The following is a 56,593-nucleotide window of genomic DNA, read 5'->3' on the forward strand; positions in this document are numbered from 1 at the left end:
CGTCACCATCGAACGGGTCCTGTCCGACAACGGGAGCTGCTACCGATCCGCCTTGTGGAAGCAGACCTGCACCGAACTGGACATCAAACCCAAATACACCCGTCCCTACCGGCCACAGACAAACGGCAAGATCGAACGCTTCCACCGCACGATGGCCGCTGAAGGGGCGTTCGCACGCCACTATCAGTCAGAACAAGCCCGACGGACCGCGCTGCCGGGGTGGCTGCACACCTACAATCACCACCGGCAACACTCAGCCATCGGCAGGCACGTTCCCTTCAGCCGCTTGACCAACGTCCCTGGGCAGTACAGCTAGACCCGCCCCAGATCCGCACCATGCGGGAGGTGCTGATCAACTACGCGCGCACCGGACGCACCGTCCTCGTCTCCAGCCACCTGCTGGCCGAGGTCGAGCAGACCTGCACCGACGTGGTGGTGATGAACCACGGCCGGGTGATCAGTTCCGGCACCGTCGAGGAGCTCACCTCCGCCGAGGGCGCCACCGAGCTCCGCGTCGACGACCCGGCCGGGGCGGCCGCCGTCCTCGAGGCGGTCGACGGGCTCGGGCCCGTGCGCCTGATCGAGGGCGAGAATCCAAGGCTGCGAGTCGATCTCGGCGGGTCCGACCCGGCAGTGCTGGTGCGGGCCCTCGTCGGCGCTGGCATCGGCGTACAGGGCCTGTCGAAGACGACTCGCCTGGAGGACGTGTTCCTCCGGCTCGTGGACATCTCGGACCACCGCGAGAACGACAGGGAGGACGCATGACCGGCAAGCACGTCACGTCCGATGCCGACGGCGGCACCGTCGCATCCCATGCCGACGGCAGGGCGGCCGGTTACCGGGCGACGCACACCCTGCCGCTGCGCACCGAGCTCAAGCGCCAGTTCAAGCGCAGGCGAACCCGTCTGGCGCTCGGATTCCTGGCCTTGCTGCCGGTGATCCTCGCGGTCGCGTTCGCCATCGGCGGGTCGGACTCCGGGTCCGGCGCGGTCGACCTGATCGAACTCGGCACGAGGGGCGGGGTGAACTTCACCGTGTTCTGCCTGTTCATGTCGGTCGGTTTCCTGCTGATCGTGGTGGTGGCGCTGTTCTTCGGCGATTCCGTCGCGAGCGAGGCGTCCTGGTCCTCGCTGCGGTACCTGCTGGCCATCCCGGTCCCCCGCAGCCGGCTGTTGCAGCAGAAGGCGATCGTGTCCGCTGCGCTGTCCGCGCTGGCGATCCTGATCCTCTTCGGGGTGGCGCTCACGCTCGGCACCGCCCTGTACGGGACGGGGCCGCTGGTGACCCCGTTCGGCGATTCGCTCGGGTACGGCGAGGCGGTGGGACGACTGCTGGCCGCGCTCGCGTTCATCGCGGTGAACCTCACCTGGGTGGCGGGCCTGGCCCTGCTGCTCTCGGTTCTCACCGACGCCCCACTCGGCGCGGTGGGCGGCACGGTGATGGTGTCCATCCTCGTGCAGATCCTCGACCAGATCACCGCCCTCGGGCACTGGCGGGACTACCTGCCCGGGCACTTCTCCTTCGCCTGGACCCGGCTCCTGGCACCGACGGTCGACTGGCACGACATCGTGGTCGGGTCGTTCTCGGCGCTGGCGTATGCGGCGGCATTCGGTCTGCTGGCCTGGCAGCGATTCGCGGTCAAGGACATCACCAGCTGACCGCGCCCGGCCACGGTCAGCGCGAGACCGCGGACTCGTAGACCCCGTCCGGGAACACACCCTGCTCCACCAGGACCGCCCGCAGGTCGGTACCGAGTTCGAGCAGGCGCGCCACGCCGTCCTCGCCGAGCACCGCCCACGGCGCCACCGCCATCTCGTCGGTCAGCTCCTCGACGCACTCGCGCAACTCCCAGCCTGCGCCGGTGAGCTCGCCACCGCCGCCGAGCAGACCACGATCGGTCAGCGAGTCGACCGCCGCGCGCCACTGCTCGTCGGACCACCCGCGGCGGGACCTGGCGAACTGCTCCTGGAACCCGTTGCCGGTGGCCGTGTGCGAGACCAGCGCCTCGATCCCGGAGAGTCCCGCGGTCTGCAGGGCGGCAATGTGGCCGTCGCCTCGGTACTCACGCAGCAGCGTCAGCGCGTGCCACAGCACCAGGTGCGGCTCGGACGGCCACTCGATCTCGGCGTGCCCGGCGTACAGGGGCCGACCGGCCGCATCGGGGATCGAGCGCGCCGCGGCGGCGGCCAGGGCCGCGGCCTCCTCGAACTCCGGTGAGCCGATCGACTCCGCGCCGAAGATCCGTCGCATCGCCGCGTCCACCCCGCGGTACCTGGCCGCCACGACGTCCGCGGGCGGTGCCTGCGTCCAGGCGATCGGGATCACCGGTGTGATCGCCTCGGGGTTGAAGTTGTAGAAGGTCGCGGCGACGACCCCGGCCCCGACAGCGCCCATCGCCGCGGACCGCCCCGCGAAATAGCACATCCGGCCGGGGCTCAGGCCCGCCGCGACGAGGCTCTCGTTCACCTCCGGCGCGAAGTACGACATGCCGTGGATCAGATCAAGGGTCCGGGCTGTCTGCCCCGCGGTCCGTGCGTCCATGGGCTCGACCGTAGCGGGCGCCGACCGTAGCGTCCCCGTCCGGTCGGTGCGCGACCCGGGCCAAACCTGCCTACGAGAGGCCGGCGGCGTCCATACCCCGAAGCTCCTTCTTCAGGTCCTGGATCTCGTCGCGCAGCCGCCCGGCCAGCTCGAACTGCAGCTCGCGCGCCGCGTTCATCATCTGGTCCGTCAGTTCCTTGACCAGATCCGCCAGCTCCGCCCGCGGCATCGACTTCACGTCGCGGCCCTCGTACACGCCCGCGCTGACCGCCCGGCCCGCCTCGCCCTGGGCACGGCGCCCGCGGCTGGCGTTGCGCCCCGAACCGCCGACGTCCACGCCCGCGGCCGTGTCATCGGCCTCCTCGTACACCTGGTCGAGGATGTCGGCGATCTTCTTGCGCAGCGGCTGGGGGTCGACGCCCATCTCCCGGTTGTAGGCGATCTGCTTCTCGCGGCGGCGATCGGTCTCCTCGATGGCGTGGGCCATCGAGTCGGTGATCTTGTCCGCGTACATGTGCACCTGGCCCGAGACGTTGCGGGCCGCGCGGCCGATGGTCTGGATAAGGCTGGTGGAGCTGCGCAGGAAGCCCTCCTTGTCGGCGTCCAGGATCGCGACCAGCGACACCTCGGGCAGGTCGAGGCCCTCGCGCAGCAGGTTGATGCCGACGAGCACGTCGTACTCCCCCAGCCGCAGCTGCCGGAGCAGCTCGACCCGGCGCAGGGTGTCGATGTCCGAGTGCAGGTAGCGCACCCGGATCCCCAGCTCGAGCAGGTAGTCGGTCAGGTCCTCGGCCATCTTCTTGGTCAGGGTGGTCACCAGGACCCGCTCGTCCTTGTCGGTGCGCTCCCTGATCTCGTGCACCAGGTCGTCGATCTGGCCCTTGGTTGGCTTGACCACCACCTCCGGATCCACCAGACCGGTGGGCCGGATGACCTGCTCGACGAACTCGCCGCCCGCCTGGCCGAGCTCGTACTTGCCAGGGGTTGCCGACAGGTACACGGTCTGCCCGATCCGCTGGGTGAACTCCTCCCAGGTGAGGGGGCGGTTGTCGGTTGCCGAGGGCAGCCGGAACCCGAACTCGACGAGGTTGCGCTTGCGGGACATGTCGCCCTCGTACATCGCGCCGATCTGCGGAACGGTGACGTGCGACTCGTCGATGACCAGCAGGAAGTCCTCGGGAAAGTAGTCGATGAGGGTGGCCGGCGCGGTGCCGGCACCGCGGCCGTCGATGTGCCGCGAGTAGTTCTCGATCCCGGAGCAGAACCCGACCTGCTTGATCATCTCGATGTCGTAGTTGGTCCGCATCCGCAGCCGCTGCGCCTCGAGCAGCTTGCCCCGCCCCTCCAGGTCGGCGAGCCGCTCCTCCAGCTCGGCCTCGATGTCCTTGACCGCCCGTTCCATCCGCTCCGGGCCCGCGACATAGTGGGTGGCCGGGAAGATCCGCAGCGAGTCGACCTGGCGGACCACGTCGCCGGTCAGCGGGTGCAGGTAGTACAGCGCCTCGATCTCGTCGCCGAAGAACTCGATGCGGATCGCGAGCTCCTCGTACGAGGGGATGATCTCGACCGTGTCCCCGCGCACCCGGAACGAGCCGCGGGTGAAGGCCAGGTCGTTGCGGTTGTACTGCACGTCGACCAGCAGGCGCAGCAGCGCGTCGCGGGGCACCTCGACGCCGACGTCGAGCTGGATCGACCGGTCCAGGTAGGACTGCGGGGTGCCGAGACCGTAGATGCACGACACCGACGCGACCACCACCACGTCACGACGCGAGAGCAGGCTGGAGGTGGCGGAGTGCCGTAGCCGCTCGACGTCGTCGTTGATCGACGAGTCCTTCTCGATGTAGGTGTCCGTCTGCGCGATGTACGCCTCGGGCTGGTAGTAGTCGTAGTACGAGACGAAGTACTCGACTGCGTTGTTCGGCAACATCTCTCGCAGCTCGTTCGCGAGCTGCGCGGCGAGGGTCTTGTTCGGTGCCATCACCAGGGTCGGACGCTGCAGCTTCTCGATCAGCCAGGCCGTCGTCGCCGACTTTCCCGTGCCGGTGGCACCGAGCAGCACCACGTTCTTCTCGTCCGCCCGGATCCGTCGCTCGAGTTCCGCGATCGCCGCGGGCTGGTCGCCTGCCGGCTGGTGCGGGCTCACCACCTCGAACCGGGCCTCGGACCGTTCGATGTCGCCGACCGGCCGGAACTCGGAGTGCGCCACCACGGGATGCTCGGATGCGAAAGCCATGGAACCAGGGTAAGCCGGGGCACCGACATCCTCCCGGCACCGTCGTCGGGAGGATGGCCCGCCCGGTAGGTTCAACAGCCATGGACGGCGAAGTGCACGCCCCGAAGATCGAGTCCTTCTCGCTCGCGGACAAGACCAACACCGATCCGAAGGGGTTCGTGCGACCGGTGGACCACTACCGGCTCGAACCGTGGGGCCTGTACATGGCAAGGACCTCGGACCATGCCCACTTCCACTACCTGGAGTCGTGGCTGCTGCCTGCCCTCGGCCTGCGCGCGTCGATCTTCCACTACCACCCGTATCACGCACGGGATCAGAACCACTACGTCGACATCGGCGAGTTCACCGCGGGAGCAGGGGTCTGGCGGTCCGAGGACCACTACCTGGACCTGGTGGTGCGCACCGGGCGCGACACCGAACTACTGGACGTGGACGAACTGATCGCCGCGCATTCGGCAGGCCTGCTCGACGCCGCGACGACCGAGCTGGCGATCCACAGGGCGGTGACCGCGGCGGACGGGATCGCCGCACACGGACACGACCTGGACGCCTGGCTCGCCTCGGTCGGGATGCCGATCAGCTGGCGCTGAGCGAGTCGGGACGCCGATCAGCAGGCGCCGACCGCGCTCTTCATGAGGGCGACCAGCCGGTCCGCTCGGCCCATTCCATCGACCGTCGGTACGCGGCGTCGAACCACGGGTCGAGCGCCGCGGCGTAGGTGGCCGTGGCGGCGGGCTCGCGCGTGTCGGCGGCCGCCCAGCGCACCGCGACCTGCTTGACCTCGAGGAACTCGGCCCGGGCGGTGGCGTCGGCCCGCAGCCAGTCGCGAAGCAGGAGCGCGAAGCGCTGGCCCGGCCAGCCGTCGACGCGCAGGCTGATCTCCACGGGCCTGCCGGGATCGGCGCCGCCGTGGGTGCGCTTGTCCCACAGCGCCGGATCGGACTCACCACCGATGGCGTAGTCCGGCTTCGGATCGTCGCGGGTGATCGACTCGATCAGCGGGAACCCGGCCGCGGCCAGCGGGCCCGCGAGCGCGTCCGCGGCGGCGATGCTCGAGACGGTGATCTGTACGTCGATCACGTCCCTGGCCTCGAGACCAGGCACCGAGGTCGAACCGATGTGGTCGATACGAAGGGCACCCGCGCCGCAGGCCAGCCACAGGCGCTCGATCAGCCGCCGTGCCTGATCCGGCCAGGACGGATCGGCCGGCGCGAGAACGGGCCGGACCCGGACCACCGCTCCGGTCCGCAGGTTCTCCTCGAAGGGCACCAGCCGCTGCTCCCACAACGCCTTCACCTCGGCGTCCAGGCCGCCCTGTGGACCGCTGTTGTCCAGCCAAACGTCCGCCGCGGCTCGTCGCTGGTCGTCGGTGGCCTGCGCCGCCAGGCGGGCCCTCGCATCGTGCTCCGGCATACCGCGCAGCTCGACCAGACGTCGCACCCGCTCCTCCGCGTCCACGTAGACGACGAGGACGAGATTGAACAGCGCACCCATCCTGCCCTCGACGAGGAGCGGAATGTCCTGCACCACCACGGCATCCGCCGCGGCGGACTCGACGAGCTCGGTCGTGCGCCTGCCCACCAGCGGATGGACCACCGCGTTCAGACGGGCCCTCGACTCGTCGTCGCCGAATGCCACGGCCGCAAGGGCGGGCCGATCCAGCCGGCCGTCGGGTTGCAGGATCGAGTCACCGAACTCCGCGACCAGCGCGGCAAGGCCCTCGGTTCCCGGTTCCACCACCTCGCGGGCCACCACGTCGCTGTCGACAACCACGGCACCGAGATCCGCGAGGATCCTCGACACCGTGGACTTACCCGCTCCAATACCTCCGGTGAGGCCGATTCTCAGCACGCATACCAGTCTGACATCTGAACACGCCGAAGCACACCAGCCCCAAATGCACCAGGTTTACCCGGAAATCGGTATCCTACGTGCAGACGCGCCAGGCCACCCATCTCGAGACAAAGGGAATTCCATGCAAAGCCACTACATCCTTCAGGGTCGGCACCGTCTGGGCATCGTCAACGGGGTGCACTGCATCCTGATTCCCGAGGTCGCCACCGCTCTGGCCGAGCACCGTCGCAACTGGTTCACGCAGATGATCAGCCCCGCGCGCCACAGCTTCGCGACGATGCGCAAGCGCACCGCCGTCATGCAGAGCGCCTGGGCTCCTGCCGCAGTGAGCTGATCGGGCTCCCCGGCTCCCACACCATCACGAGTGACCCCGCCCGAATCCGGGCGGGGTCACTCGTCTGTTATGCGTACGCGGATTCGAATGCGTCCGCCGCGACGGCGTCCTACCGTTGGTGACATGACTGTCAAAGCCGATGATCTGCGACTGCTGTTGGCCAGCTCCCTCTCACAACCCGCGCTGGTGCTGGAGGAGGGCTCGATCAAGGTTCTCTCGGGAGACGAGGTGGCCGAGCGTTCCTCCTGGGTGCTCGTCACCCTCGAGGACCTCCGCCGGGAACTACCGGACGGCGACAACCCCACCGAGCACGATCTGGTGGAGAAGGCCGCCATGATCGACGAACTCGCTTCCAGCCCGGGGGCCTGACCGGAGAGACAAAACAACCCCGGCCCTGTACGGACCGGGGTTGTTCTGTGAGACCCGGCTAGCGGGTCATCGTGTCACGCGTTGCCGGACAGCTTCTCGCGGAGAGCGGCGAGCTGCGCGTCGCTGGCGAGCGAGCCACCAGCGGATTCCTGAGCGGCACCGGCGGACTCGCCGGCGTCGGAGGAACCGGTCTCGGAGGAGTAGCCTGCGGCGGCGTTGGCAGCCTCGGCGGCCTCGTCCGCAGCGGTCTTCTCCATCTGAGCGGTGTGCATCTTGTGGCGACGCTCGGCCTCGGCGTAGCGGCCTTCCCACTCTTCACGCTGCTTGTCGAAGCCCTCGAGCCACTCGTTGGTCTCGGGATCGAAGCCCTCGGGGAAGATGTAGTTGCCCTGCTCGTCGTACGAGTCGGCCATGCCGTACTTGGACGGGTCGAACTCGGCGTTGTAGTCCTCGTTGGCCTGCTTCAGCGACAGCGAGATACGACGACGCTCGAGGTCGATGTCGATGACCTTGACGAGGGCATCGTCGCCGACGCCGACAACCTGGTCCGGAACCTCCACGTGGCGCTCGGCCAGCTCGGAGATGTGCACCAGGCCCTCGATTCCCTCCTCGACGCGAACGAAGGCGCCGAACGGAACGAGCTTGGTGACCTTGCCGGGCACGATCTGGCCGATGGCGTGGGTGCGGGCGAACTGACGCCACGGGTCTTCCTGCGTCGCCTTGAGCGAGAGGGAGACGCGCTCGCGGTCCAGGTCGACGTCGAGAACCTCGACGGTGACCTCGTTGCCGACCTCGACGACCTCGGACGGGTGATCGATGTGCTTCCAGGACAGCTCGGAGACGTGCACCAGGCCGTCGACGCCACCCAGGTCCACGAAGGCACCGAAGTTGACGATGGAGGACACGACGCCCTTGCGGACCTGGCCCTTCTGGAGCTGGTGCAGGAACTCGCTGCGGACCTCGGACTGGGTCTGCTCAAGCCATGCACGACGCGACAGGACCACGTTGTTGCGGTTCTTGTCGAGCTCGATGATCTTGGCCTCGATCTCCTTGCCGACGTACGGCTGCAGATCGCGGACACGACGCATCTCGACCAGCGACGCGGGCAGGAAGCCACGGAGGCCGATGTCGAGGATCAGGCCGCCCTTGACGACCTCGATGACGGTGCCCTTGACGGCCTCGTCCTTCTCCTTGAGCTCCTCGATGGTGCCCCAGGCGCGCTCGTACTGTGCGCGCTTCTTCGACAGGATCAGTCGACCTTCCTTGTCCTCCTTGGTGAGAACAAGAGCCTCGACGGCGTCGCCGACGGAAACGACCTCATTGGGGTCGACGTCGTGCTTGATCGAGAGCTCGCGGGAAGGGATGACGCCTTCGGTCTTGTAACCGATGTCGAGCAGGACCTCGTCGCGATCGACCTTGACGATGGTTCCTTCGACGATGTCACCATCGTTGAAGTACTTGATCGTGGCGTCGATGGCGGCGAGGAAATCCTCGGCGGAGCCAATGTCGTTGATGGCTACCTGCGGCGAGGTGACGGTGGTGGAGGGCATGTGTTGAGTTGCTCCGGACGGTTGGGTAGTCGGTTGATGGTGTTCTGTCAGACTCACGAATCCCCACCGCAGCGCCGAATCCGGCACCGTACGGCAGACACTCGCGTGGATTAGGGTACGCGACCTGTAGCGAGCTGGGCAAACCCGGATGCACCGACGTCGACGGGGAACCCTACTGTGGAGCCCATGCCGGGGTCGACGAATGACGCAACTGACATCACACCGCAGGCCGATCCGGACGACCGTCACGGCGAGGCCAATTCGATCCTCGGGACCAGTGGCGTGAGCCGCGACCGCCTCGACTCCGCCGACAGCGAGCGCGCCAGCCGGGCCTGGTGGGATGCCGACGCCGCCGACTACCACCGCACGCACGGCGACTTCCTCGGCGTGGACTCCGCGGCCGGCGAGTTCATCTGGTGCCCGGAAGGACTGCACGAGGGCGATGTCCGCCTGCTCGGCGACGTGACGGGCCGCGACGTCCTCGAGGTCGGCTGCGGCTCGGCGCCCTGCGCGCGCTGGCTCGCGGGCCAGGGCGCGCGCGTGGTCGGGCTGGACCTGTCGATGGGCATGCTCACGCGCGGCGTCGAGGCGATGGCCAAGGGCGGGCCGCGGGTGCCGCTCGTCCAGGCGGGCGCGGAGTCGCTGCCGTTCGCGGACGAGAGCTTCGACATCGTCTGCTCCGCTTTCGGCGCGGTTCCGTTCGTCGCCGATTCCGCACTCGTGATGCGCGAGGTGGCCCGGGTGCTGCGCCCCGGCGGGCTGTGGGTGTTCGCGGTGAACCACCCGATCCGCTGGATCTTCCCCGACGACCCCGGCCCGAAGGGCCTCACGGCGACGATGCCGTACTTCGACCGGACGCCCTACGTCGAGGTCGACGACGAGGGCAGGCCGACCTACGTGGAGCACCACCGCACGATCGGCGACCGGGTGCGCGAACTCGTCGCGGCAGGCCTCGAGGTGCGCGACATCGTCGAACCCGACTGGCCGGAGTGGCTGGACCGCGAATGGGGCCAGTGGAGCCCGCTGCGCGGGCAGATCTTTCCCGGCACCGCGATCTTCGTCAGCCGCAAGCCCGACTGACCCCGCACGGGTCAGTCGGGGTCGCGGGGCCTGCGGCCTGCCTCGTCGAGCGCCCGCCGCAGGGCGTATTCCAGTTGCGCGTTGACGCTGCGCAGGTCGTCGGCCGCCCACTTGGCGATGGCGTCGTACACGGCCGGGTCCAGCCGCAGCAGCACCTTCTTCCGTTCGACCATGGGATCAGGAGTACAGCGAGCCCGCGTTGACGATGGGCTGGGTGGCCTTGTCCCCGCACAGGACCACCAGCAGGTTGGACACCATGTTCGCCTTGCGTTCCTCGTCGAGCTCGACGACGCCCTGCTCGCCGAGGCGATCGAGCGCGAGGCCGACCATCCCGACGGCGCCCTCGACGATCATCGTGCGGGCCGCGACCACCTGCGCCGCCTGCTGCCGCACCAGCATTGCCTGCGCGATCTCCGGCGCGTACGCGAGATGGGTGATGCGGGCCTCGATCACCTCGACGCCTGCCAGCTCGGTCCGATCCCTGAGCTCGGCGGTGAGCTCGGCGGCCACCTCGACGCCGTCGCGCAGGCTCGTGCCGTGCGTCTGGTCCGAGTCGTAGGGATGCGTGGTGGCCAGGTGCCGGACCGCGGCCTCGGACTGGATCGCGACGTATTCCTCGTAGTCGTCGACCGCGAAGGTCGCCTTGCCGCTGTCGACGACCTTGTAGACGACCACGGCGGCGATCTCGACCGGGTTGCCCGCCGCGTCGTTGACCTTCAGTTTCGAGGTCTCGAAGTTGCGCACCCGCAGCGTGACCCGGCGCTTGGTGGTCAGCGGGACCACCCACTGGAAGCCCGCGTCGGCAACGGAGCCGACGTAGCGGCCGAAGAACTGGACGACCTTGGCCTCGTTCGGGTTGATCACCGTGAAGCCGGTCGCCAGGAGCACGACGACCACCGCGAGCACGATCGCAGCCCCGAGTCCGACGGGACCCGCGACCGTTGCCGCCGCGGCCACCACCGCGAGCGCAACCAGTCCGAGCAACACCGCGAACCCGTTCAACCGAAACGCCTGACGCTCCATGTCCCCGCCTTTGCTATCGAAGTGATATCACCACGATAGCAAGCGCTCAGAGCAGCTTGGACAGGAACAGCTTGGTCCGGTCGTGCTGCGGGTTGGCGAGCATCTCCCTCGGGTCGCCGGACTCGACGACCACCCCGCCGTCCATGAACACCAGCTCGTCGGCGACCTCGCGGGCGAAACCCATCTCATGGGTCACCACGACCATGGTCATGCCTTCCTTGGCGAGGTTCTTCATCACCCCGAGCACCTCCCCCACCAGCTCCGGATCGAGCGCGGAGGTCGGCTCGTCGAACAGCATCAGCTTCGGGTCCATCGCCAGCGCCCTCGCGATCGCCACCCGCTGTTGCTGACCACCGGAGAGCTGCGCGGGATAGGCGTCCGCCTTCGCGCTGAGCCCGACCTGATCGAGCAGGTCGCGGGCGCGCTCGACGGCCTGCTTCTTGCGGACCTTCTTCACCTGCATCGGCGCCTCGATGATGTTCTCGAGGGCGGTGCGGTGCGGGAACAGGTTGAAATGCTGGAAAACCATGCCGATGTCCCGGCGCTGCCGGGCCGCCTGGCGCGGGTGCAGCTCGTACAGCTTGCCGCCGCGCTCGGAGTAGCCGACCAGCTCGCCGTCCACGTACAGCCGGCCAGCATTGACCTGCTCGAGGTGGTTGATGCAGCGCAGGAACGTCGACTTGCCCGAACCGGAGGGGCCGACCAGGCACAGCACCTGACCACGACCGACCTCGAGGGTGACGCCGTTGAGGACCTTGAGCGCGCCGAAGCTCTTGCAGACCCGGTCCGCCTTCACCATCGGCGGGACAGCAGTGCTCGTCTTGTCGGTCACTTGCGTTCGCCTCCTGGGGTGTCGGGCAGCTCGTCCGCCGCCGGGGTGGCCGTGGTGGTGCCGAGCACCACGGGCTTGCCCTGCGCGTCCGCGAGTGCCTGCAGCTGGCGGGCGGTGAGCGTGCGGGTGGCGCCCTTCGAGTAGTGCTTCTCCAGGTAGTACTGACCGACCATCAGGATGCTGGTGATCACCAGGTACCAGGTGGCGGCGACCAGCAGCAGCGGGATCGGCTCGAAGTTGACGCCCGCGATGTCGCGCTGGCGGCCGTACAGCTCCAAGCTGAACGGCACCGCCGAGACCAGTGAGGTGGTCTTGAGCATGCTGATCAGCTCATTGCCTGTGGGCGGGATGATCACCCGCATGGCCTGCGGGAGCACCGTGCGGCGCATGGTCTGCGACCACGACATGCCCAACGCGGTGGACGCCTCGCTCTGGCCCTCGTGCACCGAGTTCACGCCGGCCCGGACGATCTCGGCCATGTACGCGGCCTCGTTGAGACCGAGCCCGATGATCGCGAACAGGAACCCCGCCTCGATGCCCTGCAGCTCGATGCTCACGAACTGGTGCACGAACGGGATCCCGAGGTCGAGGGTCTTGTAGATCGACGGGAACAGACCCCAGAAGACCAGCTGGACGTAGACCGGGGTACCGCGGAAGATCCACAGGTACACCCACGCGAATGTCTTGAGGACCGGGTTCGGTGACAGCCGCATCACCGCCAGGATCACGCCGAGCACGACGCCGAGAACCATCGCGAGCACCGTCAGCTGCACGGTCACCCACGCGGCCTTGGTGATCCGTTCGTCGAACAGGTAGCGGCCGTACACGTCCCAGCCGAAGGCCTCGTTGGTCGCGGCGCCGTACACGAAGAGGCCGAGGAGGCCCAGTACGACCGCGGCGGCGACCCACCGCCCCGGCCGGCGCAGCGGCACGGCCTTGATCGGTGCCGGTTCCCCGGCCGCTGTCTCTGGCATCGGTGCCCGCCTTTCCGTCCCGCTCATCCGCCGGCTCCCTCGCTCGCTGCGCCGTTGATCACCGAGGTCTCGATCACGCCCGCCTCGACACCCCAGTTCGTAGCGATCTGCTGGTACGCCCCGCTGTCGATGAGATGCTGCATCGCCTGCTGCAACACCGGCCCGAGCGACGAGCCCTTGCGCACCGGCCACCCGTAGGGCGCCGAGTCGAACACCGGGCCTGCCGGTTCCAGCCGGCCGCTGCTGCGCGCGATCGCATACGCGGTCACCGGCGAATCTGCCGAGAGTGCATCGACGCGGCCGAGGATCAGCGCGTTCGTGGCCTCGTCCTGACTGTCGTACTTCACCTTGTTGATCGGCGGCTTGCCCGCGACCACGCACGCCTCACTCTTGGCGGGCACCTCATCGATGTCCTCGGTGGTGGTGGTCTGGACGGCGACCCGCAGCCCGCACGCGTCGTTCGGGTCCACCGAGTCGCCCTCACGCTGGGCCCACTGGATCCCGGCGCGGTAATAGGTGACGAAGTCGACCGATTCCTCGCGCTCCTTCGTGTCCGTGAACGAGGACATGCCCAGGTTGTAGGTGCCGGCCTGCACGGCGGGGATGATCTTGTCGAAGTCGGACTGCTTGTATTCGGCGCGCACCCCCAGCACCGACGCCACGGCATCCATCAGGTCGACGTCGAAACCGACGATGCGGCCCGACTCGTCCTTGAACTCGTTGGGGGCGTAGGGCACGTTGACGCCGACGATCAGCCGGCCCGAGGACGCGATCTCCTGCGGCAGCTGCGCGGCGATCGCGTCCACCTTGTCCACGGGCACGGGCGCGGCGACCGGGACCAGTCCCTCGGTGTTCTTGACGCAGGCCGACGCGGTTACCGCCAGCACCAGCCCGACGAGACCCGCCGCGAGGCGGACGCCACGTGCGCGTCGGGGCCGGGCGCCGACGGGCGTCCGGCCCGACGGAGATCGTGATGTCACCCGCAAAGACTACTGGGTATCGGGGGCTCCGGAGACCAACCCGGACGCCGTCAGCGCCGCAGGATCCGTGCCCCCACCGTCTCGGTGAACTCCGCGGTCGACGCCAGCCCGCCGAGGTCCGCGGTCGCAACCCCCGCCTTGAGGGTGTTCGCCACCGCCGACTGGATCCGCTCCGCGGCCTGACCGAGCGCCGGGTCATCGCCGCGGGCGCTCAACCAGTCGAAGAGCATGGCGGTAGAGAGGATCATCGCCGTCGGATTGGCACGGTTGCGGCCCGCGATGTCGGGGGCGGCCCCGTGCGCCGCCTGCGCCATCGCCTTGGTCTCGGACGCGTTGAGCGACGGCGCGGTGCCGAGCGAACCGGACAGCTCCCCGGCCAGATCCGAGAGGATGTCACCGAACATGTTCTCGGTGACCACCACGTCGAAGTCCTCGCCCCGCCGCACCAGGTGCGCCGCCATCGCGTCGACGTGCTCGTTTCGCACCTCGACGCCCTGATACTGCTGCCCGATCTCGTGACACACGTCGCGAAACAGTCCGGTGGTCAGCGCCAGCACATTCGCCTTGTGCACCACCGTGACCCTGCCGCGGCGCCGGGAGGCGAGCTCGAAGGCGGCGCGGGCGATCCGTTCGGAGGCCCGCCGGGTGACCACGCCGACTGCCATCGCCACATCCGGCGTCGGCATGAACTCGCCACTGCCGGTGAACATGTTGCGGTCCGCGTAGAAACCCTCGGTGTTCTCGCGGACGATCACCAGGTCCATCTCGGGCGACACGGCGCGCACCCCGGCAAAGGCGCGCGCTGGCCTGATGTTGGCGAACAGGTCGAATCGCTTGCGGATGGTTCCGCCGGGAGTCAACTGACCGCGGAACGGATCCGGGTAGGAGGCGCTGTCGTGCGGGCCGAGCACCCAGCCGTCGAGGTCGGCGAGCGCCACCAGGGTCGACTCCGGCATCGGCGTGCCGTGCTCGCCGATCGCGTCAAGGCCGACGTCGAGGGGCACCCACTCCACCGGTGTCCCGCCGACGGCCGCGACGGCGGCGTCCGCGATCCGCTGGGCCGCGGGCACGATCTCGTGGCCGATCCCGTCCCCCACCAGCAGGCCGAGCCGCGTCGGCTCCGATGTCGTTGCGCTCGTCGGGTTCACCCGACAATCATTGCTCACCATGGTGCAGTCCGTGGAGTTGTTGCTCGACGACCGCCTCGACGCCGCGGTGCGCCGCGAGTGGCGCCAGGTCTCCGGGACCGGGATCCGCGGGCAGGACGCGGTCCGGCAGATCTCGAATCGCCCGCACATCACCCTCGCGGTGGCCCAGCACATCGACCCCGAGACCGACCTCGAGCTCCAGCGGGGACTGCTCGCCCCCGCCCTCCAGGTCACGCTCGGCGGCCTGGTCGTCTTCGGCGGTCACCGAAAGACGCTGGCGCACCTCGTCGTCCCGACCGCAGGTCTGCTGTCGTTGCAGCGGACCGTCTTCCGGCTGGTGCGCCACAGTGAAGGCATTCCAGCGCACACCCACCCCGGCGACTGGACCCCGCACGTCACGCTCGCCAGGCGGGTGCTCCCCGAGCAGATCGGGACCGCGATCTGCGCCGTTGCGGCCACCCACCTGACCGGGCACGCGGTCTCGATCAGGCGGTGGGACGGCGAGGCCAAGCGGGAATGGCTCATCGCCTGAGCCGGGTTCCCCCACGCAGGCCCGCCCCTGGCGGGAAGAATCGGACACCCGGCCGCGTTGAACCCGGTCGATACGCTTTGACGAGAGGATTCAGATGCCAACGCAGACCCTGACCCAGCAGAACTTCGACGAGGTCATCGGCGGGAACGATGTCGTCCTCGTCGACTTCTGGGCGTCGTGGTGCGGACCGTGCCGCAGCTTCGCCCCGACCTTCGAGGCCTCCGCCGAGCAGCATCCCGACGTCGTGCACGCGAAGGTGGACACCGAGGCCGAGCAGGGACTCGCGGCCGCGGCCAACATCAGGTCGATCCCGACGATCATGGCCTTCCGTGAGGGCATCCTGGTCTTCTCCCAGCCAGGCGCACTCCCGCCCGCGGCGCTCGAGGATCTGGTGACCCAGGTGCAGGCGCTGGACATGGACAAGGTCCGCGAGCAGGTCGCGGCCGCTCAGGACTGAGCGCCCGCGGGCCGCGTCAGAGCGGTAGCGCCGTCTCCGCCAGCCCGGCGGGGGCGCCCCGGCGCCGGAACCATTCCTGACCGAACGCGGCCCGCAGCTGCTCCTCCGGCATCTGCAGGAACGGCCCGAAGTCGCCGACCTGGGTGGCGTGCGCGTGCATCGCGGCCCGCTTGGCGCCCATCGCAGCGCTGACGTCCACCACGGTGGTGATGTCCTCCTCCGGCAGGCCGAACGAGTCGAGATCCGGGGGCTGGGCATCCTCCGACCACTCCGGGTTTGCCGCCATCAGCCTGCGGATGTGATCACGGCTGACGGCGGCCTCGTAGACGTGCGGCACCCCGGCGATCTCCGCCGCCCGCACGCCGACGTGGTGCACCTGCACGTGGTCCGGGTGCCCGTAGCCGCCGTTGGGGTCGTACACGGTGACCACGTCCGCAGACTCCTCGACGAGGATCTCGGCCAGGCGCGCCGCGGCTTCCTCGACGTCGGCGTTGCAGAACGCCGCCGGGTTCGCGTTCTCCGGGGTCCCCGCCATCCCCGAGTCCGCGTAGTGCAGCAACACCACCCGATGCGCACCGAGCACGCTGGTGGACTCCTCCAGTTCCCTGCGCCTGCGATCGGCCAGCGACTCCCCCTCCGCGAGCAGTCCCTCGGGGAACTCACCGAGGGCGCCGTCGGTCGCGGTGACGACGACGACGCGATGGCCGGCGTCGGCAGCCTGACGCATGACTCCGCCGGTGATGAACACCTCGTCGTCGGGGTGGGCGTGGAAGCAGACCAGGACGCTCATCCCGCAATGGTTCCACAGGACCGCCGCTCGCCCCCGCCTGACCCGAGTATCTTGCCGATCATGGACCGGCCATGGGACACAGCGGAATCGGGGGTGCTGCGGCTTCCGTCGACACGGCTCGTGCGGGGACGCGCGCTTCGGAGGCCACTGCCGGACGGCGAACCTCCCGAATTCGGTCTCTACCTGCTCGGCAGTCCCCCACCCACCTTCGGATGGGAGTCGCGCTGGGTCCGGTGGCCGGATTTCCGGCTCCCGAGCGATCGGGCGGACGCCAGGGACGCCATGCGCGACGCGTGGGAGCGTGCCCGGACACAGCGGGTGGAAGTCGCGTGCGGCGGCGGCCGAGGCCGCACTGGCACGGCGCTGGCCTGCATCGCCGTGCTCGACGGCGTCCCCGCCGACGACGCGGTCGCCTTTGTGCGTCGGCACTTCGATCCCCACGCCGTCGAGACACCCTGGCAGCGGAGATACGTCGCACGATTCGCCGCCTGATGACCGGCGTCGACGACGAGCGACCACCTGCCGCTAGTGCGCGGCCGCGTCCCAGCTGCGCCCGGTTCCGACCGAGACCTCCAGCGGCACAGAGAGTTCGATGGCCGCCGCCATCTTCTCCCGGACCAGCGTCTCGACCTGCTCGCGCTCCGACTCGACCACCTCGAGCACCAGCTCGTCGTGGACCTGGAGCAGCATCCGCGAGCGCAGCCCCGATTCGGCGAGCGACTTCTGCACGTCGATCATCGCGACCTTGATGATGTCGGCGGCCGTGCCCTGGATCGGGGCGTTGAGCGCGGCCCGCTCGGCCACCTCGCGACGCTGGCGGTTGTCGCTGTTCAGGTCCGGCAGGTAACGGCGCCTGCCGAACAGGGTGGAGGTGTAGCCGTCCTTGCGGGCCTGCTCGACGACCTCGCGGAGATAGTCGCGGACCCCGCCGAACCGGGCGAAGTAGGCGTCCATCTGCCCCTTCGCCTCCTCCGTCGAGATCTTCAGCTGCGATGCCAGGCCGAACGCACTGAGGCCGTATGCCAATCCGTAGGACATTGCCTTCACGCGACGACGCAGCTCGGGCGTGACCTCCTCGATCGGCACCCCGAATGCACGCGAACCCACGAAGCTGTGCAGGTCCTCGCCGGTGTTGAACGCCTCGATCAGGCCTTCGTCCCCGGACAGGTGCGCCATGATCCGCATCTCGATCTGGCTGTAGTCGGCGGTCAGCAGGTAGTCGTAGCCATCCCCGACGACGAAGCCGTCCCTGATCTCGCGGCCTGCGTCGGTGCGCACCGGGATGTTCTGCAGGTTCGGCTCCGTGGACGAGAGCCGGCCGGTGGCGGCCACCGTCTGGTTGAAGGTGGTGTGGATCCGGCCGTCCTCGGCGACGGACTTGAGCAGCCCGTCGACGGTCACCTTCAGCCGGGTGGCGTCGCGGTGCGCGAGCAGGTGCTCCAGGAAGGGGTGCTCGGTCTTCTCGAACAGCGCCTCGAGGGCGGCGGCGTCGGTGGTGTACCCCGTCTTGGTCTTCTTCGTCTTCGGCATGTCGAGGTCCTCGAACAACACCACCTGCAGCTGCTTCGGCGAGCCCAGGTTTATCTGCTTGCCGATCACCTCGTACGCCGCGTTGGCGGCGACGTTGATGGCATCGGCGAAGCGGCTCTGCAGGTCGTGCAGGTGCGCGGTGTCGACGGCGATGCCGGTGTACTCGATGTCCGCGAGCACCCCGAGCAGCGGCAGCTCCATCTCCGTGAGCAGCTTGGCGGACTCGATGTCGGCGAGCTCGTCGTCGAGCGCGGCGGCCAGGTCCACCACCGCCCTGGCCCGCAGGATCTCGCTCTCGGCGACGGCCGCATCGGCCTGGTCTTCCTCGTCGAGGAGCGAGAGCTGTGCCTCACCCGAGTCCTCGACCCGCAGTTCGCGCTTGAGGTACCGCAGGGACAGGTCGTCGAGGTTGAAGCTGCGCTGACCCGGCCGGACCAGGTACGCCGCGAGCGCGGTGTCGCTGGTCAGCCCGCCCAGCACCCAGCCGCGACCACGGAGGGCGTGCATCGCCACCTTGGCCTCGTGCAGCGCCTTCGGCTCGCTCGGGTCGGAAAGCCAAGCGCCGAGCGCCTTCTCGTCCTCGGGGCTCGCGGTGGCGGTGACGATGTACGCACCCTCGCCGTCCGAGGCCGCGATCGCGACAGCGCTCGCGTCACCGCCGTACGGATGCTTCGAGCCGACCACCGACAGCCCGTGCCGCTGCCCGGTGCGGGCGTGCTCGGCCAGCCAGTCCGCCACCTCGCCCGGCGCCAGCGCCCCGCCGCGCACCTCGAAGCCCTCCTCGGCCTCGGGTTCGGCGGAGGAGAGCGTGTCGAACAACCGGTCCCGCAGCACCCGGAACTCGAGGTCGTCGAACAGCATGTGGATGCGGTCCCGGTCCCACGGCGCCAGCACCAGCTGGTCCGGGGTGTACGGCAGCGGCACGTCGCGGACCATCTCGGTGAGGCGACGGTTGAGGATCACGCTGCCCAGGTTCTCGCGCAGCGAGTCGCCCACCTTGCCGCGGACCTTGTCGACGTGCAGCACCAGCTCGCCGAACGAGCCGTACTCCCTGATCCACTTCGCCGCGGTCTTCTCGCCGACGCCGGGGATGCCGGGCAGGTTGTCGCTCGGGTCGCCGCGCAGGGCGGCGTAGTCCGGGTACTGGCTCGGGGTCAGGCCGTACTTGGCCTCGACCTCCTCGGGCGTGAACCGGGTGAGCTCGGAGACGCCCTTCTTCGGGTAGAGAACGGTGACGTCAGGGGTGACCAGCTGGAGGGCGTCCCGGTCGCCGGTGCACACCAGCACCCGATAGCCCAGCTCGGTGGCCTGTGTGGTCAGGGTGGCGATGATGTCGTCGGCCTCGAAACCGGCCTCGGCCATCACCGGGATGCCGAGCGCGCCGAGCACGTCCTTGGTGATCTCGACCTGCCCCTTGAACTCGTCAGGGGTCTTGCTGCGGTTCGCCTTGTACTCCGGGAACGCCTCCGCACGGAAGGTCTGCCGGGAGACGTCGAACGCGGCCGCCACGTGCGTCGGCTGCTCGTCGCGCAGCAGGTTGATCAGCATCGAGGTGAACCCGTACACCGCGTTGGTGGTCTGTCCGCTGTGCGTCTTGAAGTTCTCGGCGGGCAGCGCGAAGAACGCCCGATAGGCCAGGGAATGGCCGTCGAGCAGCAACAACGTCGGCTTGTCGGCGGTTGCGGCGCCGTCGGGGCGGGCGGAGGACCGTTGATCGGTTGCTGGGCTCACCGCACTGAGTCTAGGGACGTGGACCGACACACGAGAACCACTACCCCACCCCCAGGTAGGCGCGCTTGATCGCCGGATCGGCGAGCAGCTCCTTGCCGGTCCCGGTCTTGGTCACCTCGCCGGTCTCCAGGATGTACGCCCGATCGGTCCGGGTGAGCGCCTGCTGCGCGTTCTGCTCGACCAGCAGGATCGTGGTGCCCTGCGCATTGATCTCCGCGATGATCCGGAAGATCTGCTGGATCACCATGGGCGCCAACCCCATCGACGGCTCGTCCAGCATCAGCAGGCGCGGCCTCGACATGAGCGCCCGGCCGATGGCCAGCATCTGCTGCTCGCCCCCTGACATGGTCCCGCCGACCTGGGTGCGGCGCTCCTCGAGCCGGGGGAACAGCTCGAAGACCCACTCCAAGCGCTCGGAGTACGCGGCCTTCGTCTCGAATTTGCGTGCATAGCAACCCATGTCGAGGTTCTCCTGCACGGTCATCCCGGGAAACACGCCGCGTCCCTCGGGCGCCTGCACCATGCCCATCTTCACCCGCTCGTGCGCCTTCACGTGGGTGATGTCGCGGCCGTCGAACACGATGCGGCCGTGGGTGAGCGGCAGCAGCCCGGACAGCGCCCGCATGGTGGTCGACTTGCCTGCCCCGTTCGCGCCGAGCAGGGTCACCAGCTCGCCGCGGTCGACGCGCAGCGAGACCCCGTGCAGCGCCTGGATGCGTCCGTAGCTCACCGCGACGTCGGTCACCTCCAGCAGCGGCCCCTCGGCGGTCGCGACAGAACCGGACCGGCCGGCCTCGTCGGTCTCCCTATGCGATGGCATCGTCTGGCACCCCCAGGTAGGCAGCGATCACGGCCGGGTTCTCGCGGATCGCGGCAGGCAGGTCGTCGGCGATCTTCTTGCCGAACTCGAGCACCACGATGCGGTCGGTCACGCCCATCACCAGGCGCATGTCGTGCTCGATCAGCAGCACCGTGAAGCCGTCGTCCCGGATCTTGCGGATCAGATCCATCAACGCGGACTTCTCGCTCGGGTTGAATCCGGCGGCGGGCTCGTCGAGGCACAGCAGTTTCGGCTCGGTGGCCAGCGCCCGCGCGATCTCCAGGCGTCGCTGGTCGCCGTACGAGAGGTTCTTCGCCTTCTCGACCGCGCGGGGCGCGATGCCGACGAACTCCAGCAGCGCCATCCCGCGGGCCACGGCGTCGCGTTCCTCGCGGCGGTGGCGCCTGGTCCGGAAGATGGCGCCCGGGACCGAGGTCCGGTGCCTGGCATCGGTACCGACCACGACGTTCTCGAGCGCGGTCATCTCGCCGAAGAGCCGGATGTTCTGGAAGGTGCGCGCGATGCCGAGCCGCGTGATCTCGTTGCGCTTCGTCTTGGCCAGTGGCTCGCCGTCGAACATCACCCGTCCCGCCGACGGCTTGTAGACGCCGGTGATGGCGTTGAAACAGGTGGTCTTGCCTGCGCCGTTGGGCCCGATCAGGCCGAGGATCTCGCCGCGCCGGATCTCGAAGGACACGTCGTCGAGCGCGACGAGCCCGCCGAACCGCACGGTCAGGCCCTCCGTCTTCAGCAGCGCCTGACCCTCGGCGGTCTCGATCTCCCGCTGCGGGGCCACCGCCTCGGCGACCGCCTCGGGGTCGACGAGCGCCGGATCGAAGGCCGCGACGTCCACGACACCCGCGGTCGGCACATCCACCTCGGGCGCGAGGTTCGCGGCCATGTCCTCGTTGTCGAACATCGCGTCGCCCGCTCCAGGTCCCGCCGTCATCCGCCGACCTCCGTCGTCGCTGCGCTCGGCGCCGGACCATTGCCCGGCGCGTCGCTGGGTCTACGTACAGCCTGGTAGATCTGCCTGCCGTAGGCCAGTAGTTTCTGCCGCGCAGGGAACAGACCCTGCGGGCGGAAGATCATCAGCACCACCAGCGCGAGGCCGAAGAACAGGTACTTGTAGTCGCCGAGCGACTGCCCGCCGATCTCGATCGACATCGCCCGGTTGGGCAGGTACACGATGATGAACGCGCCGACGATGACGCCGAGCTTGTTGCCCTGACCGCCGATGACCACCGCGCACAGGAAGAGCATCGAGTTGATGACGTTGAACCCTGTCGGATTGATGAACTGCACCTGCCCGGCGTAGAGCGCGCCGGACAGGCCGCCGATCGAGGCGCCGATCGTGAAGGCCCACAGCTTGAACTTGAAGGTCGGCACGCCCATGATCTCGGCGGCGTCCTCGTCCTCCCGGATCGCGACCCAGGCTCGACCGACCCGGCTGCGCTCGAGGTTGCCGACCAGCAGCAGCGCGATGATCACCATCACCATGCCGACCCAGAACCACCACACGCCGGAGTTCAGGTTGCCGCCGGTGTTGCCCGCCGAGAACACCCCGTACGGCTTGTCCTCGGTCTCGCCGAGGTGCGGGTACGCGATCTGGGAGAGCCCCTGACCGCCGTTGGTGACGTCGGTGAGGTTGTCGGCCAGCAACCGGACGATCTCACCGAAGCCGAGGGTCACGATGGCCAGGTAGTCGCCCCGTAGCCGCAGCGTCGGGGTGCCGAGTATCAGCCCGGTGAACGCGGTGATGGCCACCGCGATCGGCAGGCAGGACAGCCACGCCCAGTCCTCGGAGAAGAAGCCGCTCTCGGTCATCTTGTTCCACGGACTGTTCGGGCTGGTGAGCAGCGCGACGGTGTACGCACCGACCGCGTAGAAGCCGACGTAGCCGAGGTCGAGCAGGCCGGCCTGACCGACGACGACGTTGAGGCCGATCGCGATCAGCGCGTACATCGCGAACTGGGCCATCACCCCGCCGAAGTCGGTGCCCGGCGTGTCCAGGATCGGCGGCCGCCAGACCGGCAGGATCGCGATCAGGGCGATCACCGGGACCCCGACGAGCCACTGCATCGGCCTTGCCAGGCCGTTCCACCAGCCCCGGATCGCGTCGCCGACGCCGTGCCTGTCGGGTTGCGGCCCCTTGAGCAGCTCGGTCGGGTCTGGCTGCGCCGCAGCCGGATTCTCGGTACTCATACCCGCGCCCTTCCCAGGCTCTCACCGAGGATCCCGGTCGGCCTGAACATCAGCACGACGACCAGCAGCACGAAGGCGACCACGTCTCGCCATTCGGTGCCGAACACCACCTGGCCGTAGTTCTCCATGACCCCGAGCAGCAGGCCGCCGAGCAAGGCCCCGCGGAGATTGCCGATACCGCCGAGCACCGCCGCGGAGAACGCCTTGATCCCGAGGATGAAGCCGCCGTTGAAGATGATCCCGGAGGGGATCTTGAGGGTGTACAGCAGCGCCGCGGCGCCGGCCAGGATGCCGCCGAGCAGGAAGGTCAGCATGATCACGCGTTCTCGGGAGATGCCCATCAGGGTCGCGGTGTCGGGGTCCTGGGCCACCGCCCGGATCCCCCGGCCGAACTTGGTTCGGTTGATGATCATGTCGGTGACCAGGGTGAGGAGCAACGCGGCCACGATGATCACGATCGTCACGTTGCTCACCGAGGCGCCGAAGATGCTGAACACCTCGACCGGCTGGACCAGCTTGATGGGCTGCTGCGCATTGGTGCCGCCGAGCCCCGGCCAGATCTCGGGGAGCACGTAGTGCACGAATTCCTGCAGCACGAACGACATTCCGATCGCGGTGATGAGGAAGGTGAGCGGTTTCGCCCCGCGCTTGCGCAGCGGTCGATAGGCCACCCGCTCGAGCCCGACAGCGGCGCCGCCCGAAACCGCCATGCCGAACAGCATTGCCAGACCGAGGAACACGACCGTCATGACGACGCCCTCGTTGTAGGCGTTGCCGCTCGGTGTGAAGCCGAGCAGTTCGAGCGCCACGTACTGCCCGAACATGCCGAGCATGAAGACCTCGGAGTGCGCGAAGTTGATCAGCCGCAGCACGCCGTAGACCAGCGTGTACCCGATCGCCACCAGCGCGTAGATGGCGCCGTAGCTGAGCCCGTCGATGGTCAGTTGCCAGAAGCTCGTGGTGAGCCCGTGGATGTTGAAGTCGATATTGCCCGCGTAGAGGGTTGCCGAGGCTGCGAGGGAGGTCGCGATCATCGAAGTCACTTTCAAGGCCGGGAGGCGCTACCGGCGCCCCGACGACGCAGCCGGGGCCTGCTACGAGCAGGCACCCGGCTGCGGGATGCGTTCTGTCAGTTGACCTTGTAGATCTGGATCAGGGCGTTGGACAGCTCACCCTTGTCGTTCCACTGGTACTTCTTGCCGACACCCTGCCCGTCGTAGTTCTTGACGAAGGCCAGCATTCCGGCGCGGTCCTTCACCCCGGAGTCGATGGCCTTGAGCATGATCGTGGTCAGGTCGTAGCCCTCGACCGAGTAGACGCCGGGCGCCTGGCCGTTGAGCGCCTCGTACTGCTCTGCAAGCGCGGTCGGCGCCGGGACGCAGGGGCAGGTGAGGATCGCGCCGTCCGCGGATTCGCCTGCCTGCTTGACGAACTCGGGATCGTTGGTGCCGTCACCGGAGGTGAAGGTGGCGGTCACCCCGCCCTCGCGGAGCTGGGTCACGAACGGCGCCGCCTCGGCGTAGTAGCCCGAGTACCAGACCGCGTCGGGCGACTCGCCCTTGATCTGGGACACGGTGGCCGAGAAGTCCTTCTGACCGGTCTTGACGCTGGCCGAACACGCGGGATCCGCTGCGGCGCCGAGGGTCTCGGTCACCACCCGCGCCAGGCCGACGCCGTAGTCGGAGTCGTCCTGCACGACGCACACCTTCTTCGCACCGAGCGTGCCGGTCAGGTACTTGGCGACGACCGAGCCCTGGCTGTTGTCGTTGCCGAGGCCCCGGAAGAAGGTGGTCCAGCCGTTCTCGGTCAGCGTGGGGTTGGTGGCCGAAGCGGTGAGGAAGGGCAGCCCGCTCTGGTTGAAGATCGGGCCGGTGGCCTTGGTCTCACCGGAGAAGGCCGGTCCCAGCAGGCCGACGATGGACTGGTTGCTCACGATGTTCGGCGCAACCTGGGTCGCCTTCTGCGGGTCGCCCTCGGTGTCGAAGGTCTCCATCTCGACCTGGCAGTTCGGGTTGGCCTTGTTGTGCTTGTCGAGGGCGAGCTTGGCCCCGTAGAGGATGTTCTGCCCGAGCGCGGCGTTGGCGCCGGTCAGCGCGCCCGCCATCGCGAGCGAGACCCCCGAGCAGGTGGCGTTGCCGCTGCCCGCGGGATCGGCCGCATCGGTGACGTCGGCGCTCGCGACCTCGTTGCCAGCCGAATCGAGCAGCACCCCAGGCTGAATGCTGAGCGCGCTGGACTCCCCAGACCCGCTGGTCTCCGACGATCCGCCGTCGGTGGTCTTGCTGCTACAGCCCGCGACGGCTAGCGCTGCGGCGACTCCAACGATCAACGCGCCTCTCGCTGTACGACGGTGCACGTCCCACCTCCGAAATCTGTGCGCCCCGGACAATTCCGGAGGGGCCGTCCGCCAGCCCGGACAAAACATAACCGTGCGGCAATGCCCGTGCATCACATTGAAGTAGTTCGCCGCGCGGACGAATTTCCGTGGCGGAAACTATACGGTCGACCAAGAATGGCGACACAATGCAGAAACCGCAGGTAGCGGCGAGATCTGCGAGGCAAGCGCAATTTCGTCACCCAATGCAGAAAGACCGAACCATCGCCTTGAAACACTTAGTTAGCGCAATGGTTACATTGCGTGTCGCGACCTATTTTGCGTCGAGCGTCTCGATCACGATCTGGGCGACGGCCTTCATGGAGGTCCGCCCGTCCATCGCCGCCCGCTGGATCCAGTTGAACGCTTCGGGCTCGCTCAGCGACTGCGACCGCATCAACACGCCCTTGGCCCGCTCGATCAGCTTGCGCGACTCCAACCGATCGGCCAGCGTCGCGACCTCCCGCTCGAGCGCGGAGATCTCGGCGAACCGGCTCGCGGCCAGCTCGACGGCGGGCACCAGATCCGCCTTCGAGAACGGCTTGACCAGATAGGCCATCGCGCCGGCATCGCGGGCCCGCTCGACGAGTTCACGCTGACTGAATGCGGTCAGGATCACCACCGGCGCAATGCGCTTGGACGCGATCTCCGAGGCCGCATCGATCCCGTCACGCAGCGGCATCTTGACGTCCATGATCACCAGGTCCGGCTTGAGCGCCTCGGCCAGATCGACAGCGCGCTGGCCGTCACCCGCCTCGCCGACCACGTTGTAGCCCTCCTCGCGGAGCATCTCCACCAGGTCCATCCGGATGAGGGTCTCGTCCTCGGCGACCACCACGCGACGTGCGGCGGCGCCGTCACCCTGCGCGGCCGGAGCGTTCGTCATCACCAATCCCCCTCGGTCGTCAGCCTCGCCCGAGTCAGGCGCCGCACCCTTGAAGGGTACCGGTGCTTGACGCCAGGAGACGATCTTCTACAGTGGACAACCGCCAGCCCTCGTATCCCAATTGGCAGAGGAAACGGATTCAAAACCCGTGCAGTGTGAGTTCGAGTCTCACCGAGGGCACCACGAATATTCCTACGCGCGTCGGTTCGAACAGGTATGCCGTCGACTGACCGGACGTGAAATCGCCCGTCCCTCAGAGCGTTTCGCTCGATCCACCCCTCTCCGCGACGCCGCAGGCCGACCCGATCCCGGTGCGGGAGGTCACGGACACCAGCACGCGGCGGGCGCCTGCCCCTGTAGCCGCCGACTGACCCTCGCAATAGGCCAACAGGAAGCGCACGATTAGTGGAGGACTCGGGCTACTGACAGCGGACCGCGACCGCAACCGTGCTCCCGCGCGAGGCCCGGGCCTGCTGCTCTAGGAGGACGTCATGAACACCATCACACTGCGCACGGCGACTGCTGCGGCCCTGATCGCCCCCGCACTCACACTCGGAGCCGGGGTGGCCGGGGCCACGGCGCAAGAGCCTCCCACCGCTCCCCCTGCCGTCACCGAGACGACACCCGTGTCCCCCGACATGATCACGCCCGTCGTGCTCCTGCCCGGGCAGACGACGTGGCAGGGCGCCCTCGGCACCGTTCTCGCCTGCTCAGCGTGGGGACTCATCCCCCTCATCGGGCCGAACGTCGCATTCCCGATCTGCCTCGCCTGACGCCACACGCAACGCCCTCGTCCACCCCGCATCGCCGCAGGGGTGCTGTACACCTCCGCGGCGGCGAGCCGATACTCCGCACCGATACGGTGGCACCATGACGACCGCCGGCCTCGCCGACCGCGCCTGCCTCCCCTGAGTGACGGCGACCGCGTCCGCCTGCTTCTCGACATCGTCGAACTCGCGCAGACCCGCATCGGGCCCGACGAGGTCAACGACCTCGCCGGGCCCGCGCTAACGGCGCACGGGGTCGCGCTCACCCAGGACGTGGCACGGGGCTGGAACCTGGCCCTCGAGATCCTCACCCGCACCCTGGAGGCGCGACTTCCCCAGTGACGCCACCTACCCGGCGGGAATGATCCGGCGCGAACCCCTCGTGCGCGCCGAACCACCACCGCGGGCCGTCACCAGCGCGCAGCGGCGCCGAACAACCGGCTCGGATCGAACCGATCGCGGATCTCGGACAACCGTCGGAGTTCCTGCGGACCCCATGCCGCGCGCACCCGGTCGGCGGGCGCGCCCTCGGCTCCGCCCGCGAAGTTCACCAGCGCCCCGCCGGTCCCCCACGGCTCCATCGCGGCCAGCACTGATTCGAGCGCGCCAGGGACGACGTCGGCGATGGGCGGCGCCAGCACGCCGACCGCGAACAGGCTGAAAGCCGCGTCCCGGCCCGCCACCGCGTTCGGGACCTCGGCGCCGCGGGCCAGTGCCCCGCCCATCGCCCGGATCTCCGCCAGCACCAACGGCAGGCCACCCGCGGGCCCGACCGTGGCGAGGAACTCGTCGATCGCCTCGACCGGCAGCTCGCGCAGGAGCAGCGACCGCTCGGCGCCGGGCATCGGGTCGGTGGGGTCGGCGTGGATCGAACCCAGATCCGCGTACATGATCTCGGTGACCGTGTCGATGATCGGCTCCGCCAGGTCGCGCAGCGGCGCCAGCAGCGCCTCCCCGTCCTCCGTCTCGCTGACGTGCGCAAAGCGCACGTGCAGCACCGTGCGGCCGCGCAGGGCCTCGGGCAGGGCGGGCAGCGGCGGGAAGTTCACCACCGCAACGGAGGAGCTCACCGACTCGGGGATCCGGTGCACCCAGTCCCGCCATCCGTGCAGGACCCGCGGCGCGTCGAGGAAGTCGAAGAACATGCCGCCGGCGTGCACGGTCTGCACAGGGAAGAGCCGGAAGGTGATCTGGGTGACGATCCCGAATGCCGCCCCACCGCCGCGCAACGCCCAGAACAGGTCCGGTTCGCTGGTCTCGCTCACCCGGCGCAACTGGCCGTCCGCGGTCACCACCTCGATCTCGGTGACGTGATCGGCGGCGAAACCGAAGGTCCTGGCCACCGGGCCGATCCCGCCACCGAGCGTGTACCCGACGACCCCGACCTCCGTCCCGGACCCACACAGTCCGGCGAGCCCGTGCGGCGACGCGGCGTCGAGCACCTGCTGCCACCGCACGCCCGCGCCGACGGTCGCCGTCCTGGCCTGCTGGTCGATCACGATGGAGTCGAGGAGCCGGGTGTTGATCAGGATCGTCTCCGGCCCGGTGGGCGCCGCGCCGTGGCCGGTGGACTGCACCGCGACCGACATCCCGGCGGCGGCCGCGATCCCGACGGCCGCCGCGACGTCGGCGGCACTGGAGGCGACCAGCACCGCCGCGGGGCGGTGCACCGTGACGGTGTTGAAGCCCGCGACGGACAGGTCGAAGCCACCGCTCCCCGGCGCGTGTACGGGCCCGGCCGTCGCGGCACTCAGGCGCTCGACCAGTGACGGCAGGACGGGTGAGGATTCTTCGACGCTGGTGGACACGGCGTTTCCTTAGCTCGTTCGGATCTGTCCACCACAGGAGACCCGACCGCTCTTATCGCGCTCTTACGGCCGGCTTGCCGCTCTCCCCGACCAGGCCGGACAGCAGCGCGTTGACCTGTGCCCGGTCGAGCCCCGCCCCCCGCGCGGTGTGTCGGGCGTAATCCTGTGCGCTGAGCGCATCGCGGACCGCGGCGGCCTCCCTCGGACCGTCGATCGGGTCCATCCCCTCCGGCAGGAACCCGATCCGGCCGCCGAGCGATTGCACCGCCCCAGCCAGCACCGCGGCCTCCACCGGGTGCCCGGCGCCGGCCAGCACCGCGGCGGAGGTGTGCATCAGCACCAGCCAGGACGTCACGTCACCGTCCTCCTCGAGCACCGACTGCATGTGCCGTGCCGCGGACATCGCGGACGCCACGTCGCCCGCGTCCATCGCCGTCTTCATCAGCGCCCACGTCGAGGAGCTGACCGACCACGCATTGCCGATGCGCTCGGCGACGGCGATCGCCGTCTCCAACTCCGCGCGCGCCTCGTGCGGGCGACCGTCGTTGCGCAACAACATGCCGAGCACCATCCGGGCGTCCGCCTCCGCGAAGCCCGACCCGAGCGCGTGCGCGGTCGCGGCGCCCTCGCGGACGAGGCCGAGACCCGCGTCGAGGTTGCCGTCCATCGACAGGAAGTAGCCGCACCACGCCCTCAAACGGGCCGCCTCGGCGAGGTCACCCGCCGCCTCCCACGCGGTGGCGGACTCGCGCGCCGCAGCGGACGCGGCAGCCCGGTCCCCGGTGAGGTACGTCAGCGACGCGACACCTGCCATCGCCCGCGCGAATGGTCTCTGCTCGGGAGGACTCGGGTCCGCCGCGACCGCGTCGAGGGCCGACTGCAGGAAGCCGAGCCCCTCACCGATGCGGCCCATCCGGTACCAGAACCAGTACAGCCCACCGGCCAGCTCCATGGCGTAGTGCGCCTCTCCCGCCGCGAGCGCGGACACCAGCGCCGCCCGGTGCTCGGCCTGGTCGGCGGAGAGCTCGCGCATCACCTCCGCCGATTTCGCGCCGTACAGCGCGGACTGACGGGCGTTGACCCGGGCCAGCACGTGGGTCCGGTGCCTCGCCTCGGACAGCTCACGCTCGGCCGAATCGGACCGCTGCCAGGCGAAGTGCTTGATGGTCTGCAACATCCGGTAGCGCCGGGGCGAGGTGCCGGGCAGGACGGTGAGCAGCGATCGGCGCACCAGGGCGGTCAGCGGCTGCACCGAGGCGACCGCGGACGGAGCCCCGGTGACGGCCGCGGCCCCGCCGATGTCGAAGCTGTCCGCGAACACCGCCACCTGGCGCAGCAGTCCCGCCTCCTCGTCATCGAGCAGCCGGTAACTCCAGTCGATGGTGTCCGCGAGCCTGCGCTGTCTCGGTGGGGCGCTGCGGGACCCGCCGCTCAGGAGGGTGAAGCGGTCCCCCAGCCCGTCGGCGATCTGCTGCTCGGAGAGCACCCGAAGCTGTGCTGTGGCGAGTTCGATGCCGAGCGGGATGCCGTCGAGTTCGGCGCAGATCGTGCGCACCGTCGCGGCGTTCGCCTCGTCGAGGGTCCATCCGGGCACCACGCCGCCCGCGCGCGCCGCGAACAGGTCCCGCGCCTCGTCCGGCGCGAGCGGCGAGACCTCGTGCAGCGCTTCCCCATCCACCTCAAGGGGTTCGCGACTGGTGGCGAGCAGCCGTACCCGAGGACAGTCTGCGGCGAGGGTGGCGGCCAGTACCGCGGCGTCGGCGATGACGTGCTCGCAGTTGTCGAGGATCATCAGCATCGTCCGCCCGGCGAGCACACCGGCGAGATGCTCCGCGCTGCCGACCCCGGGCAGTCCGAGTGCCGATGCCACCGCGGGCACGATCAGCGCGCCGTCGGTGAGGGCGCCGAGATCCACCATCCACGGGCCGTCGCCATCACGTCTGCGCCGCGCGACCTCGATCGCGAGCCTGGTCTTGCCCACCCCACCCGGTCCGACGAGGGTGACCACGGGGTGCTCACACAGCGCCGCGGCCAGGGCCTCGATGTCGGCCGCCCGGCCCACCAGCAGGCTCCGCGGGGACGGCAGGTTCGATGCGCGGGGCAGATCGGGTTCGGTCGAGGGGGTCGCCGCCTGCCCGTGCAGCGCGGCATCCTGCGCCAGCACGGCCGCCTCGAGCTGCCGCAGGGCCACTCCTGGGTCGATGCCGAGCTCGTCGTCCAGGATCGCTCTGATCCGGCGCAGCGCGGCCAGCGCGTCGGACTGTCGACCACCGCGATACAGCGCGAGCACCAGGATCTCCCAGACCCGCTCGTCCAGGGGATGTTCGGCGGTCATGGCCTCCGCCTCGGCGGCCACCTCCGCGAATCGCTCCCTGCGCAGGCCCATCTCGAGCAACGATCTGCGCGCCTCCACATGCATCGCGGTCAGCCGGGCGATCTCCGGCGCCGTGAACTCGGATCCGGCGATGTCGGCGTACGGCGAGCCCCGCCACATCGACAGGGCCTCCAGGTAGGCGGCGGCCGCACCGTCCGCCGAACTGTCCGCGACCTCCGCGCCGAGCCGGACCAACTCCTCGAACCGCGCGACGTCGACGCTGCCGCGCTCGGCGGCGAGCAGGTACCGGCTGCCGTCGCGCACCAGCACCCCGTCCGCGCGCCTGGCCCTGTCGGGACTGAGCAGGTCGCGCAACTTGGAGATCGCGACGTGCAACGAGCTGAGCTTGGGCTGATCCAGGTCGTGCCACACCTGGGCGAGCAGGCGGTCGGCGGACACGGAGTGCGGGTAGGCGAGGACGAGCGCCGCGAGCAACGCGCGTTGGCGGGCGCCGCCGAGGTCGATCGGGCGGCCGTCGCGGAGCGCCGCGACGGGCCCGAGCACCCGCAGTTCCAGGCCTTCCGGCATCGCTCGATCCTCCTCAGCGCCCCGATTCCCTTGAGCGCCAGAGGCTACCGGACTCGCCTTGCCGCCCGGCCGCATCAGCCCCTCGGCACGACCCGCGAGAGCACTCCCGGCAGCGGGTGCCAGTCCGAGGTCACCACGCTCGCATTGGCTGTCGCGAGTTCGTCGACGCGGGCGAGCGCCGCCGCCTCCGGTGGACTGATGCCGTCGATCGCGGGGGCGACGTTGTGCGCATCGGTCATCACCAGCAAGTAGCCACGATCGCGATACCAGGCGGTGTCGATGCCGCCGCTCACGAAGGCCGAGGCGTCCCCGTCGAAGATCACGAACCACGGCCGGATCGAGGCGTCCGGATACCGGGCCTGCCGGGGGTCACCCGCCTCCGCACGGAGCACAGCAGGGAAGGCGACGGCCTGCTCCAGCGCGCCCGCCGCGGCAAGATCCCGGAGATGGGTGGCGTATTCGACATCCGTCCACAGCGGGTCGGCCGGGTTCTTCTGCTCCACCGTCCCGGGGATCAGCTCGATGATGAACTTTCCCGCCAGCTCGCCCCGCCCTGGCCAGCCGTCGGTCCGCACGGCCTCGTCGAGGGTGACGGGCGCACCGCCGGTCAGATCGGACGGGCGGAACAGAGCGGAACCGAGCCGCTCGTCGAGCAGGGCGTCGAACTCGCGGGGGCCGAGCCCCCCTGGTGCGTTGAAGCCGTCCTTCATCTCGATCTTGACCATCACCGGCCGATGGCCGGGGTTCGCGTCGTGCCAGACCCGGAGATCGGCGAGGCAGCCGGCGAGATCCTGATCACGGGGCATGGCCCGCAGCTGATCCGGTTCGGTCGCGTTCGCGCAGTTGTTCGCGTTCGCCACCGGGTTCTCGTGCGCGACCCGCCAATCGCTGACGGCGCTGTCGTTGAGCCTCGCGACCAGCGCGTCGGTGCTGCCACCGTTCGATGGAACGGCGCCTGCCGTCACCGCGGCGACGGCGCCCGGCACCACGTCGAAGCTGTTGGTCCAGACGTCGAGTTCGATCAGGCCCGCTCCCGAGTCCAAGGCGTCCGCGAGGTACTCGTACGTGTGCTGCTCGTAGGCGTTGTGCACGCCGACCGCGGTGGTCGCCGAGTACGGGGACCCGGACGCCGTAGCCGGTCCCGCGCCTGCGGGCACGGCACACACGAACAGGACCGCGGCGGCGGCCACGGCGACGAGGCCTGCCGGTCGAGGAGAATTCACTTCGTACTGCCTTTACGATGAGCGGATCACGACACGGGCAGCGTACGGGCACAGAGCGCCGCCGGGTTCGGTTCGAGCCGAGCCGGATACCCCCGAACGAAGGGCTCCGACCTTGTCGAACACCGAGATTCAGCTCACCAGACACGTGGCCGCAACGCCGGCGAAGGTGTGGGCGGTGCTCACCGACCTCGACGCGGCAGCCACGATGCTCACCGGAGTGATCGGCACGGAGCGGATCACGGGCGAGGGCTACGCCGTCGGTACCCGCTGGCGTGAGACCCGCAAGATGCTCGGCAAGGAAGCCAACGAGGAGATGTGGGTCGCCGAGGTCGAGCCGGGGCGCCGGACCGTGGTGAAGGCGAACTCCCGCGGCGCCGACTACACGACGTCCTTCACGCTGGCCCCGAGCGGCGCAGGCACGGATCTCTCGATGACCTTCACCGCCGACCCGGACCGATCGAGCTTCCTGGCAAGGCTGCTGATGAAGGTCTTCGGCAGGCTCGGCGCAAAGGCAACCGAGAAGATGATGGCGCAGGATCTGCGGGACATCGCGGCGGCCGCCGAGGCGTCCTGACCCGGCCGGTCAGGCGCCGATCGAGGCCTTGAGCATCGGCAGCATCGCCCACAGCTGGTCCTGCCAGTACGGCCACGCATGGGTTCCCGTTGCAGGGAAGTCGAAGTGGGCTGAATCGATGCCCATCGTCAACAGCCGCACCTGGAAGGCCCTGCTCTGGGCCAGCGAGAGCGCCTCGAGGCCCATTCCCGTCGCGGTGTTGATGTAGTCGATCGGGTACACCGGCCGGTTGTGCTGACCCGGCAGCCCGCTGGCGGCCGAGATCCACATCGGCAGCCCGCGCAACCCCTCGGCCTGGACGAACGGGTCGTGCCGCAGCCAGGCCGGGTCCCATGGCGGGCCCCACATGCAGTCCGAGTTGTACAGGCCCGCATCGAGCATCGCGATGCGAATGGCCTCGCGCATCCCCGGCGCCGACAGGTTGAGGTAGCCGGACATCGCGCCTGCGAAGGTGAACTGGTTACGGTGATGGGCCGCGAGGATCAGGGCCGCGTTGCCGCCCATCGACAAGCCGACGACCGCATTGCTGGTGCGGCTGATGCCGTACCTGGACGCGAGGTGATCGGGCAGGTTCTGGGTGAGAAACGACTCCAACATGTACTTGTACGGTTGGTTGGTGAAGTTGTTCGGCGCGTACCAGTCCGCGTAGAAGCTGGACTCGCCCCCGACAGGTTCGATCACGTTGACACCGTGATCCGACAGCCAGGCCGCGTTGGTCTCGTGCTCCCAGCCGCTGACGTCATCGGTGGCCCGGATCCCGTCGAGCAGGTAGACGGCCTTGTTGCTGCCGTTGTTCGCCAGCCACATCCGGACCTTGACGTGCCCGACGCCGCCGGGCGCGGGCACCCAGTCCTCGTGGAACCGGTCGTACGGATTGGCCGAGGCGGGCGCGGCGGCGCCGAGCGCCAGTCCGAGCGGTAGCACCAGTGCCGCGATCAGGATCAGCACCGCGGATCGTGCTCCGTCCCGGACACCCCTCGTAGATCCGCGCATCGCCATCGACCTCCGCCGTGACTTGAGTCACATTGGCACCACGCTATTCCCCGCGCCCGCCCTCGAGTTGGGTGCTCCGCACAATCGTTACCTGCATGTGGCCCGGGCAGACACCACTCCGCGACCATCAACGCCCCGGTGTCCGGGAGTGTGCGACCCAAGAATTACCATCAAACCAACCGATAGGTATGTCCGATTTGGATACATTGACCGGCGAATGTGGCACGGCCACGAAGATCCTTGGGGAGGGGCGGCATCATGCGGGGAACATGGTCGGGTCAGGAACTCCGGTGGGCGGGCATCGATGCCTAGGCCAGGCCCGGTCCGGCCCCTGGTCGGAGTCAAGATGGATGCCGTGCGGATCGAGGAGTACGACCAGCAGGCCCAGCAGGAGGGCCTCCTGATGAAGTCCGGCAAACCCAACCGATCGGAACTGATCCGGATCAAGCTGGCATTCGCCGACGAGCACATGCCGAACGGCTGGCGCCCGGTCTGACCGCCCGCCCTACACCGGCACCGGTACCGGGGACAGGTCCCACGGTCCGTCGCCGGCGAGCTGCAACTGCTGAGCGTGGTGCTGGTCGACCGTGCTGCGGTGGCTGACGCTCACGAGCATGCAGTCCGGCGCCTCGGTCCGGATCAGGCTGTACAGCGAGTACTCGAGACCCTCGTCGACAGCGGAGGTGGCCTCGTCGAGGAACACCAACTCCGGCCGGATCAGCAGGATGCGGGCGAACGCAATCCGCTGCTGCTCTCCCGGCGAGAGGATCTTCGCCCAGTCCGCCTCCTCGTCGAGACGATCGACGAGGTTCGCGAGCTGCACCTTCCGCAGGGCCTCCCGGATCGACTCGTCGCCGAGTTCGTCCGGCGTGCCCGGGTACGCGGCGGCGGTCCGCAGATCACCGAGCGGCAGGTACGGCATCTGGGACAGGAACAGCGTCTTGGTTCCTGCCGGCCGCCGGACCTGCCCCTCGGTGTACGGCCACATCTCGGCGAGGCTGCGCAGCAGGGTGGTCTTGCCACTGCCCGACCGTCCCTTGACGACGAGGGTGTCGCCCGGCGCCATCGACAGGTCCAGGTCCGCGATCAGCGAGAACCCGTCCGGCCTGCGCACCTGCACGCCCTCGACCCGCAGCGCGCCCTCGAGCTCCGAGACCGCGATCGCGGGCAGTTCCCTCGAATCCGAGTTGGCGTCCATCAGTCCGTTGAGACGGATCAGGCTGGCCCGGTACCCGGCGAAGACGTCATAGGACTCACGGAAGAACGAGAGCGAGTCGTGCACCTGCCTGAAGGCGGTCGCGGACTGCGTCATGTCGCCGAGGGTGATCGTGCCGTTGAAGAACCGCGGCGCCTGGATGATGAAGGCGAACACCTCCGCGATCTGGTTGACCACCAGATTCCAGCCGTTGAACTTCAAGGTACGGAAGACGATTCGCCAGTAGTTCCTGATGACGGCGGCAAAGCGGAAGAGCAGCCCGTGCCGCTCGACGCCCTCACCCCGGTAGAAGGCGACATTCTCCGCACTGTCCCGCACCCGGACCAGCGCGTAACGGAAGTTCGCTGTGAGCCGCTCGTTCCAGAAGTTCAGCTGGATCAGCGGCCTGCCGATCCAGAACGCCACGATGGTCGAGACGAGCACGTACGCGAACACGAGAAAGACCATGGCGCGGGGGATCTCGGTGCCGAACACCGTCATCGGCCCCGACAGATCCCAGAGGATGGTCGTGAACGACACCAGGGAGACGACCGCGCCGACCGCACCCATGGACAGCGAGCGCGAGACCGTGACGAAGTCGGTGATGTCGGCCTGGATCCGCTGATCGGGGTTGTCGATGGTCTCGTCGACGAATCGGTCGCGATAGAACGCGCGCCCGTGCAGCCAGTCGGTGGTCACGTGCTCGGTCAACCACACCCGCCAGCGGATGTCGAAGGCCTGGCCGATGTAGAAGATCAGCAGCGACCTGGCCACGTGGATCGTGGCCAGCACCCCGAAGATCCACAGGCTCCGCCAGAAGGCCGCCTTCGCCGCGTCCAACGCACCGACATCCCCCTGGGCATAGGACTGCGCGGCCATCTGCAGGGCGGTGTACATCTCGTTGCCCTGGTACGAGAACAGCACGGTCATGCGGACCGCGAAGACGGTCATGAACAGCACAACGGCCAGCAATGCGTACACCGGCGCGCTCTCGCGGCCCTTGAAATAGTCGCCGCTGATCCGCCAGAACTGCCTACCCCATCGGGTGGTCCGGAAGAGCACATACGCGATCAGGACGAAGCACACCGCCGCGATGGCGAATGCCCGGAATGTCCATATCAGGCTCGTGACGACCTCGTGGTCCCAGTCGAGCCCGCCGTCATCCGACATACGCCACCCCATTCACGCGGTCACGGCACGAGCGACCAACACGCCCGCGCCGTAGAGATGGCGAAGTCTAACCCCGATGACACCCACGCAGCGCGACCAACGGCACCGAAGTGCCGTTCCAGCACGCCGTCAACGACTTTCGCCCGCAGTGACGAAGGGCTACCCAGCTACTTCCGGCTCGGGAAGTGCCGGATCAGACCCTCCTGCACCACGGTCGCGAGCAACTGGCCCTCGAGCGAGAAGAACCGACCGGTCGCCAGGCCGCGCGAGCCCGCCGCCACCGGCGACTCCGTCGCGTACAGCACCCACTCGTCGAACCGGAACGGCCGGTGGAACCAGATCGAGTGGTTCACGGTGGCCGCGACGATCCGGTCCAGTCCCCAGGACAGCCCGTGGGTTGTGATGATCGAGTCGAGCACCGTGGTGTCCGAGGAGTAGCCCATCGTCGCGACGTGGAGCAGCGGATCGTCGGGCAGCTCGCCGTCCGCCTTCATCCAGACCCGGTTGTGGTTGAGCTTCTCCCCGGTGCCCTTGAGGATCCAGCTCGGGTCGTTCGCGTACCGCATGTCGATCGGCTTGAGGGCGTTGACGAACATCTGCAGCCGGTCCTCGTACCCGACGAAGTGGTCGCCGAGCGGCGGCAGCGTGTCCGGGTACGGCACGTCCGGGACCTCGACCGCGTGCTCGAGACCCTTTCCCCAGTCCTGGAATGCCACGAGCATCACGAACAGCTCCTGGTCGTCCTGATAGGCGACGACCTGGCGGTTCGCGAAGGCCCTGCCGTCGCGGTGACGCTGCACCCGGTACTCGATCGGCCGCTTCACGTCGCCGCCGCGGATGAAGTGGGCGTTGATGGCGTGCACCGGCCGGTCACCGGACACGGTGCGCCCCGCCGCGATGATCGCCTGGGACACCAGCTGGCCGCCGAACGTCCGGCTGCCGAGCTGGGCCTGGGGCGGGTGCTGCCCGAGGAACACGTCCTCGTCGAGCTGTTCGAGATCGAGCACGCTGAGAAGGATGTCGAGATCCCCCGCCCGAACGGGAAGGGGCTGTGCCCCCAGGTCAGTCACCTAGTGGTCCTCTTCTCCGATGCGGTGCACGTGAATCAGGTTGGTCGAGCCTACGGTGCCCGGAGGCGAACCGGCCACGATCACGACGAGGTCGCCCTTGTTGTACCGGCCGAGCGACAGCAGCGCGGTGTCCACCTGCCCGATCATCTGATCGGTCGTCGAGACCGGAGACACCAGGAAGGTCTCGGTACCCCAGGTCAGGGCCAGCTGGCTGCGCACCTCCGGCAGCGGCGTGAAGGCGAGCAGCGGCAGCGGCGTGTGCAGTCGCGCCAGCCTGCGGACCGTGTCGCCGGACTGGGTGAACGCGACCAGCGCCTTGGCATCCAGGCGCTCGCCGATGTCGCGTGCGGCGTAGGAGATCACGCCGCGCTTGGTCCGCGGAACGTGGGTCAGCGGGGGCACCCGGGTGGACTCGGCCTCGACCGCCTCCACGATCCGGGCCATCGTCTGCACGGTCTCCATGACGAACTTGCCGACCGAGGTCTCCCCCGACAGCATCACGGCGTCGGCACCGTCGAGGACGGCGTTGGCGACGTCCGAGGCCTCGGCGCGGGTCGGCCGCGAGTTCTCGATCATCGACTCGAGCATCTGCGTCGCCACGATGACGGGCTTGGCGTTCTCCCTGGCGATCTGGATGGCTCGCTTCTGCACGAGGGGCACCTGCTCGAGCGGCAGCTCGACGCCGAGGTCGCCGCGGGCGACCATCACCGCGTCGAAGGCCAGCACCACGGCCTCGAGGTTCTCGATCGCCTCGGGCTTCTCCAGCTTCGCGATCACCGGCACCCGGCGGTCGAGACGGTCCATGACCGCGTGCACGAGCTCGATGTCCGCGGGCGACCGGACGAAGGAGAGCGCGATGAAGTCGACGCCGAGGCGCAGCGCGAACTCGAGGTCCTCGATGTCCTTCTCGGACATGGCGGGCACCGAGACGTTCATGCCGGGCAGTGAGACGCCCTTGTTGTTGCTGACCGGACCGCCCTCGGTCACCGCGCAGACGACGTCGTTGCCCTCGACGGCGGTGACCGTCAGTCCGACCTTGCCGTCGTCGACCAGCAGCCGATCTCCCGGCTTGGCGTCCTTGGCCAGCTCCTTGTAGGTGGTGGAGACGCGATCGTGGGTGCCGTCACAGTCTTCGACCGTGATCCGCACCTCCTCGCCGTTCTCCCACACCGTGCTACCGGTGGCGAAGCGGCCGAGCCGGATCTTCGGGCCCTGGAGGTCGGCGAGGATGCCGACGGCCTTTCCGGTCGCGTCCGAGGCCTCGCGGACCCGTCGATAGTTCTCCTCGTGGTCGGCGTGTTCGCCGTGGCTGAAGTTCAGCCGGGCCACGTCCATGCCGCTCTCGACGAGCTCACGAATGCGATCCCCGGTCGCGGTTGCAGGGCCGAGCGTGCACACAATTTTCGTCCGTCGGGTCACGCGTCGAGCCTAGTCGGTGCCCTCACTCATCTCCATCGCAGGCGGTGAATTGTGCATACATACAAACAATTAGACCCTTTACGTTTGCCCGCAATTCACACGACCGCGAGCGGCAGCGATGTCGGGTGCACGGGCGAGGGCAGGTCCGATTGCCCCGAGAGATAAACGTCGACGCCGCGCGCCGCCGATCGCCCCTCGGCGATCGCCCACACCACCAGGGACGCCCCGCGGTGCGCGTCTCCGCAGACGAAGACGCCCGGCGCCGTTGTCTGCCAGTCGGGACCGCACGAGAGCACACCGCGTCGGGTCAGCGACAACCCGAGATCGTCGAGCATCCGGCTGTACTCGACGCCCTCGAACCCGATCGCGAACAGCGCCATCTCACAGGGCAGTTCGACCTCCTCGCCGACGGGACGGACGTGCCTGCGACCCTCCTCGTCCCGGCTGACCTTCACCTCGGCCAGCACCATCGACCGCACGTTGCCCTGCTCGTCACCGAGGAAGCGCTGCACCGCGACCTCGTAGCGGCGGACGCCGCCCTCCGCGTGCGCAGGCGAGGTGCGCAGCACCATCGGCCAGGACGGCCACGGGGAACGCTCGTCGTCGCGTTCGGTCGGCAGCTCCGGGTTGTAGTCGAGCTGGGTCACCGACGCCGCTCCCTGACGGTGCGCGGTCCCGAGGCAGTCCGCCCCCGTGTCGCCGCCCCCGATGATCACCACGTGCTTGCCCTTCGCGGTGATGGGGCTCGCGCCGTCGCCCTCGCATTCCCGGTTCGACAGCACCAGGTGGTCCATCGCCAGGTGGATGCCCTTGAGCTCGCGGCCCTCCACGGTGGTGTTGTCCCGCGCCCGCAGCGCACCGACGGCCAGCACGACGGCGTCGAACCGGGCGCGCAGCTGTTCCACGGTCAGATCAACGCCGACCTCGCAGTCGGTGACGAAATGGGTTCCCTCCGAACGCATCTGGGTCAGGCGTCGCTCCAGGATCGACTTGTCCATCTTGAACGCGGGGATGCCGTACCGCAGCAGTCCGCCGAGGCGGTCGTCGCGCTCGAACACCGTCACATCGTGCCCCGCCCTGGTGAGCTGTTGCGCCGCGGCCAGGCCGCCCGGTCCCGAGCCGACAACCGCGACCTTCTTGCCCGTGCTGATCACCGGGTGCTGGGGCACGACGATGCCGCCCTCCCACGCCGCGTCCGCGATCGCCTGTTCGATCCGCTTGATCGTGACCGAGCCGCCGGTGTCGTTCTCGGCGATCGACAGCACGCACGCCGCCTCGCATGGCGCCGGGCACACCCGGCCCGTGAACTCGGGGAAATTGTTCGTGGCGTGCAGCCGTTCGCTGGCAGCGCCCCACCGGTCACGGCGCACCAGGTCGTTCCAATCGGGGATCAGGTTGCCCAGTGGGCAGCCCGCGGAACCCGAGTGACAGAACGGAACCCCGCAATCCATGCACCGGGTCGCCTGCTCGGCGACCTCCCTTGCCCGCTCCGCGGCCGGCTGCTCGGCATAGACCTCGTTCCAGTCACCGATGCGCTCGGTGACCGGGCGCTTGGGTGCGTCCCTCTTGACCACCTTCATGAAGCCCTGGGGATCAGCCACGAGCCGCCTCCATGATCGCGATGTCCACGTCCCGGCCCTCGGCCCGCGCGAGCCGGGTCGCGTCGAGCACCCGTTGGTAGTCGACCGGCAGCACCTTGGTGAACAACGCGCTTCGGCGCGGCCAGTCCGCCAGCACCGAGGCCGCCAACGGCGACCCGGTCCAGTTCCGGTGCCGCGCGACCGCCTCGGACAGCCACGCGAGGTCGTCCGCATCGAGTCGCTGCAGCGTGACCATCGCCGGGTTCACCATCTCCGGATCCAGGTCCAGTACGTACGCGATGCCGCCGGACATGCCCGCCGCGAGGTTGCGGCCCGTGCGGCCGAGCACCACGACGCGGCCGCCGGTCATGTACTCGCAGGCGTGGTCCCCGACGCCCTCGACGACCGCGGTTGCGCCGGAGTTGCGCACCGAGAACCGCTCGCCGACCAGCCCGCGCAGGTAGACCTCGCCGGAGGTGGCGCCGTAGAGGATCGTGTTGCCCGCGATCACCTGGCCCTGCGCCGCGAACGTCGCGTCCGGGGACGGCCGCACCACGATCCGTCCGCCTGAGAGCCCCTTGCCGACATAGTCGTTCGCGTCGCCGATCATGTCGATCGTCACCCCTGGCGGCAGGAACGCACCGAGCGACTGGCCGGCCGAGCCGGTCAGCTCCACGCGGATGGTGTCGTCCGGCAACCCCTCCGCGCCGTAGCGACGGGTCACCTCCGACCCCAGCAGGGTGCCGACCGTGCGGTTGACGTTGCGCACCGGCAGCTCAAGCCGCACGGGGTGCGCGTCCTCCAGCGCGCCCTCGGCGAGCTGGATCAGGGTGCGGTCCAGCGCCAACTCCAGGCCGTGATCCTGATCGCGTTGCCTGCGGCGCTGGGTCATCGGTGTGCCGTCGCGGTCGGTCGGGATCTCGAAGATCGCCGACAGGTCGAGCCCACGGCTCTTCCAGTGCGCGATTCCCTCCGCGGTCTCGAGCACGTCGGCCCGGCCCACCGCCTCGTCGATGCTGCGGAAGCCGAGCTGCGCCAAGAACTCTCGGACGTCCTGGGCGATGAACCGGAAGAACTCCTCGACGAACTCCGGTTTGCCGTTGTACCGCTTGCGCAGTTCCGGGTTCTGGGTGGCCACCCCGACCGGACAGGTGTCGAGGTGACAGACCCGCATCATGATGCAGCCGGCCACGATCAGCGGCGCCGTGGAGAACCCGAACTCCTCCGCGCCGAGCAATGCCGCGACCATGACGTCGCGGGCGGTACGCATGCCGCCGTCGCACTGGACGGTGATCCGGTCCCGAAGACCGTTGAGCACCAACGTCTGTTGCGCGTCGGCGAGCCCGATCTCCCACGGAGCTCCTGCATGCTTGAGGGAGGTCAGTGGGGATGCCCCTGTGCCGCCGTCGTGCCCGGAGATGAGGACCACGTCGGCATGCGCCTTCGACACCCCTGCCGCGACCGTGCCGACGCCGACCGAGCTGACCAGCTTCACGTGCACGCGGGCCTGCTCGTTCGCGTTCTTCAGGTCGTGGATCAGCTGGGCCAGATCCTCGATCGAGTAGATGTCGTGATGCGGCGGCGGGGAGATCAGTCCGACGCCCGGCGTCGAGTGCCTGGTCTTGGCCACCCACGGGTACACCTTGAAGGGGGGCAACTGCCCGCCCTCCCCCGGCTTCGCGCCCTGCGCCATCTTGATCTGGATGTCGGTGCCGTTCACCAGGTAGTCGCTGGTGACGCCGAACCGGCCGCTGGCGACCTGCTTGACCGCGCTGCGCCTGCGCAGATCGTAGAGCCGGTCGGTGTCCTCGCCGCCCTCCCCCGAGTTCGACCGTCCGCCGAGGTTGTTCATCGCGATCGCCATCGTCTCGTGCGCCTCGGCCGAGATCGACCCGTAGCTCATCGCGCCGGTGTTGAAGCGCGTGACGATGGACTCCACGGACTCCACCTCGTCGAGCGGGACCGGCTCGCGCAGTCCCTCGCGGAACCGGAACAGCCCGCGCAGCGCGCCTCCCGCCGCGGCCAGCCGGTTGACTTCCTCGCTGTACCGGGCGAACACCTCCCGCTGGCGCGACCGGGTCGCGTGCTGGAGCAGGAACACCGTCTCCGGGGTGAACAGGTGCAGCTCGCCCTCGCGGCGGAACTGGTACTCGCCGCCCACCTCCAGCCTGCGGTGCGCCCGGTCGGTCGGGTTGTCGGGATACGCGATCCGCTGCCTGATCCGGACCTCCTCGGCGAGCACGTCGAGCCCGACCCCGCCGAGCTTGCTGACGGTGCCGGTGAAGTACTCGTCGACCAGTTCACGGTCGAGTCCGATGGCCTCGAAAACCTGTGCCGCCGTGTAGGACCCGACGGTCGAGATGCCCATCTTGGACATCACCTTCAGCACGCCCTTGCCCAGGCCGGTCAGGTAGTTGCGGACCGCGATCTGCGGCTCGACGCCGACCAACTCGCCCTCGCTGACGAGGTCCTCGATGGACTCCATCGCCAGGTACGGGTTCACCGCGGCTGCCCCGAAACCGATCAGCAGCGCCAGGTGGTGCACCTCGCGCGCATCACCGGTCTCGACGACAAGCGCCACCTTGGTGCGCTCCTTCGTCCGCACCAGGTGGTGGTGCACGGCGGAGACCGCGAGCAGGGACGGGATCGGCGCGCGGGCATGGTCTGAATCGCGGTCCGAGATGATCAGTGTCCGGTACCCCGCCGCGATCGCCTCACTCGCCGCCGACCGCAACTCCTCGATCGCCTCGGCCATACCCGCGCCGCCCCGCTCGACGTCGTAGAGCGCGCGCAGCACCGTGGCCGCCAGGCCCTGGTTGTCGCCGTCGTCGTTGATGTGGATGATCTTGCTGAGCTCGTCGTTGTCGAGTACCGGCCAGGGCAGCACGATCTGCCTGCACGAGGCGGCGGTCGGGTCGAGCAGGTTCTGCTCCGGTCCCATCACCCGAGAGAGGGACGTGACGACCTCCTCCCGGATCGCGTCCAGCGGCGGGTTGGTCACCTGCGCGAACAGTTCGATGAAGTAGTCGTAGAGCAACCGCGAACGCTGCGACATGACCGCAACCGGGGTGTCGGTGCCCATCGAGCCCAGCGGCTCACCGGGCGCGGAGGCCATGGGAGCGAGCAGGATCCGGAGGTCCTCCTCGGTGTATCCGAAGACCACCTGCCTGAGCACCACCGACTCGTGCGGATGCTGCATGTGCGCGCGTTCCGGCAGCTCCCTCAGCTCGAGCAGCCCGCTGTGCAGCCACTCCGAGTACGGACGCTCCCTGGCCAGCCGCAGCTTGGCCTCCTCGTCCGGCACGATCCGGCCTGCCGCGGTGTCGACGAGGAACATCTGACCCGGCTCGAGCCTGCCCTTGGCCACCACCTCGGACGGCGGCACGTCGAGGACGCCGCTCTCGCTGGCGAGGATCACTCGCCCGTCCGCCGTCTGCCACCACCGGCCGGGACGCAGTCCGTTGCGGTCGAGCACCGCCCCGACCTCGGTGCCGTCGGTGAAGGTCACGCAGGCGGGGCCGTCCCACGGCTCCATCAGCGAGGCGTGAAAGCGGTAGAAGTCGCGCCGCTCGGCGTTCATCTGGGCATCGTTCTCCCACGCCTCCGGGACCATCATCATCACGGCGTGCGCCACGCTGCGCCCGCCGAGATGCAGCAGCTCGAGCACCTCGTCGAAGGACGCGGAATCCGAGGCCTCGGGCGTGCAGATCGGGAAGAGCCGTTTGAGGTCACCGGGGATCAGCGCGCTGGCGAGCAACGCCTCCCTTGCGTGCATCCGGTTCCGATTCCCGCGCACGGTGTTGATCTCGCCGTTGTGGGCGACGAATCGGAACGGGTGGGCGAGCGGCCAGGACGGGAAGGTGTTGGTGGAGAACCTGCTGTGCACGATCGCGATCGCGCTGTGGCAGCGGTCGTCGCGCAGGTCGGGGAAGAACGTGGGCAGCTGTGCGGTGGTCAGCATCCCCTTGTAGACCATCGTCCGGCTCGACAGCGACGGGAAGTACACGCCGGTGCCGTCCGCCTCGACCTGCGGGGTGACCTGCTCGGCGCGCTTGCGCAACCCGTAGACCAGGCGGTCCAGGTCAAGGCCAGCGGGACGGCCGTCGGGACCAGCCGGTCCCGCGACGAACAGCTGGCTCATGTGCGGCATGCAGTCGCGCGCGGACCGGCCGATGTCCGCGCCGTCGGGGTCGACCGGCACCTCGCGCCAGCCGAGAACCTCGAGTCCCTCGTCCTCGGCGATCGCCCGGATCCGCTCGACCGCGGCGGCGCGTGGATCCGGCGGCTGCGGGAGGAAGCAGATCCCGGCGGCGTAGGTGTTGGCGCCTTCCTGGTTCGGCTCGGGCAGCGCGAACCCGGCGACCTCGGCGAGCAGGGCGGTCGGCAGCTGCAGCAGGATGCCTGCGCCGTCTCCGCTGTTCGGTTCGGCGCCCGCGGCGCCGCGATGTTCGAGATTCGCCAGAGCGAGGAGCCCGTCCGCGACGATCGAGTGCGAGCGCCTGCCGAGGATGTCGGCCACCATCGCGACACCGCAGGAATCGGCCTCCTGGGCCGGGTCGTACAGACCTTGCGGCGCGGGCGAGCGAGAAAACAGCAACGGGCACCTCCACATCGGCCGAGAAGGCTGCCGGGTGTGGCGCGCGGGGGCCATCGCACGGAGCCTCGGCTGGCGGGTCCCACCGGGTCGGGTGGAGATCACACCAGTTCGGGGTTCCGGGACGACTGTGGCCCGAAAAGAAACTCCGAGCGTCACACTCGGGCGTGCTCAGTTTAGCAGTGGGCACCCCGCACCAATAGGACGAGGATTGTGGCCTTGGCGCTGGTCGCGGGCCCCCAACCGGACCCAGAACCTGCCTTCAGGCCACAGCACACATCGCCGTTCCGCGATCGTCGGTGACGTCAGCTCCGGAGCTTGCGCCCCTGCCCCGGGTAGAACCGTCCGACGCCGAACGCGCCGAGAAAGATCTACAGCAGACCCGCGGCGAGCTCGGACTCGTCCGAGAGCGGCTCGCCGGTGAACGGGTCGCGGCCATAGGGCGCCGCGGCGTGCTGCGACCCGGTCGCGCCGGCATCCACCGGCGTGAGCTAGCTGTCGGTCTTTTTCGCGTCGGCGCCGCCGGAATCCGCGGCGCTCGCATCGGGTTCGGCCGGCGAGTCGACGGTCGCCGAGGAACCTGTCGCCGAGACGCCTGCGGCCACGGGCTCGCGAGGATGCTTCGGCTGCAGTTCCTCCGGGGCCTCCCTGCCCTTCTTCGCCGCGAGGAAGTAGATCACCGCTCCGATGAAAACGATCACCGACGTGAACACGTTGATCCGGACCCCGGCGATGTGGGTCGCGTAGTCGTCGCGCAGGAGCTCGACGAAGAAGCGGCCCATGCAATACCCGGCGACGTAGAGCGCGAACAGCCTGCCGTGGCCGATCTGGTAGCGGCGGTCCGCCCAGACCAGCAGCACGACGATCAGCAGGTTCCAGACGAGCTCGTACAGGAAGGTGGGGTGCACGACCTTCTCCACCACGCCGGTGGAGGTGCCGGCCAGCTGGTCGAGGCGACCGGCGGCGTTCACCCGCTCGTAGATCTCCAGGCCCCACGGCACGGTCGTCTCGCGCCCGTACAGCTCCTGGTTGAAGTAGTTGCCGATCCGTCCGATCGCCTGCGCGAGCAGGATTCCGGGCGCAATGGCGTCACCGAGCGCGGGCAGCGGCACCCCGCGTTGCCGACAGCCGATCCAGGCGCCGATGCCGCCGAACAACACAGCACCCCAGATGCCGAGGCCGCCCTGCCAGATCTTCAGCGCATCGACCGGGTCGCCCCCCTCGCCGAAGTAGGTGCTCCAGTCGGTGGCCACGTGGTAGAGCCGACCACCGATCAGCCCGAACGGGACGGCCCAGATCGCGACGTCGAGGACCGTGCCCTTCTCGCCACCGCGGGCGACCCAGCGCCGATCGCCCCACACCGCGGCGACGACGATGCCGAGGATGATGAACAGCGCGTAGGCGCGCAGCGGCAGCGGTCCGATCGTCCACACGCCCTGGGGCGGGCTCGGGATGTACGCCAGGATGTCGGCAGTCGTGGTCACGACGCCACGGTAGCCGAGCGGACTCCGGCGGCGAGTTCCTCGGTGATCGCCCGCAGCGCCGCAGGACCCTCGGCGGTGGCCGTCACCAGCGCGGAGCCGACGATGACCGCGTCCGCGTAGGCGGCGATCTCGGCGGCCTGCGCGCCGGACCGGACGCCGAGCCCGACCCCGACGGGGATGTCGGAGTGCGCACGCACCCGGGCCACCAGGTCCGGCGCCATGTTGGACACCGCATCGCGGGCGCCGGTGACGCCCATCGTTGAGGTCGCGTACACGAAGCCGCGGCAGGAGTCGACTGTCTGCGCCAGCCGCTCGTTGGTCGAGGACGGCGCGACCAGGAAGGTCCGGTCCAGACCGTGCCGGTCCGAGGCCGCGATCCAGTCGGCCGCCTCGTCCGGGATGAGATCCGGGGTGATGATCCCGAGCCCGCCGGCTGCCGCGAGGTCGCGGGCGAAGTTGTCGACGCCGTACTTGAGCACGAGGTTCCAGTACGTCATGACGACGGCCTTGCCGCCCGCCTTCGAGATGGCCTCGACGACGGTGAACACGTCCCGGACCCGGAAGCCGGCGGTGAGCGCCTCGTCGGCGGCGGCCTGGATGGTCGGGCCGTCCATCACAGGGTCGCTGTACGGGATGCCGACCTCGATCAGGTCGCAGCCCGAGGCCACGAGCGTCTCGAAGGCCTCGATCGACCGGGGCAGGTCGGGGTAGCCGGCGGGCAGGTACCCGACCAGAGCGGCCCTGTTCTCCGCCCGACACTGCGCGAAGAGCTCACCAAGGCGGGACGGTGCTGCGGCGTGCGGCTGCGGTGCGGTCACTTCGCCTGGCCTTCCTCGTTGGAGTGTTCGGTGTCGGTGTCCGGCATCAGGCCGAACCACTTCGCGGCGGTGTCCATGTCCTTGTCACCGCGGCCGGAGATGTTGACCAGCACGATCGCGCCCTCGCCGAGCTCCTTGCCGAGCTTGAGCGCGCCCGCGATCGCGTGCGCGGACTCGATGGCGGGGATGATGCCCTCGCGGCGGCTGAGCAGCGCGAGCGCGTCCATCGCCTCGGTGTCGGTGATCGCCCGGTACTCGGCGCGGCCGATGTCGTGCAGGTGCGAGTGCTCGGGACCGACGCCCGGGTAGTCCAGGCCCGCGGAGATCGAGTGCGACTCGATGGTCTGGCCGTCCTCGTCCTGCAGCAGGTACGAGTAGGCGCCGTGCAGCGCACCGGGGGTGCCGCCCCCGATCGTCGCGGCGTGCCGTCCGGTCTCGACGCCGTCGCCGCCTGCCTCGAAGCCCACCAACCGCACCGACGGGTCGTCGATGAACGCATGGAAGATGCCGATGGCGTTGGAACCGCCGCCGACGCAGGCCGCGACCGCGTCCGGCAGCCGGCCGGTGTGCGCCTGCACCTGCGCCCGCGCCTCGAGGCCGATGATCCGCTGGAAGTCGCGCACCATCACCGGGAACGGGTGCGGGCCCGCGGCGGTGCCGAAGCAGTAGTAGGTGTTGTGCGCGTTGGTGACCCAGTCGCGCAGCGCCTCGTTGATGGCGTCCTTGAGCGTCGCCGAGCCGGTGGTCGCGGGGATCACCTCGGCGCCGAGCAGCCGCATCCGCGCGACGTTGAGCGCCTGCCGCTTGGTGTCGACCTCGCCCATGTACACGACGCACTCGAGGCCGAGCAGCGCGCAGGCGGTGGCGGTGGCGACGCCGTGCTGGCCGGCACCGGTCTCCGCGATGACGCGGGTTTTGCCCATCCGCTTGGCGAGCAGCGCCTGCCCGAGCACATTGTTGATCTTGTGAGAACCGGTGTGGTTCAGGTCTTCCCGCTTGAGCAGCAGACGCGCGCCGCCCGCGAACTCGCTGAGCCGGGTGGCCTCGTACACCGGCGACGGACGACCGGTGTAGTCACGCTGCAGCCGATCCAGCTCGGCCAGGAACGAGTCGTCCCCGCGGGCCTTGTCGTACTCGGCGGTGACCTCCTCGATCACCGCCATCAGCGCCTCGGGGACGTAGCGTCCGCCGAAGGCACCGAAATGGCCGCCCTGATCGGGTTCGTGGGCGCTGCGCTCGGTCACACCGGCACTCATGCGGGGAAGGCCGCGGCCCTTGGCGGAAAGTACGGGATCGTCTGTGCTCACCCGTCCAGTCTGCCTTGTCGGTGCGACCGAACTCACGTCGGGTCCGACCGGCAGGGGTCGGTCAGCGAGCAGGCTTGGGGCAGGACGGGTGCGCCCCTGCGGCCACCAGATCCTTGACGGCCGTGCGCGGATCGCCGCTGGTGACCAGGCCCTCGCCGACGAGGACGGCATCCGCGCCCGCACCCGCGTAGGCCAGCAGGTCCGCGGTCCCACGGACCCCCGACTCGGCGATCTTGACGACCTCGGTCGGCAACCCGGGTGCGATCCGGGCGAAGGTGTCGCGGTCGACCTCGAGGGTCTTGAGGTTGCGCGCGTTGATGCCGATGACGCTCGCGCCCGCCTCGAGGGCCCGGTCGGCCTCCTCCTCGGTGTGCACCTCCACGAGGGCGGTCATGCCGAGGGATTCGGTGCGGTCGAGCAGCGATGCGAGCGCGTCCTGCTCGAGGGCGGCGACGATCAGCAGGATCACATCGGCGCCGTGCGCCCTGGCCTCGTGGATCTGGTACGGACCGACGATGAAGTCCTTGCGCAGCACCGGGATGGTGACGGCCGCGCGCACGGCGTCGAGATCCGCGAGCGAGCCGTTGAAGCGGCGCTCCTCGGTCAGCACGCTGATCACCCGGGCACCGCCCTGCTGGTACGCCACCGCGAGCTCGGCGGGATCGGTGATGTCCGAGAGCACACCCTTGGACGGGCTGGCCCGCTTCACCTCGGCGATGACCCCGATCCCCGACGCCCGCAGCGCGGCGGCGGCGTCGAGTGCCGCGGGAGCGGCGGCCGCGGCCGCCTTCACTGCTGCGAAGTCCAGAACGGATTCACGGGCTGCGACGTCTGCACGCACCCCATCGAGAATCGAATCGAGAACCGTCATCGTGTCCCGAGTCCTTTCTGGGCCGTTGCCGTGTGAGCAACCTCATCGGATTGGGCAAGCCTAGAGGGCGCCGCCATATTGACTAACGGCGGGTGCCTGTGCCTCCGGTCGGCTCGGGTCCGTCCTGGCCGTTTGGCCCGGAGGCGTCTGCATCGGTGGGGTCCTCCCCCGCGTCCAGTGCGTCCCAGAGCATTCGCTCGCTGAGCGGCTCCTTCGAGGTCGCCGCGCGGTTGCCCGCCTCCTCCCTGCGGGCAGCGGGGGCCGCGTACTTCGACGACAGCCCTGCGCTCACGCCCGCCTTGCGGATCAGCGCGACAGCGGCGACCAGGGCGGTGACCCCGCCGAACAGGACGAGGACCGCGGACAGGGCGAAGGCCTCGGTGGCGGTGACCTCCGCGCGGTCGGGCAGCTCGGCGAGCCGTCCGGCCTTGTCGTCGTCGACCCCGCCGATCAGCAGCGACGCGGCGGGCACGATCGCCGCGACCGCCACGAGCGCGACCAGCAGCCCGACCACCCGCAGGGCCCAGCCGCGCACGGCGAAGGAGGCGGCGATGGCCGCGACCAGGGTCAGGGCCAGCGGTGTCGTCGCGGCCGCCCAGGTGCCGCCGATCAGTTCGCTGGTGCGGGCGCCGCCGAGGCCGTCGAACGACTCGACGCGGACCCAGGTCATCCGCGAGGACGCCCACAGGCACAGCGCCGCGACCGCGAGCAGCAGCACCGGCACGGCGGCCGCGGAGGTGCGCCCCCTCGCAGGCGCGGCGGCCGGGTCCCGGTCCGGTCCCTGCTCAGTCATCGGTACCGCCGACCGCCCGGAGTGTGCCCGCCGCCGCGATCGCGCTGAGCACCGCCATCGCCTTGTTCTTCGCCTCGGTGTCCTCGTAGACCGGATCGGAGTCGGCCACGACGCCCGCACCGGCCTGCACGTAGGCCGTGCCGTCCTTGATCAGCGCGGTGCGGATCGCGATCGCGGTGTCGGCGTCGCCCGCGAAGTCGAGGTATCCGACGATCCCGCCGTAGATGCCGCGGCGGGTCGGCTCGAGTTCGTCGATCAGCTCCATCGCGCGCACCTTCGGCGCCCCGGAGAGGGTGCCCGCCGGGAAGCAGGCGGTGACCGCGTCCAGCGCGTTCTTGCCCTCGGCCAGCCGGCCGGTGACCGTCGAGACCAAGTGCATGACGTGGCTGTAGCGCTCGATGTGCCGGTAGTCGTGCACCTTGACGGTGCCCGGCTCGCACACCCGGCCGAGGTCGTTGCGGCCCAGGTCCACGAGCATCAGGTGCTCGGAGTTCTCCTTCTCGTCCGCGAGCAGGTCCTTCTCGAGGAGGATGTCGTCCTCCTCGGTGGCGCCGCGCCAGCGGGTGCCGGCGATCGGGTGAGTGGTCGCCACCCCCTCGCTCACCGTGACCAGCGCCTCGGGGCTCGAGCCGACGATGGAGAACGCGGTCTCGCCGTCGGTGCCGGGGACGTGCACCAGGTACATGTACGGGCTCGGGTTGGACGCGCGCAGCATCCGGTACACGTCGAAGGGGTCGGCGTCGGTGTCCATCTCGAAGCGCTGCGAGAGCACCACCTGGAACGCCTCGCCCGCCTCGATCTCCGAGATCAGGCGCTTCACGTCGGCACCGAAGCCCTCGGTGGTGCGCTGACGGCGGTAGTCGGGGACGGTCTTGGCGTAGGTGGACACGGTGGACGGCGCGGGCGCGGTCAGCGCGTGGGTCATCGCGTCGAGCCGGGCGACGGCGTCGTCGTACGCCTCGTCGACGTGCTCGTCGGTGCCGTTCCAGTTGACAGCATTGGCGATGAGCGTGATGGCGCCCTCGTGGTGGTCGACGGCGGCCAGGTCGGTGGCCAGCAGCATCACCATCTCGGGGATCTGCAGGTCGTCGATCGCGTGGCTGGGCAACCGTTCCAGCCTGCGGATGATGTCGTAGCCGAGGAAGCCGACCATGCCGCCGGTGAGCGGCGGCAGGCCGGGCAGTCGCTCGGTGCGCAGCAGTTCCAGGGTCTGGCCGAGCGCGGCGATCGGGTCGCCTCCCGAGGGTGCGCCTGCCGGGACGTTGCCGAGCCAACCGGCCTGCCCGTCGACGACGGTCAGCGCGGCGGGGCTGCCCGCGCCGATGAACGACCACCGCGACCACGAGCGGCCGTTCTCCGCGGACTCCAGCAGGAAGGTGCCGGGCCGGTCGCCCGCGAGTTTGCGGTACGCGGACAGCGGGGTTTCGGAGTCCGCCAGCACCTTTCGCGTCACCGGGACCACGCGATGGTCGGCCGCGAGGGCACGGAACTGCGCCCTGGTGGTGGTGTGATCGCCCGCATCGGCGACGCCGACTGCGGGCTGGACGGTGGTTGACTCGCCGGACATGCCGTCCATCATCGCAGGTAGCCTCAGCCCAATGCAGACCGGACAGCAGGCCCCCGACTTCTCGCTCCCCGACCAGGACGGCACCGTCCGGACCCTGAGCGAACTGGTCGCGGACGGCCCCCTCGTGCTCTTCTTCTACCCCGCCGCCTCCACCCCCGTGTGCACCGCCGAGGCCTGCCACTTCCGCGATCTGGCTGGAGAGTTCGCGGCGGTTGGCGCGACGCGGGCCGGGATCAGCACCGACACCGTGGACAAGCAGGCCTCGTTCGCGGCGGCGCAGTCCTTCGACTACCCGCTGCTCGCCGACGTCGGCGGCGTGGTGGCCGAGCAGTTCGGGGTGCGCCGCGGACTGCTCGCGAAGCTGTCGCCGGTAAAGCGCACCACCTTCGTCATCGACTCTGATCGGACCGTGCTCAAGGTGATCGCCAGCGAGCTCCGTGCGAACACCCACGGCGACCAGGCCCTGGAGTTCCTGCGCAGCCGTGACACCGCGCTGGACAACTGAGACCCGGCTAGGCGACCTGGATGGAGCGCTTGGCCAGGCCCATCCAGAACCCGTCGATCACCTGCGATGGCACCTGCTCGGGGTCACCGGACGCACCGAGCGTGACGAACAGCGGCGCGAAGTGCTCGATGGTCGGGTGCGCGTAGGGCATCCCTGGCGCCTTCGCGCGGAAGTCGATCAGCGCGTCCACGTCGGCGGCCGCGAAGCGCTCCCCCGCCCAGGCGTCGAACTCGGCGGACCAGCCGGGCGCCTGCGCGGTGGGCGACGGATCGCGCAGGAACGGCAATCCGTGGGTGGTGAAACCGGATCCGACGATGAGCACGCCCTGCTCGCGCAGTGGACGCAGCCGTTCGCCCAGGTGCAGCAGCCGCTCCGGATCCAGGGTCGGCAACGAGATCTGCAGCACCGGGATGTCGGCTTCCGGGTACATGACGCTGAGCGGCACGTACGCGCCGTGGTCGAGACCGCGGTTCTCCTGGTGCGCGACCGGCTCGTTATCCGGCATCAGCGCGGCGACCTGCCTGGCGAGCTCAGGGGCGCCGGGCGAGCGGTAGGTCACCTCGTAGTACTTGCGCGCGAATCCGCCGAAGTCGTAGGTCAGCGGCGTGCCGGTGGCGGTGGCTCCGATGGTGAGCGGAGCCGACTCCCAGTGCGCGGAGACCACCAGGATCGCGGTCGGCCGCGGCAACTCGCTCGACCAGGCGCCGAGCTGGGAGACCCACAGGTCGTCGTCGACCAGCGGAGGGGCGCCGTGGCTGAGGTAGAGCGCTGGCATAGCGTGATCGCTCATAGCGACTCCTTAGATTGAAGCTTCAAGTATCCTAGGAGTCAACGTAGCAGCAGCACGAATATTCCGATCGGAGGCCGCGATGACGCGGTGGTTGAGCACGGAGCAGCAGCAGGCCTGGCGCGGGCTGGTCAACGTGATGACCCGTATGCCCGCGGCGCTGGACACCCAGCTGCAGCGCGACTCCGGGCTGACGCACTTCGAGTACTTCGTCCTCTCGGCGCTCTCCGAGGAGCCGAACCGGCGATTGCAGCTGAGCGCGCTTGCGAATGCGGCGAACGCCTCGCTCTCCCGGCTCTCGCATGTGGTGACCAAGCTGGAGAAGGTCGGCTGGGTGCGCCGCGAGAGCATCGTCGGCGCGCGCGGATCGCTGGCCGTTCTCACCGACACCGGCTATCAGAAGGTCGTCGAAGCGGCGCCCGGCCACGCCGAGACTGTGCAGGCCCTGCTGTTCGACGGCCTGGACGAGCGGCAGGTGCGCGAGCTCGTCACCCTCGGCACGGCGATGGTCGCGCAGCTCGACCGAGGCCTCGCCGCGGGTAACGGCAAGGCGTAGCCGCCCGCCGCTGAGGTCAACCCAGCGGCACCCCGCCGACACCCCAGTTCTCCCTCGGCACGTCGGTGAGCGTGACCCACACCTGCGCAGGGTTCTTCCCGGTGGCCTCCGCATACGCCTTGGTGACGGCCTCGATGGTGGCCTTCTTCTGTTCGGTGGTGAGTCCGGGCGTCTGGCTGATCTGGATGAGTGGCATGGGAACCACTGTGCCATCCGCCAATCCGGCCAACTGGGACAGCCATGATGATCCGGCCGCCGGACCGCTCCCCGGCCTTCTCGGCCCCGCCAGTGCGTCCATTCTCGATCTCCTCCGTCTGATCTGGTGCCCATCCCTACGGATCAAGGAGTCACCATGACCAATCCCAACGTGTTCGAGTCCCCGGCGAGCGATCGAGCGGACGCACCATCCCAGGCTGCAGCGCCCACGTGTTGCAGCACCGAACGGCAGGCCACTTGCTGCGACCACAGTGAGAAGGCGACGTGCTGCGGTCCGGCGGCGACCGCCGGCGGAGGATGCGGCTGCCGGTAGTCCACAGGGTAAGACGGCAGCGCGGTGCGAGCGATTGCTCGCACCGCGCCGCTGTGTTCTCGGGTGACCTCGTGGCGGTCCGTCCGCCGCTCCCGAGCGGGCGTGCTGGTCTACTGGTCCGCGGGTGAGGTGGCTCCGCAGGCGCACGAACCGCTGCGGGGCTGGTAATCGTGCACGTGACCGGTTCGGTCCTGGCTGACCTGACAACAGGCGTGCAATTGGGCCTGCAGTGCGGCGCGGCCGCGTTGGACTCGAGACTTCATCCCGGACACCGAGATTCCCGCCTCACCGGCGGCCGCGGCGTTGGTTCGGGCGTCGAGGTCGACCATCTTCACCGCCGCGGCCTGCTCCGCGGGCAGCCGCGAGAGCATCGGCACCAGGCAGGAGGCGAGTTCTTTCTCCGCTGCCTCGTCGCCGTCCGGCTCGCCTTCGGGAGGATTGTCGGGGACGGTGTCGACGGCCAGTTCGCGGCGATGGGGCGCGGACCGGTAGTAGTCGGTGATCGCGTTGCGGGTGATCGCATACATCCAGCCCAGGATGCGGTCCTGCTCGCGCAGGTTGTCGAGGCTCTTTGCCATCCGCAGGAACACGATCGACAAAATGTCGTCGGCGTCCTCGGGACGTGAGACCCGGCGGGCGATGAAGGCCCGCAGGTCGCTCGAGAAGTTGCGCCAGAGCTGGTCGAGATCAGCTGACTTCGGGTGGGGTGTCGTCGTGGTGGCGGTGTCCTCGCTCATGATTCTGGCTCCTCTCCGTTTCCAGCATCCCCGCCCGGCGGCGCGGTCGCGACCCCTCAATTCGGGTTGCTCGCAGAGGTACCGACGGCGGTGACCGCGATCGGACGCACGCTGCGTCCGAATCCGGGGTGCCTCGTCTGTATGGGTGTCGATGTCGATTCCGGATTCTCCGGTTCGACGAACCAGCAGAAGCGTGATGAGGAGGTGAGAGCGATGCTCACCACACACCTGTTGTCGGATCTGACCAGCGAAGAGGTCGATCTGATCGTGGCGGAGGAACTGCATCTGCTCGAAACCGCCGCATGAGCGCCGCCGACGCCCGCACCGGGCGCATCCGCTGACCGCAGCGACTTCTGGCCCCTACCCCTCACCGGGGTGGGGGCCAGTGCAGTTACCGCCTCCGGACGGACATCGCACACGAAGAACCGCCCCGTCCTTTCCCTGCGTAGGTGGAAGGACGGGGCGGGTGTGTCGTTGTTCAGCGGGCGCGTGCCGACCGAACCAGTCGGGTGAGAGCGGGGACCGCGGTCACTGCGGCCCACAGCCCGATCGCCGCGACCAGGGCGGTTGCGGTGTCCCCGACGGTGGCGGTGCCGAGCACGTGCGCACGCAGTGCGTCGGTGGCGTGCGCGACCGGATTCACCGTCGCCATGGCCTGCATCCAGCCGGGCATGGTCTCAAGCGGCGCGAACGCACTCGAGATGAACATCAGCGGCATCATCACCATCATCCCGGCGAACTGGACCACGTCCGGGCGGCGCAGCCGGTCCCCGATCAACCCGAACAGGGCGCTCATCGCCCCGGCCAGCGTCACCAGCACCACGACCGCGGCGACAGCATCGACCGCGGTGCCGTAGAACTCGAAACCCAATGCCACGGCAGCGATCCCGAGCAGCGCAGCCCGGGCGAGGGTGAAGACGGCCTCGTTGATGGTGCGAGCCAGCCCCGGCAGCGCCGCACGCATGGGCAGGGCCGCGAAGCGGTCGTGGAGGCCGTTGGTGTGATCGATCGCGGCGGACACTCCGGCGTTGGTGCCGGCCATCACGGTGGAGACGGCGAGCATGGCCGGCGTGAGGAAGACGATGTAGCTGACCCCGGCCG

54 protein-coding genes and 1 tRNA gene (1 of these 55 cut by a window edge) are annotated in these 56,593 nt (G+C 69.2%); 18 read left to right on the plus strand and 37 right to left on the minus strand.

Annotated elements, in window-relative coordinates:
- The 3 genes from BR31_RS0116815 to BR31_RS0116825 all read left to right on the plus strand — a co-directional run.
- A partial coding sequence (locus tag BR31_RS0116815) for an integrase core domain-containing protein (RefSeq protein WP_037176991.1) occupies window positions 1–316 on the plus strand: 316 nt, incomplete at its 5' end.
- Window positions 317–345: 29 nt separating this feature from the next.
- Window positions 346–765: an ATP-binding cassette domain-containing protein gene (locus BR31_RS0116820; protein ID WP_156042524.1), complete on the plus strand. Its 420-nt coding sequence runs from the start codon at window positions 346–348 to the stop codon at window positions 763–765.
- On the plus strand, window positions 762–1,658 hold the full coding sequence (locus tag BR31_RS0116825; RefSeq protein WP_051637504.1) for an ABC transporter permease: 897 nt from the start codon (window positions 762–764) through the stop codon (window positions 1,656–1,658). The genes BR31_RS0116820 and BR31_RS0116825 overlap by 4 nt, the downstream gene beginning before the upstream one ends.
- Window positions 1,659–1,674: 16 nt before the next feature.
- Here BR31_RS0116825 and BR31_RS0116830 read toward each other — a convergent pair whose 3' ends face one another.
- Complete coding sequence (locus BR31_RS0116830; RefSeq protein WP_027501996.1) at window positions 1,675–2,541, minus strand: SCO6745 family protein; 867 nt, start codon at window positions 2,539–2,541, stop codon at window positions 1,675–1,677.
- A gap of 70 nt (window positions 2,542–2,611) precedes the next feature.
- Complete coding sequence (uvrB, locus tag BR31_RS0116835) at window positions 2,612–4,774, minus strand: excinuclease ABC subunit UvrB (RefSeq protein ID WP_027501997.1); 2,163 nt, start codon at window positions 4,772–4,774, stop codon at window positions 2,612–2,614.
- 80 nt (window positions 4,775–4,854) lie between these two features.
- On the opposite strand from uvrB, the gene BR31_RS0116840 reads away from it, so the two are divergent.
- The gene (locus BR31_RS0116840) at window positions 4,855–5,364 is read left to right on the plus strand and encodes a ribonuclease FAU-1 family protein (RefSeq protein ID WP_027501998.1); all 510 of its coding nucleotides are present in this window, start codon (window positions 4,855–4,857) and stop codon (window positions 5,362–5,364) included.
- 40 nt (window positions 5,365–5,404) lie between these two features.
- Here the strand turns inward: BR31_RS0116840 and coaE are convergent, their stop codons facing one another.
- Entirely contained in the window at window positions 5,405–6,625 is a 1,221-nt protein-coding gene (coaE, locus tag BR31_RS0116845) for a dephospho-CoA kinase (protein WP_027501999.1), read from the minus strand.
- Window positions 6,626–6,749: 124 nt separating this feature from the next.
- Here coaE and BR31_RS0116850 point away from each other — a divergent pair, with 124 nt between their 5' ends.
- Together BR31_RS0116850 and BR31_RS0116855 are read left to right on the plus strand one after the other, a co-directional pair.
- Complete coding sequence (locus tag BR31_RS0116850; protein WP_027502000.1) at window positions 6,750–6,962, plus strand: hypothetical protein; 213 nt, start codon at window positions 6,750–6,752, stop codon at window positions 6,960–6,962.
- Between the two features lie 123 nt (window positions 6,963–7,085).
- The gene (locus BR31_RS0116855; protein ID WP_027502001.1) at window positions 7,086–7,331 is read left to right on the plus strand and encodes a hypothetical protein; all 246 of its coding nucleotides are present in this window, start codon (window positions 7,086–7,088) and stop codon (window positions 7,329–7,331) included.
- A 74-nt stretch (window positions 7,332–7,405) separates the two neighbouring features.
- On the opposite strand, the gene rpsA is transcribed toward BR31_RS0116855, so the two are convergent.
- On the minus strand, window positions 7,406–8,881 hold the full coding sequence (gene rpsA, locus BR31_RS0116860) for a 30S ribosomal protein S1 (protein WP_027502002.1): 1,476 nt from the start codon (window positions 8,879–8,881) through the stop codon (window positions 7,406–7,408).
- 186 nt (window positions 8,882–9,067) lie between these two features.
- Between rpsA and BR31_RS0116865 the strand changes: the two genes are divergently transcribed.
- A complete protein-coding gene (locus tag BR31_RS0116865) occupies window positions 9,068–9,961 on the plus strand; it encodes a class I SAM-dependent methyltransferase (RefSeq protein ID WP_051637506.1) in 894 nt (297 codons plus the stop codon).
- Window positions 9,962–9,972: 11 nt separating this feature from the next.
- Here the strand turns inward: BR31_RS0116865 and BR31_RS31915 are convergent, their stop codons facing one another.
- From BR31_RS31915 to BR31_RS0116895, 6 genes are read right to left on the minus strand one after another with little or no spacing between them, the layout of a single operon-like run.
- Entirely contained in the window at window positions 9,973–10,134 is a 162-nt protein-coding gene (locus tag BR31_RS31915; RefSeq protein WP_197023640.1) for a type II toxin-antitoxin system antitoxin, read from the minus strand.
- 4 nt (window positions 10,135–10,138) lie between these two features.
- Window positions 10,139–10,984, minus strand: coding sequence for an SPFH domain-containing protein (locus BR31_RS0116875; protein WP_027502004.1), 846 nt, complete (start codon window positions 10,982–10,984; stop codon window positions 10,139–10,141).
- A 46-nt stretch (window positions 10,985–11,030) separates the two neighbouring features.
- Complete coding sequence (locus BR31_RS0116880; RefSeq protein ID WP_027502005.1) at window positions 11,031–11,783, minus strand: amino acid ABC transporter ATP-binding protein; 753 nt, start codon at window positions 11,781–11,783, stop codon at window positions 11,031–11,033.
- Between the two features lie 29 nt (window positions 11,784–11,812).
- Entirely contained in the window at window positions 11,813–12,790 is a 978-nt protein-coding gene (locus BR31_RS0116885; RefSeq protein WP_027502006.1) for an amino acid ABC transporter permease, read from the minus strand.
- Between the two features lie 23 nt (window positions 12,791–12,813).
- On the minus strand, window positions 12,814–13,770 hold the full coding sequence (locus tag BR31_RS0116890) for an ABC transporter substrate-binding protein (RefSeq protein WP_081830539.1): 957 nt from the start codon (window positions 13,768–13,770) through the stop codon (window positions 12,814–12,816).
- A 50-nt stretch (window positions 13,771–13,820) separates the two neighbouring features.
- On the minus strand, window positions 13,821–14,939 hold the full coding sequence (locus tag BR31_RS0116895; protein ID WP_051637507.1) for an isocitrate/isopropylmalate dehydrogenase family protein: 1,119 nt from the start codon (window positions 14,937–14,939) through the stop codon (window positions 13,821–13,823).
- Between BR31_RS0116895 and BR31_RS0116900 the strand changes: the two genes are divergently transcribed.
- Together BR31_RS0116900 and trxA are read left to right on the plus strand one after the other, a co-directional pair.
- On the plus strand, window positions 14,938–15,450 hold the full coding sequence (locus BR31_RS0116900; protein ID WP_027502009.1) for a 2'-5' RNA ligase family protein: 513 nt from the start codon (window positions 14,938–14,940) through the stop codon (window positions 15,448–15,450). The genes BR31_RS0116895 and BR31_RS0116900 overlap by 2 nt on opposite strands.
- 94 nt (window positions 15,451–15,544) lie before the next feature.
- Complete coding sequence (gene trxA, locus BR31_RS0116905) at window positions 15,545–15,907, plus strand: thioredoxin (RefSeq protein WP_027502010.1); 363 nt, start codon at window positions 15,545–15,547, stop codon at window positions 15,905–15,907.
- A gap of 16 nt (window positions 15,908–15,923) precedes the next feature.
- Here trxA and BR31_RS0116910 read toward each other — a convergent pair whose 3' ends face one another.
- On the minus strand, window positions 15,924–16,697 hold the full coding sequence (locus BR31_RS0116910; RefSeq protein WP_027502011.1) for a PIG-L family deacetylase: 774 nt from the start codon (window positions 16,695–16,697) through the stop codon (window positions 15,924–15,926).
- Window positions 16,698–16,757: 60 nt separating this feature from the next.
- Between BR31_RS0116910 and BR31_RS0116915 the strand changes: the two genes are divergently transcribed.
- Window positions 16,758–17,189: a protein-tyrosine phosphatase family protein gene (locus tag BR31_RS0116915; RefSeq protein WP_027502012.1), complete on the plus strand. Its 432-nt coding sequence runs from the start codon at window positions 16,758–16,760 to the stop codon at window positions 17,187–17,189.
- Between the two features lie 33 nt (window positions 17,190–17,222).
- On the opposite strand, the gene polA is transcribed toward BR31_RS0116915, so the two are convergent.
- The 7 genes from polA to BR31_RS0116950 all read right to left on the minus strand — a co-directional run bounded on the left by polA (window position 17,223) and on the right by BR31_RS0116950 (window position 26,243).
- Entirely contained in the window at window positions 17,223–19,958 is a 2,736-nt protein-coding gene (gene polA / locus BR31_RS0116920) for a DNA polymerase I (RefSeq protein WP_027502013.1), read from the minus strand.
- A 40-nt stretch (window positions 19,959–19,998) separates the two neighbouring features.
- Entirely contained in the window at window positions 19,999–20,778 is a 780-nt protein-coding gene (locus BR31_RS0116925; RefSeq protein ID WP_051637508.1) for an ABC transporter ATP-binding protein, read from the minus strand.
- Window positions 20,765–21,697, minus strand: a complete 933-nt coding sequence (locus BR31_RS0116930; RefSeq protein ID WP_442970219.1) for an ABC transporter ATP-binding protein — start codon at window positions 21,695–21,697, stop codon at window positions 20,765–20,767. The genes BR31_RS0116925 and BR31_RS0116930 overlap by 14 nt, the downstream gene beginning before the upstream one ends.
- Window positions 21,698–21,723: 26 nt before the next feature.
- Complete coding sequence (locus BR31_RS29005; protein WP_425528715.1) at window positions 21,724–22,860, minus strand: branched-chain amino acid ABC transporter permease; 1,137 nt, start codon at window positions 22,858–22,860, stop codon at window positions 21,724–21,726.
- Between the two features lie 119 nt (window positions 22,861–22,979).
- The gene (locus BR31_RS0116940; protein WP_027502016.1) at window positions 22,980–24,017 is read right to left on the minus strand and encodes a branched-chain amino acid ABC transporter permease; all 1,038 of its coding nucleotides are present in this window, start codon (window positions 24,015–24,017) and stop codon (window positions 22,980–22,982) included.
- 95 nt (window positions 24,018–24,112) lie between these two features.
- Complete coding sequence (locus tag BR31_RS0116945) at window positions 24,113–25,312, minus strand: branched-chain amino acid ABC transporter substrate-binding protein (protein WP_231496529.1); 1,200 nt, start codon at window positions 25,310–25,312, stop codon at window positions 24,113–24,115.
- 319 nt (window positions 25,313–25,631) lie between these two features.
- A complete protein-coding gene (locus BR31_RS0116950) occupies window positions 25,632–26,243 on the minus strand; it encodes an ANTAR domain-containing response regulator (RefSeq protein WP_037176995.1) in 612 nt (203 codons plus the stop codon).
- Window positions 26,244–26,349: 106 nt separating this feature from the next.
- Here BR31_RS0116950 and BR31_RS0116955 point away from each other — a divergent pair.
- The 3 genes from BR31_RS0116955 (at window position 26,350) to BR31_RS0116965 (ending at window position 27,352) form a co-directional block, all read left to right on the plus strand.
- Window positions 26,350–26,426 (plus strand) — tRNA-Leu (locus BR31_RS0116955).
- A gap of 308 nt (window positions 26,427–26,734) precedes the next feature.
- A complete protein-coding gene (locus BR31_RS0116960; RefSeq protein WP_027502019.1) occupies window positions 26,735–27,016 on the plus strand; it encodes a hypothetical protein in 282 nt (93 codons plus the stop codon).
- 42 nt (window positions 27,017–27,058) lie between these two features.
- Window positions 27,059–27,352: a hypothetical protein gene (locus tag BR31_RS0116965; protein ID WP_027502020.1), complete on the plus strand. Its 294-nt coding sequence runs from the start codon at window positions 27,059–27,061 to the stop codon at window positions 27,350–27,352.
- 68 nt (window positions 27,353–27,420) lie between these two features.
- Here the strand turns inward: BR31_RS0116965 and BR31_RS0116970 are convergent, their stop codons facing one another.
- From BR31_RS0116970 to BR31_RS31920, 3 genes are all read right to left on the minus strand, one after another.
- On the minus strand, window positions 27,421–28,818 hold the full coding sequence (locus BR31_RS0116970; protein ID WP_197023641.1) for an FAD-binding oxidoreductase: 1,398 nt from the start codon (window positions 28,816–28,818) through the stop codon (window positions 27,421–27,423).
- A gap of 52 nt (window positions 28,819–28,870) precedes the next feature.
- On the minus strand, window positions 28,871–31,720 hold the full coding sequence (locus BR31_RS0116975; protein ID WP_051637509.1) for an AfsR/SARP family transcriptional regulator: 2,850 nt from the start codon (window positions 31,718–31,720) through the stop codon (window positions 28,871–28,873).
- Between the two features lie 74 nt (window positions 31,721–31,794).
- A complete protein-coding gene (locus BR31_RS31920; RefSeq protein WP_027502023.1) occupies window positions 31,795–32,943 on the minus strand; it encodes a phosphatidylinositol-specific phospholipase C domain-containing protein in 1,149 nt (382 codons plus the stop codon).
- Window positions 32,944–33,055: 112 nt separating this feature from the next.
- On the opposite strand from BR31_RS31920, the gene BR31_RS0116985 reads away from it, so the two are divergent.
- Window positions 33,056–33,517: an SRPBCC family protein gene (locus tag BR31_RS0116985; protein ID WP_027502024.1), complete on the plus strand. Its 462-nt coding sequence runs from the start codon at window positions 33,056–33,058 to the stop codon at window positions 33,515–33,517.
- Between the two features lie 9 nt (window positions 33,518–33,526).
- Here BR31_RS0116985 and BR31_RS0116990 read toward each other — a convergent pair whose 3' ends face one another.
- Entirely contained in the window at window positions 33,527–34,510 is a 984-nt protein-coding gene (locus tag BR31_RS0116990) for an alpha/beta hydrolase (protein WP_231496530.1), read from the minus strand.
- Between the two features lie 346 nt (window positions 34,511–34,856).
- Here BR31_RS0116990 and BR31_RS31575 point away from each other — a divergent pair, with 346 nt between their 5' ends.
- A complete protein-coding gene (locus BR31_RS31575) occupies window positions 34,857–35,006 on the plus strand; it encodes a hypothetical protein (protein ID WP_156042525.1) in 150 nt (49 codons plus the stop codon).
- Between the two features lie 9 nt (window positions 35,007–35,015).
- Here BR31_RS31575 and BR31_RS0117000 read toward each other — a convergent pair whose 3' ends face one another.
- The 11 genes from BR31_RS0117000 to BR31_RS0117055 form a co-directional block, all read right to left on the minus strand.
- Window positions 35,016–36,875 carry an ABC transporter ATP-binding protein/permease gene (locus BR31_RS0117000; protein WP_027502026.1) on the minus strand — a complete coding sequence of 620 codons (1,860 nt, stop codon included), beginning with the start codon at window positions 36,873–36,875 and terminating at the stop codon, window positions 35,016–35,018.
- 167 nt (window positions 36,876–37,042) lie between these two features.
- Window positions 37,043–37,936, minus strand: coding sequence for an acyl-CoA thioesterase (locus tag BR31_RS0117005; protein ID WP_027502027.1), 894 nt, complete (start codon window positions 37,934–37,936; stop codon window positions 37,043–37,045).
- Window positions 37,937–37,945: 9 nt separating this feature from the next.
- Window positions 37,946–39,364 carry a pyruvate kinase gene (gene pyk / locus BR31_RS0117010; protein ID WP_027502028.1) on the minus strand — a complete coding sequence of 473 codons (1,419 nt, stop codon included), beginning with the start codon at window positions 39,362–39,364 and terminating at the stop codon, window positions 37,946–37,948.
- Between the two features lie 95 nt (window positions 39,365–39,459).
- A complete protein-coding gene (locus BR31_RS0117015; protein WP_027502029.1) occupies window positions 39,460–40,965 on the minus strand; it encodes a glutamate synthase subunit beta in 1,506 nt (501 codons plus the stop codon).
- On the minus strand, window positions 40,958–45,541 hold the full coding sequence (gene gltB, locus BR31_RS0117020) for a glutamate synthase large subunit (protein ID WP_027502030.1): 4,584 nt from the start codon (window positions 45,539–45,541) through the stop codon (window positions 40,958–40,960). Before gltB ends, BR31_RS0117015 begins: the two co-directional genes overlap by 8 nt.
- A gap of 488 nt (window positions 45,542–46,029) precedes the next feature.
- On the minus strand, window positions 46,030–47,022 hold the full coding sequence (gene lgt / locus BR31_RS0117030; protein ID WP_027502031.1) for a prolipoprotein diacylglyceryl transferase: 993 nt from the start codon (window positions 47,020–47,022) through the stop codon (window positions 46,030–46,032).
- Complete coding sequence (gene trpA, locus BR31_RS0117035) at window positions 47,019–47,840, minus strand: tryptophan synthase subunit alpha (RefSeq protein WP_027502032.1); 822 nt, start codon at window positions 47,838–47,840, stop codon at window positions 47,019–47,021. The genes lgt and trpA overlap by 4 nt, the downstream gene beginning before the upstream one ends.
- Window positions 47,837–49,096, minus strand: coding sequence for a tryptophan synthase subunit beta (gene trpB / locus BR31_RS0117040; protein WP_051637511.1), 1,260 nt, complete (start codon window positions 49,094–49,096; stop codon window positions 47,837–47,839). Before trpB ends, trpA begins: the two co-directional genes overlap by 4 nt.
- A 112-nt stretch (window positions 49,097–49,208) precedes the next feature.
- Window positions 49,209–50,018, minus strand: a complete 810-nt coding sequence (trpC, locus tag BR31_RS0117045) for an indole-3-glycerol phosphate synthase TrpC (RefSeq protein ID WP_027502034.1) — start codon at window positions 50,016–50,018, stop codon at window positions 49,209–49,211.
- An 82-nt stretch (window positions 50,019–50,100) separates the two neighbouring features.
- Complete coding sequence (locus BR31_RS0117050; RefSeq protein ID WP_027502035.1) at window positions 50,101–50,811, minus strand: TIGR02234 family membrane protein; 711 nt, start codon at window positions 50,809–50,811, stop codon at window positions 50,101–50,103.
- On the minus strand, window positions 50,804–52,378 hold the full coding sequence (locus BR31_RS0117055; protein WP_027502036.1) for an anthranilate synthase component I: 1,575 nt from the start codon (window positions 52,376–52,378) through the stop codon (window positions 50,804–50,806). Before BR31_RS0117055 ends, BR31_RS0117050 begins: the two co-directional genes overlap by 8 nt.
- Window positions 52,379–52,409: 31 nt before the next feature.
- Between BR31_RS0117055 and BR31_RS0117060 the strand changes: the two genes are divergently transcribed.
- Complete coding sequence (locus BR31_RS0117060) at window positions 52,410–52,883, plus strand: peroxiredoxin (protein WP_027502037.1); 474 nt, start codon at window positions 52,410–52,412, stop codon at window positions 52,881–52,883.
- 7 nt (window positions 52,884–52,890) lie between these two features.
- Here BR31_RS0117060 and BR31_RS0117065 read toward each other — a convergent pair whose 3' ends face one another.
- On the minus strand, window positions 52,891–53,673 hold the full coding sequence (locus tag BR31_RS0117065; protein WP_027502038.1) for a dioxygenase family protein: 783 nt from the start codon (window positions 53,671–53,673) through the stop codon (window positions 52,891–52,893).
- Between the two features lie 79 nt (window positions 53,674–53,752).
- Between BR31_RS0117065 and BR31_RS0117070 the strand changes: the two genes are divergently transcribed.
- The gene (locus tag BR31_RS0117070; protein ID WP_037177015.1) at window positions 53,753–54,226 is read left to right on the plus strand and encodes a MarR family winged helix-turn-helix transcriptional regulator; all 474 of its coding nucleotides are present in this window, start codon (window positions 53,753–53,755) and stop codon (window positions 54,224–54,226) included.
- 16 nt (window positions 54,227–54,242) lie between these two features.
- On the opposite strand, the gene BR31_RS0117075 is transcribed toward BR31_RS0117070, so the two are convergent.
- Together BR31_RS0117075 and BR31_RS0117080 are read right to left on the minus strand one after the other, a co-directional pair.
- Window positions 54,243–54,422, minus strand: a complete 180-nt coding sequence (locus tag BR31_RS0117075) for a tautomerase family protein (RefSeq protein ID WP_027502040.1) — start codon at window positions 54,420–54,422, stop codon at window positions 54,243–54,245.
- A 443-nt stretch (window positions 54,423–54,865) separates the two neighbouring features.
- Window positions 54,866–55,492 carry a sigma-70 family RNA polymerase sigma factor gene (locus tag BR31_RS0117080; RefSeq protein WP_027502041.1) on the minus strand — a complete coding sequence of 209 codons (627 nt, stop codon included), beginning with the start codon at window positions 55,490–55,492 and terminating at the stop codon, window positions 54,866–54,868.
- A gap of 90 nt (window positions 55,493–55,582) precedes the next feature.
- On the opposite strand from BR31_RS0117080, the gene BR31_RS29010 reads away from it, so the two are divergent.
- Complete coding sequence (locus BR31_RS29010) at window positions 55,583–55,798, plus strand: hypothetical protein (RefSeq protein WP_037177017.1); 216 nt, start codon at window positions 55,583–55,585, stop codon at window positions 55,796–55,798.
- Between the two features lie 172 nt (window positions 55,799–55,970).
- Here BR31_RS29010 and BR31_RS0117090 read toward each other — a convergent pair whose 3' ends face one another.
- Window positions 55,971–56,593 carry the 3' portion of an ABC transporter permease gene (locus BR31_RS0117090; RefSeq protein WP_027502042.1) on the minus strand. Its footprint extends 187 nt past the window's final position, so 623 of the gene's 810 nt are visible here — the last part of the coding sequence; the start codon falls outside the window, past its right edge; the stop codon is at window positions 55,971–55,973.

This window comes from Rhodococcus sp. UNC363MFTsu5.1, assembly GCF_000686785.1.
GTDB classification, from domain to species: Bacteria; Actinomycetota; Actinomycetes; order Mycobacteriales; family Mycobacteriaceae; genus Rhodococcus_G; species Rhodococcus_G maanshanensis.

Coding starts and splice junctions, on each gene's coding strand:
- BR31_RS0116825 (WP_051637504.1), top strand. CDS start 762: ATGACCGGCAAGCACGTCACGTCCGATGCCGACGGCGGCACCGTCGCA.
- BR31_RS0116830 (WP_027501996.1), bottom strand. CDS start 2,541: ATGGACGCACGGACCGCGGGGCAGACAGCCCGGACCCTTGATCTGATC.
- uvrB (WP_027501997.1), bottom strand. CDS start 4,774: ATGGCTTTCGCATCCGAGCATCCCGTGGTGGCGCACTCCGAGTTCCGG.
- BR31_RS0116840 (WP_027501998.1), top strand. CDS start 4,855: ATGGACGGCGAAGTGCACGCCCCGAAGATCGAGTCCTTCTCGCTCGCG.
- BR31_RS0116850 (WP_027502000.1), top strand. CDS start 6,750: ATGCAAAGCCACTACATCCTTCAGGGTCGGCACCGTCTGGGCATCGTC.
- BR31_RS0116855 (WP_027502001.1), top strand. CDS start 7,086: ATGACTGTCAAAGCCGATGATCTGCGACTGCTGTTGGCCAGCTCCCTC.
- rpsA (WP_027502002.1), bottom strand. CDS start 8,881: ATGCCCTCCACCACCGTCACCTCGCCGCAGGTAGCCATCAACGACATT.
- BR31_RS0116865 (WP_051637506.1), top strand. CDS start 9,068: ATGCCGGGGTCGACGAATGACGCAACTGACATCACACCGCAGGCCGAT.
- BR31_RS31915 (WP_197023640.1), bottom strand. CDS start 10,134: ATGGTCGAACGGAAGAAGGTGCTGCTGCGGCTGGACCCGGCCGTGTAC.
- BR31_RS0116875 (WP_027502004.1), bottom strand. CDS start 10,984: ATGGAGCGTCAGGCGTTTCGGTTGAACGGGTTCGCGGTGTTGCTCGGA.
- BR31_RS0116880 (WP_027502005.1), bottom strand. CDS start 11,783: ATGGTGAAGGCGGACCGGGTCTGCAAGAGCTTCGGCGCGCTCAAGGTC.
- BR31_RS0116885 (WP_027502006.1), bottom strand. CDS start 12,790: ATGCCAGAGACAGCGGCCGGGGAACCGGCACCGATCAAGGCCGTGCCG.
- BR31_RS0116900 (WP_027502009.1), top strand. CDS start 14,938: ATGGTGCAGTCCGTGGAGTTGTTGCTCGACGACCGCCTCGACGCCGCG.
- BR31_RS0116895 (WP_051637507.1), bottom strand. CDS start 14,939: ATGGTGAGCAATGATTGTCGGGTGAACCCGACGAGCGCAACGACATCG.
- trxA (WP_027502010.1), top strand. CDS start 15,545: ATGCCAACGCAGACCCTGACCCAGCAGAACTTCGACGAGGTCATCGGC.
- BR31_RS0116910 (WP_027502011.1), bottom strand. CDS start 16,697: ATGAGCGTCCTGGTCTGCTTCCACGCCCACCCCGACGACGAGGTGTTC.
- BR31_RS0116915 (WP_027502012.1), top strand. CDS start 16,758: ATGGACCGGCCATGGGACACAGCGGAATCGGGGGTGCTGCGGCTTCCG.
- BR31_RS0116925 (WP_051637508.1), bottom strand. CDS start 20,778: ATGCCATCGCATAGGGAGACCGACGAGGCCGGCCGGTCCGGTTCTGTC.
- BR31_RS0116930 (WP_442970219.1), bottom strand. CDS start 21,697: ATGTTCGACAACGAGGACATGGCCGCGAACCTCGCGCCCGAGGTGGAT.
- BR31_RS29005 (WP_425528715.1), bottom strand. CDS start 22,860: ATGCAGTGGCTCGTCGGGGTCCCGGTGATCGCCCTGATCGCGATCCTG.
- BR31_RS0116940 (WP_027502016.1), bottom strand. CDS start 24,017: ATGATCGCGACCTCCCTCGCAGCCTCGGCAACCCTCTACGCGGGCAAT.
- BR31_RS0116950 (WP_037176995.1), bottom strand. CDS start 26,243: ATGACGAACGCTCCGGCCGCGCAGGGTGACGGCGCCGCCGCACGTCGC.
- BR31_RS0116960 (WP_027502019.1), top strand. CDS start 26,735: ATGAACACCATCACACTGCGCACGGCGACTGCTGCGGCCCTGATCGCC.
- BR31_RS0116975 (WP_051637509.1), bottom strand. CDS start 31,720: ATGCCGGAAGGCCTGGAACTGCGGGTGCTCGGGCCCGTCGCGGCGCTC.
- BR31_RS0116990 (WP_231496530.1), bottom strand. CDS start 34,510: ATGCGCGGATCTACGAGGGGTGTCCGGGACGGAGCACGATCCGCGGTG.
- BR31_RS31575 (WP_156042525.1), top strand. CDS start 34,857: ATGGATGCCGTGCGGATCGAGGAGTACGACCAGCAGGCCCAGCAGGAG.
- BR31_RS0117000 (WP_027502026.1), bottom strand. CDS start 36,875: ATGTCGGATGACGGCGGGCTCGACTGGGACCACGAGGTCGTCACGAGC.
- trpB (WP_051637511.1), bottom strand. CDS start 49,096: ATGAGTGCCGGTGTGACCGAGCGCAGCGCCCACGAACCCGATCAGGGC.
- trpC (WP_027502034.1), bottom strand. CDS start 50,018: ATGACGGTTCTCGATTCGATTCTCGATGGGGTGCGTGCAGACGTCGCA.
- BR31_RS0117050 (WP_027502035.1), bottom strand. CDS start 50,811: ATGACTGAGCAGGGACCGGACCGGGACCCGGCCGCCGCGCCTGCGAGG.
- BR31_RS0117055 (WP_027502036.1), bottom strand. CDS start 52,378: ATGTCCGGCGAGTCAACCACCGTCCAGCCCGCAGTCGGCGTCGCCGAT.
- BR31_RS0117060 (WP_027502037.1), top strand. CDS start 52,410: ATGCAGACCGGACAGCAGGCCCCCGACTTCTCGCTCCCCGACCAGGAC.
- BR31_RS0117065 (WP_027502038.1), bottom strand. CDS start 53,673: ATGAGCGATCACGCTATGCCAGCGCTCTACCTCAGCCACGGCGCCCCT.
- BR31_RS0117070 (WP_037177015.1), top strand. CDS start 53,753: ATGACGCGGTGGTTGAGCACGGAGCAGCAGCAGGCCTGGCGCGGGCTG.
- BR31_RS0117075 (WP_027502040.1), bottom strand. CDS start 54,422: ATGCCACTCATCCAGATCAGCCAGACGCCCGGACTCACCACCGAACAG.
- BR31_RS0117080 (WP_027502041.1), bottom strand. CDS start 55,492: ATGAGCGAGGACACCGCCACCACGACGACACCCCACCCGAAGTCAGCT.